The following is a 57,671-nucleotide window of genomic DNA, read 5'->3' as shown; positions in this document are numbered from 1 at the left end:
ATCCCTTTCCGTTCCCCCCCCCACCTCCGGGAACCCGTTCCTCTTTTTAACCCCGCATTCGTGAACCCATACCTTTTTTGACGGCACCTCAGCAGACAGACACCGTTTTCCCGTCCTATCGAGAGGCAGCGCCGCCCAAAACCAAAAAACCCGCCGCAACCGAAGAATCGGCCGCGGCGGGTTTTGAAAAAAATGGGGCTTGATGCGGTGTTAGAAACGTCCCTTAAACGAGAGACGCGCGTTTAACGGGGCACCCACCGTGGCCTGGTGCGTGCTGTGCGCGTTGGGGAAGTACAACGCGTCGGTCAAGTTCTCAACATTCAACTGAATGCGCCAACTCGCCACATTGTAGTAAGCCGCCGCGTCAATACGCGTGTAGCTGGGCAACACCGCGCTGTTGCTGTTGTTGATGAAACTCTCGTCCTGGTAGGTCAAACCCAGGCCGAAAGAAAACGCCTTGGTTACATTCACGTTGTTCCACACCGAGAACATGTTCTCGGGCAGTTCCCGCGGCCGCAAGGTGCCGTTGGCTTGCTCGCCATCCAAGAAGCTGTAACCGGCGGAGATAAACCAACGCTCCGTCAAGCGACCTTGCAGCGTGGCTTCAAAACCCTCGACGCTGGTTTCAATCACATCCAAGGTGCCCGCATCCGCATCGGACACCACCGGCGACTCTTGCTCAATCTCGAAGACCGCGGTGGTCAGGTTCAAGTTGCTGTTGAGGTCCCATTTGAGGCCGGCTTCGATGTTGGTGAAGGTGTTGGGATCCAAGCGGTTGTTGTCACCATTGATGTTGGCGTACTGCTCGCCGCTGCGCGGCAGGAAGGACTCGCTGTAACTACCGTAAACCGACACACTTTTCTTGGGTTTGTAGACAAGCCCGAAGCGCGGCGAAATTTCTTCGTCCTTGCGGGTCCGCATTTCGCCGGCTTTCACATCAAAAACTTCGATATCGAAGCTGTCGAATCGGGCGCCGATGGTCGCGTTGAACTTCTCAGAGAATTTGATCTCGTCCTGAAGGTAAACCGAGAACACCTGCAGATCAACATGGGTATCGTCGTTGAGGTTGACCCCAAAATCGTTGGTCGTCGAACGACCGTCGGAAAGGGTACCAATCCCGTTGGTCAACAAGATAGGACGGTTTGCGGCGAACCATGCTTGGTCGGTGCGCGCACCGGAAACACCGGCGGCAACATCCGCGGCCGAGGTATCGAAGTAAGAATTGTAGCGATCCTGGTCCGAGGCGGTATCAATCATTTCCGCGCCGAAAAGCACCGTGTGATGCAGGGAACCCGAATCAAACTCACCAATCAAATCACCGGACAGAATGGTGTTTTGACGCTGGGTGGTGTCCAAATACCCGTCGAGCTCGACCGTATTTGTCGCCTGATCGAAATCGCTCGCGTAGAAGTTTTGGTACAGCTTGTCGTAGTCGCCGTGAAACGCGCTGAAGTTACCTTTTAAGTTGTCGGAGAACTTGTGCTCCAAACGCGCACGAATCAAATGCGCTTCCAGCTCGGTGGTGTTGAGGTCGCGGTCACCAAAGACCACGTCTTCAAAGGCTTCAACCGGACGGCCGTCGGCACCGGTCGGTACACCACGATCAATGAAACGCTCGTGGTCGGCGTACTCATAAGAAAGGTCCAACGTGGTTTCGGGCGAGATTTGGAACTTCACCGTGGGGTTAAAACCAATGCGGTCACCGTCGTAAAAGTCGCGGTGGTTTTCGAGGCTTTCATAAAATGCGTTGATACGGAACGCCCAGTTGTCGCCACCATCGAAGTTGTGGTCGATTTGACCGCCCAACTCGCCAAAAGAATCGGTCCCGAATTGGTAACCGGTAAAACGCTCACCGATTTGGCCTTTTTTGGTCACACGGTTCAAAATACCACCGGTTCCGCCCCGACCGAAAAGCAGGGCGTTTGGACCGCGAAGAATCTCAACTTGCTCCAAATTGTACAGCGGACGGTAGTACTGGACATCGTCGCGAACGCCGTCGATGAAGAAATCGGCGGTGGAGCGCACGCCGCGAAACACAATCGCGTCGCGGTGGCCTTCGCCCTGGGAAGTGTTGACACCGGGCGTGTAGTTAATGATCTCGCCGATGCTGGTAAAACCCTGATCTTCAAGTTGGACGGCGGTCATAATGGAAAGGCTTTGGGGAACGTCGATAATCGGCGTGGGGGTTCTCAGTGCCTTGATCATATCGGCAAACAAGAATTTTCCGACAACCACATATTCAAATTCCGCGCTGGCTTCCGGGGCTTTATCTTTTTTCTTTTTGTCGGACACTTGGGTGTCCCCTTCGGAAGCTGGTTCTTTTTGGGCGATTGCAGAGGTTTCGGCCGCGACCGTGGACGCCGCGCCAACCATGGCGCCGACACCCTCCTGAGAAAGACCGGGGTGCGCTGAATCGCCGGCACCGTCGCCGCCGAGATCACCGCTCAACGAGGCGGCCTCTTTGGCATCAAGCCGGCGCTCGGGGGTCGTAGCATTCTCAGCAGTGAACGCAAAACACGTACACATCATAAGGAAAAAGAACAATCGCATGCTAACCTCGATTTCAATTTTGAGAATCACTCTCATACACACCCGCGGAGTTTATCTTGGTTGCAACTGAGTTTCAATAACAGGATTGAGGTTTCGCCAACAAATTTCCCCTGGTGTCGGGCACCCGACGACCGGCCCCATCGACGGCGAAACAAGCCATCCGACAGACCGCGGACCTCAAAACCATCGGTGAACCCCGAACCCGGCGCGCGAGCGACACATTATAAATAGGTTACTGAACAGGGAGGACCACTCCCCTTCTGCCCAGGTGGTCAAACTAAGCCCAAGGCTACGGAAAAAACCCGCCCTAGCATTGTCCGACGCCAAATGTAAAAAAGTTAGCCTCGCTCGCCAACGCCCCGGGGCAACCCAATCTGGAAGATCGCGCCCTCCCCAACGGCCGAGGTCACCTCAATGCGACCGCCGTGCTGGTCCACCAAACCTTTGACAATGGCCAAGCCCAAGCCGGTCCCCTGCTCACCCGCCGTTCCCCGTGTGGATTTTTTGGTAAAACGACTGAAAAGCTGGTCGTGTTCTGCCGGGTCAATGCCGACACCGGTATCGGCCACGGCCAAAACCACCTCGTCGTCCTCCACGCTCAAAGAAAGGTTCACCGTCCCGCCTTGCGGGGTGAACTTCACCGCGTTGGTCAGTAAATTGTGAAGCATACGAATCACACCGGTCCGATCCGCCTGAATCTGGAGTTCATCAGGGGCTTCCATCACCAAAGTAACGCCCTTCTTATCGGCTGCATAACCGGCGGTTTCCACACATTGCCTGCCGATTTCCACCACGTCAAAATACGCCGGCTCAAGCGCCGGAGGGCGAGAATCCATGGCGCCCACATCCAAAATGTCGTGAATCAGGGTGAGCAGAAATTGCCCGGAGCGTTTTATTCGGGTCATCATGTCGTGCTGGAGCGGTGTGAAATTGTCGGCATGGGACAACAATTCGGACATTCCCAAAATACCCGTGAGCGGCGACCGTAAATCGTGGGAACAGGCAGCGATAAATTCGTCTTTTAAATCGTTGAGTTTCTGCAGCGATTCAACCCGTTTTTGCAATTCATGGTTCAGGAGCTGCACTTCCAAAAACACATTCAAGCGGGCAAACAACTCTTCTTTAACCAAAGGTTTCACCAAGGTATCGGTCGCACCGGCCTTAAAAATCTCCAAGGCCTTGGCGCGGTCGTCGGAGACACTGACAACGATAATCGGCAATTCAGCCATGTCCAAATCGCCCCGTACCAGGGTGCACAGATTGCGGTCCCCCAGCATCATCATCCGCTCGTCGAGGATTAACATGTGGACCGGCTGGGACTCGTCCCGCAGCATGTCAAAAACAGCCGCACCATCCGCGGCGACCTGAACCGATACGCCGTATTCCTCGAGGTAACCCGAAAGGATCGCCCGTACCATCGGGTCGCTTTCCAGCAACACCACCGTCAGCCCTTCCATGGCCCGCTCGGGTTTGAGAATTCGATTCACGGTGTTCAGTAACGCGCCCGGCTTAAATCCTTTGGTTAAAAACTCGGTGGCGCCTGCTTCAAACCCTTTTTGCCGACCTGCAAAGGTATCGTCCCCGGTAACAAAAATCACCGGAACCATGCCCTCCCGAAGGTGGGATTTCTCCAGCTTCCCCGCGATTTCCCAGCCCCGTAAACGACGGCACACCTCGTACCCACCCATCCTGGGCATGTTCACGTCCAGCGTGATTAAGGCAATGTCGGGATCAGCCAGCACCGTCTTTAGGGCTTGGTGGCCGTCTTCTGCTTCCAGCGTTTGGTAACCGCCTTTTTTCAGTTCGGCACCAATCATTTTTCGGGATACGCGATTGTCGTCGACAACCAATACTTTCATTCCATAACCTCATGAGGTTGGTGGGTGTGCCGGCAGGGCATTAGGGTGAAGGACACGGGAGGCAGGTATTATCGAAGCGTTTTGGTTAACCAAACGCGGCGAATTTCAGCGGTAAGTCGCGGCTCCTTTAGGTAGAAGTTTTCATAAGCGGCGTCACCGACAAACCATTTCCACAAAAACGCACCGTGACACCAATCGGCGTTTTCCGCCAAAACTTGAAGCCCGATGCGCAGGCATTGCGCTTGTAAAGCAGCTGCTTCATTTGAACTATCTCGCTTGTAATCCCAGGGTTGCGCGGCCGCCAAGCGGGAGCGATTGTAGCCGAGTTCGGTAAATAAAATAGGTTTGCCCACCTTGCGATGGTAGGTTTTCAAATTGCCCATCACCGCTTGCCAGCCCGCGCGAATCGCCGCCGAATCCGGCGTGGGATTTTGGGTCAGGGGGAAGTACGCCTGAATGCCAACGTAGTCGAGCGCATCCCAAAAAGGAACCTTGTGATAGGAATCCCAGTTGGAAGCAAAGGTCAGCGGCGCATCCGTCACCGCGCGCACCGCGGCAATGATGCGCCGCCATTCCGCTTCATGGTGGACCATGCGATCCAACTCGGTGCCGACCACAAAAAGGTCCGCCGAGGAGGTATCACGGGCAAGGGCCACGATCCACTTTTGGTAATCATCGAAGAACCGCCGTTGGGCCGCGGGATCCGCGAAGGTAATGTCACCACGCCAGGAGAAGGGACTGCCCCAATAGGCCAAATGGGGTTTCACCATTTTGTGGAGCCCGGCGCGTTGCGTCGTGCGCAAGGGGTGCAGCACATAATCAGGGACTCGGTTGGCGCGCCACGAACGCCAGCGAATCGAACCATCGGCGTGAATCCGCGCGTAGGGATGGGTGGCGACCGCATTCACGCCCAACCCCTGCAAGGTGCGCAGTTCATCGGCAAAACCGGCGTCGGCCCATTCAGCGCCCCAACCCTGACAGCTAATCGTCATCCCGCGAAAAAACGGGGTTAGGCCACGTGCTTTCGCGCCCGTTTCCGGGGTAACGGCCTCACCGGCGTGGAACCACGGGAGCAGCAGGATCAGCCAAATCATCGCGGCACGCATTATTCGCCCCAGATGTTTTTACCGGGAAACATCGCCGCCTGTTTGCCTAACTTCATGATGGTGGGCGCAATGTCTTCCAAGTCGAGCACCTGATCCGGTAAACCCAGATCTTCCACGGCCTTAGGCATGCCGTAGATGGTACAGGTTTCGGCCGATTGGCTCATGATGTAGTGGCGTTTCTTATGGAGACGCTCACAACTGTCGGCACCGTCGCGGCCCATGCCGGTCATGATCAGCGCGGCGATTTCACCTTGATTGAAAAAGGGTTGCACTGAATCAAACAGCACATCCACCGACGGGCGGCAGGAATTCACCGGCGGCGTTTGGTTGGTGGCCAGGATGTAGCCGAAATCTTCATCCTTCATCAACACCATGTGGTAGCCACCCGGCGCAATATAGGCACAATTGGGTTTGACCAAATCACCGTCCATCGCTTCACTGACCTCGATATCCGTCTTGCGGTTCAAACTGTCCGCCAATGATTTGGTAAATTTAGGCGGCATGTGCTGCACAATCAAGATTGGGAACGGCAAGGGGCCACGCAGATGATCAAAAACCTCGGACAGAGCCTTGGGCCCCCCGGTAGAGACGCCAATCAACAAAAGTTTGGGGCGCGGCAACGACAGACGCCGACGGAACCCAGTTGCCGGTTTTGCCTCCTGACTTGGCGCGGGTGCCGCGGGCGCGGAAGAAGTCGAGCCGGCGGGTTTGTCTTTTAAGAGCGAGGTCCGCCGACTTGGGGTACCGCTCGCGGGTGGCGCCGAGGTTTTGGTTCGTTGGTTGCTTTTGAAACGGGAGCGGAAGGCGGCGCGCCGTCGTAAGTTCGCGATAATGGCGCTCAGGCTGTCGACCAACAGTTTTTGGTTTTCGGCAAAGGAGTTGGTGGCGGGTTTGAGGACAAAATCGACCGCGCCCAGCTCCAAACATTTAATCGTCAACGAGGCCGCTTGGTCCGTGAGCCCGCTCAGCATGACCACATCGATGTGCAGTCGCCGTTTGCGCAATTCCTTGAGCGTGGCCAGGCCGTCCATAATCGGCATTTCCACGTCGAGGGTAATCAGGTCTACCTCGTTTTTTTCCAGGAAATCGAGGGCTTTTTTTCCGTTAGAAACACGGCCGACCACTTTCGTATCATCGATCTCCGCCAAACTACGTGCGATGATCGTTCGATAGGTCGCCATGTCTTCTACGATCAAAACCCTGGTCAACGATTACACTCCCGCAAACTTGAGCAACTCTGGAACCGCCACGATGCCCACCAGGGCATCGTCACGCTTAACCACACCTTCCAAATATTTGGATACCTCCGCATCCATGTGCGCCGGTACCGGCTCGATTTCCTTTTCTTCGCAGCTAATCACGTCACCGATCCGGTCCACGATAAAACCCACGGTATCCTTGTGCGTCTGAATCCCGTGTTTCCGCGCCACGTGGCTCAGCTCCATCGTCGTTTTCATAATCAGCAAGCTGCTTTCATCGTGAATTTCCCGCTGTTTGTAACCAAGCGGCACACTCATGTCGAGCACCGTTACGATTTGGCCCCGCAGGTTCAGAAGGCCGACCAAATGTTCGGCTGACAAAGGCACGCTGGTAAACCGTTGGCTGTAATTGATCTCTTTGATGCCGAGAATGTTGACACCGTACATGCCGTCGTCAATCGAAAACGTCATAAATTGCTTTTCCATGGTTAATCCTCCGCCTTCATCCATGCATCACACGCGCTCATGAGCCGGCCTCCTCGGTGACGGTGAGCAATTCGTCGATGGTTTGAATCAATTCATCGCGGTCTAACTTAATTTGGTACGCGTCAAAGCCTGCTTTTTTGCCTTGTTCGTAGGATTGTGGGTTGTCCAGCGCCGTAATCGCCATCACCGGCATGTCGCGGTAATTGGGGTGGTTTTTGATTTTATAAACCAGTTCGTAACCGTTCATTATCGGCATCTCGATGTCGCTCAAGACCAAGGAGATGTCGTCGTGGGCTTCCAAAAGGTCCCAGGCTTCCTGACCATGAACCGCCTCGATCACATCCATCCCGTGTTCTTCCAGGTAGGTGCGAATCATGGTGCGGAAGAAGGGCGTGTCCTCGGCCAGCAGAATACGGTGGCGTTCGCTGCCCGTAATGATACCCGACTCGCGTTTCTCGTCGAACAAGCCGTAAATATCCAGCACCAAGGTCATTTTTTTGTTGATGATCGTACTGCCCAGCACGCCCTCGCGTTTGACGGTGTCGGTTTGGACGTCCAAACTCGTGTTCACCACGTCGCGCACCCGTGTCGCCACAATCGCATAGGGTGATCGCACCAGGTTGGGGATCAACAGGTACAAAGTACCGTCTTCGTCAGGCACACCCGCTTTGCAATTGAGTTTTTTCTCCAAGCGGAACAGGGGAATGTTCTTACCGCCGACTTGGATGTACTCCTCATCGCCGACCTTCTCGATATCATCGATGTTGACCTTTTCGATCCGCGTGATAAACGACAGCGGCAAGGCGAAATTTTCCTCCGGGTGGTTGTTGAAGATCAGGATCGACTGCGACTCGTGGTGCGAAGCGTGACTGTGCAAGGCGCTGTCTTGCTCGTGCATGTCCTGCAAGTTGTCGAACTTGAGTTGGGCCGTCGACGAGATGCCGTTGCAGTCCAAAATACAAATCACGCGGCCGTCGCCGAGGATCGTGGTCCCGTGGAACACCTTAATGTCCTTTAAGAAACTGCTCAGCGGTTTGACAACCACCTCTTCCACGTCGCGAATGCGGTTTACCAACAACCCATATTGGTTGACCCCAACCCGCAGCACAACAATATAGAAGGTGCGACCGCTGGTTCGACGATCATCGCCCTTGCGTTTTTTGCCCATCAGGTCGGCCGCGGAACTGCGCCCTCGCCGGTCCGACATATTCTCGCGACGATCTTCCTTCCGGTTTCCGTCTTCGTCGATGTAGGTCCGCTTCAATTGCAACACGTCGGCCAACCGCAGAATTGGCAGCAACCGACCGCGCAACCGGAAGATTTCGTGACGGCCGACCCGCTCCAACTTCGAAGCGATTTCGTGCTCTTTAATGCGCACGATTTCTTCAATATTGGTCTGCGGGATGGCAAAATCCGCACCCTCTACGTCGACAATAACCGCGGAAACAATCGCCAGGGTCGTGGGCAGCTTGACCAAAATGGTGGTGCCTCGCCCCAAATCGGAGGACAAGTCAATGGTGCCGCCCAGCTTCTCGAAGCTGGTTTTCACCACATCCATCCCGACCCCGCGACCGGAGATTTCGGTAATTTCCGAGGCCGTGGAGAAACCTGGCCGAAAAATGATGTTCAACGCCTCGCGTTTGCCCATCGCCTCCGTTTCTTCCACGGTACACAACCCTTTTTCAATGGCCTTGCGTTTGAGGATGTCGGTATTGATCCCCTTGCCGTCGTCGGTAATTTCCAAATTCACCTGGCCACCCTCGTGGTACGCCTTCAGCGAAAGCGTGCCGTGAGAGGCCTTACCCGATTCAATCCGTTCTTCCGGCATCTCAATTCCGTGGTCGATGCTGTTGCGCACCAGGTGGGTCAGCGGGTCCGTAATGGAGTCGATAATGGTACGGTCCAGTTCAACCTCGGTCCCCTCCAACTCAACCTCGATCTTCTTACCGAGCGACTTGGACAGGTCCCGCACCATACGCGGTACCTTGTTGAATACCGCACCAACCTGCTGCAACCGCGTCTGCATCACGCTTTCCTGGAGCTCGGTCAAACGTTGGTTCAAGCTCTGCAACTCGGGCAAATCTTTGTTATCCAACCGCTGTACCAGTTGGTTCCGCGACAGAATCAACTCACCGGCCAAGGTCATGAGTTTGTTCAGCAAGGCGGTGTTCACGCGAATCGTGGTGCTCCCCGTGGAGGCACCGCTCGCCGCGGCCGATTTCTTGGCACCGGCCGGTTTGGGCGCCGGCTTGGCAGCCGGTTTGGGCGCCGGTTTCGCGGGGGGCGCCTTGGCTGCCGGCTTGGCCGGGGCGGGCGTGGGGGCAGGCGCCGCTTTGGCGGGCGCCGCTTCCACGGGCGCCGCGGCGGCAGGGGCGGCAGGCGCCGCGGCGGGCGCGTCGTACAAACGCTTGACCCCGTCGCGATCTAATTTTTCCAGTTCACCCGCTTCAACGCGCAAGGAGGCACCGGCAAATTCTTCGTCCAAAACCGTGGCAAAAACGACCTTGGCCTTCGCAACGCCGTCTTGCTCCAGCCCACCGTCTTCCCACACCAAGGAGCCAAAAGAATTCAGATAAGCCGTCAGCGACTTAAAATCCTTCTTTTTCATTTTTTCAATGTGAACCTCGCGCTCCAGTGGCAACCGGTACACATTAAAACCTTTGTTCATCAAGCCGTTGACCTCGTCCAAGGTCAACAGTGAATTGCCACCCGGCGAAACCTCCGCCGCGGCGGGCGCCGCGGGCGCATCCGGCTCCGGCTCGGCCGCCGTCGCGGGGGCCGCACCACCCGTATCGCCGCCTGGCAAATGGCCTTTACCTTTAATAAGTTGATCCAATATTTCCAGCTCGTCGGCAATCGGAACATCGTCCTGATTGGCCAAATCGTTGAGCATCGCTTTGAGTAGATCCGTCCCGCGCAAAAGCGAGTCCGTCGCCACCGACGTCATTTCGGCACGCCCGCCGCGAATTAAATCAAGCAGGCTCTCCATGTAGTGGGACAGCTCCTTAATGGCTTCAAAGCCAAGGAAACCACTGCCCCCTTTGATGGTGTGAATCGAGCGGAAAATTTGGTTGATGTCGTCAGGGTTAACCCCCTCGCTTTCCAAGTCCAGCAATTTGCTTTCGACGACTTCAATGTGCTCGATGCTTTCTTCCCGAAATCCATTGATAAGTTCCGCATCTTCAAATTCGAAATCCGACATAACGCGATCCTTCAAAGCGTGTTTAAGGCAAGGTCAAGGTGATAACCACGCCGCTGTTCGATAAAGGGTGATTGTTGAATGGAATAACCCACATTTTAGAATTGAAACCCACTGAATACAAAGAACAAAAAACGAACACCGCGCGACGGCGGGCTGGTTTTGAGATGTTGGTGGGGCCTTGATAGTTCTCTTCGACCAAATTGGGAAGAGATTTAGATTTAAGCCGCATTTCTCGCAAAGCTTCGCCATGACGGGGAAAAACACGCCAAAAACCACCGAATCCCGACGACACAAGTCTTTGCCCTTGCCGCCTGAACACAACATCCCCGGCCCATCCCGAGCCCGCCACCGATCATTGCCTACCCTCGAACGCGACGCGAATCAATACCGGCGACGCCCCCGGTATACCTCCCACCCACCGCCATGTAGCTTCGCCAAACTGCACATCGAACCACCCAACACCACCAAATAAACGACTTGCCCGAAAAAAGATAAAGTCACCATTACTTTAACGGTTGCCTCATTCACCACGGAATCAAGGCCGCACCCCGCTCGCCTACCCCGCCAAGATCATTGAAATCTCGGCGCGCTCCGTTTATTCTTGTCAAAAGTTATCCTACGATGTTTGCCCTCAAGCTGTTACCACGCATCGGCCCGAACCCGCAACGGTCCCCCGGGGTGGTTGCGTCGCGCTTCAGGGCAACCAGCTGAACCCGCAAGAATTTTTGGCGTTTCCACGCTGAAGTTTTTGATTTTCATCCGATAGGAAGATTAATCCGGTATTTATTGCGGCACCCGGAAACCCTCGATTTACACGGCTGAGACACCTTTATGGCTAAAAAAAAGAAACATCCCCAAGTTGCCGACCGTCAGGAAATCCAAATCATCCTGGGCAAACTGATGAAAAAGGCGCAAGGCATTAACCTCAAGCTCAGCGGCGAAAAAGTACGCTGCTCCATTCTAGATGAATTGGACGAGGGCTTGATCCTACGCATGGACGCCGAGGTTCGCGAACAACACGGCCTGCAACCCCGCATGCCCATTGCCATGAACTTTTATTACGAGGGCAAAGAATACTACGGCGGCTCGAAGGTCCTGGGTTACGGCAAATATGAGGGCAAAGAAGCACTGCGCCTCGCCTACCCCGAATCATTTAACATCAACGACGACTTCGGCTTAACCCAACTCCACCTCACCCCGCGTATCCCGGTCACCTTTACGTCCACGCTCAATAAGTTGTGCGACGGGCAAATCGTCAACATCGGCGTCAATGGGATTGACCTCAAAAACGGCGAAAACGAACCCACCAAAGAGTTGCTCGCCCTCAACATCGACACCAACGTCGGTTTCGAAATCTCGCCCGAATTACGCATCCACTGTCCTGGCAACCTCCTCTATATCCAGACGTTTGGGGAAGGACTCGTCGGGATTGAGTTCATTGGACTGGATAAGGAAACCTCCAAGAAACTCGGCGATTGGATCACCGAAGAATCCCTCAAACGCCGCAACCAAGATCTGCACTTCCTCCGGGAACGCCGCAACCGCAAAGACAAACCCAAACCCAACGCGGGCAACAGCCAGGCCGAGGGAGAAGGCGAAGCCAAACTCCGGCTGGAGGACGACTACGGCAACACCGTCTATTCCGACGGCGAAGCCTACATTCTCATCCTCTCGCGCGACAAAGACCTGATTGGCCGCATGGGCAAAAGCCTCAAGCGCAAGTACGGCGTGCTCATCTCAAAAGGCCGCTTCAGCAACGCCCAAAAAATCATCGAACACTACCAACCCGTCCTGATCCTCATCGACGCCAACCTCGGCGCCCTTTCCGGTTTCGACGTCTGCAATACCATGCAGTCCCACCTGGAAGAGAAACAGGCGGTGGTCATCATGGGCGCGGGCGGCGAGGAACTCAACCTCTTCCGCGCACGCGCCATTCAAGGCGGCGCCTTCGATTACATCGTCAACGATCCCTTCCGCCCACTTTCTTTTTTTAAAACCGTCGAAGAGTTCGTCGCACTGGCTACGGATCAACCTTAGTCGCTGTTTCAGTCGCGGTCCCCGCGCCATCCTGGGCACAGGGCCCCTCATGATCGTGCGCCCCTTCGGCGACCCCCGTCTTAAACAGCGACTCCCCGGGCAGCGGCAAAGGATCGTAACCCCCGCGACTAAACGGGTTACATCTCAGTATCCGATAGGCGGTCAAAAACAGCGCCTTGGGCAAACTATAGGTCTTAAAAGCCTCTAAACCATAGGTAGAACACGAGGGATGGAACCGACATACCGCGGGGAACATCGGCGAAATGCAGTAGCGATAAAACTGGATCAACATCACAGGAACAAAATTAATCACCTTGCGCAGGGTTTCCACGGCCCACCTCACTTAACCCGCACAATAAGTCCCGAGCGATCCCAAAGTCAACCGAGGATGGTTGGCGTTCCATGATTGCATTCATAAAACATTGGTTTGACTTTCTTATTTCTCTGGATCGTAGGATTGATACAGGATGGGCGGGTTACCCTTTTCACGACCGGGCAAGGAGGCGCCGCGGATGGATGGGTCCACCTGGATCGCGGTTCTTCAAACGCCGATCATTCGATTTCGCGATCCATCGAGATCGTCCGTGGGAAAAGTTCGGCGACATTCATGGGTAAAAGAATGGGGAACCGCGAATGGGGAACCGCTCACCTGCACATCTTTGGGTTTATGGGTTTTGTTGGTGACAGCCATGCATGGTGTTCATGGAAATAAACGAAGCAACGGCCTCATCCGCATGCGCGATCCGAAACGCAAGGGATCAACCGTTCATCGCCATCCTCTTTTCATCCTAAGATCCTAAGAAATAAAGCGGATACCAACTCCAGCCTAGCCAAGCCGGCACCCGCTCATCTCAAACATCATCCATGCATGATGACCTGCATCAACGCCTTATCACTCTCCGCTTCCAAGAGCGCGACCCGCGTCTCCTCACGCATCACGAATTTGGCAATTTGGGAGATTTGGTTGAGGTGGTCGACCGGCTGGTCCTCGGGACTGAGCAACATGAAGACCAGCGAGATGTCGGAACCACTGTGCTTACAGGAAATCGGCTGCCGCACCCGCGCAATCACCACCAACGTGGTATCGATATCATTGCTGTAGGTATGCGGCAACGAAATGCCGTGTCCCAACAAGCTGCTGAACTCTTCCTCGCGCAGGACCAACTCGCGCAGCAAACGGTCGTGGTCTAGCTTGGGGTATTCTTTGACCAAAATCGACAGCATGTCGCTGTAAAGCGCCTCAAGGCTGTCCGCCTCGGAAGTGAGGGTCCACTTCCGATTGGAGGGAATCTCCAAGCCACCGGAGACCGGCGCCAAGGTCAACAGAAGGCCCTGACCCTCCGCGTCGGCTGGGACATAGGGATAGAGCTCGCCTTCGTAGAGACACATCAACACGTTGTCCGCGTCTTTGTAGGCTTGAACGTTGGTGGACAGGCGGCGAACTTTGAGTTCTTCGCGCTCTTCCTGAGCCAAAGCGGCCCGAAGCTGAAGGCTCTGCCAAACGACGCGACCCACCAACAGACGGGCGTTAACCACGCCCATATCGGCCTGCTCCGAGACCCAGCGGTAGATGGACGCTTTTTTGAGCAAATCCTCCCAGCGTTGGCACAGCAGGCGGTTGAGATCTTCGTTTTCGGTAAAAGCCACAAAGTGACCGACGCCGTAAAGGTTGGGGTTGTGTTCCGGGTCGATTTGCATCGCGTTTTCGTTGATCGCAATCAGGCCCTCACGGCGCGCCAGTTTGACCTCGCGCGGATTGGTATCGATCAGGACCACGCTCGTCCCGCTTTCCTGAATAAACTGCGCGATAAGGCGTGCGAGTTTGTGGGCGCCGACAATCACCCAGCCCTTGGGTTTGGGCTCCAGGACGCCCAAGGCCTTGCCGACAAATTTGGCGGTAAATCCTTGAAAAATCACCGTACCGGCGATGATGGAGTAGGTGAACGTCTCGAGAAAACCCGCTTCCTCGAAATTGAGGTTGCCGAGGTGGAAGGCACAAATTGAAGCCATTGAGGCGGCCACAATCCCCCGTGGCGCGATCCAACTCAGGAACAACTTTTCCCGTAGGTTCAGCGAGCTTTTATAGGTGGAAATAAAGATGTTGAGCGGCCGAACGATGAACATCACGCCACCCACCACAATCAGCAATTCCCAACCGTAGTTGATGAACTTTTTCAGTTCTAGATTGGCGGCGAGAAGGACAAACAGCAGCGAAATCAGCAGGTCCTTGAGTTCGACCTTGTATTCGATGATGCGGTCCAGTTCGGGCGTATCCTTGTAGCCGACCAACAGGCCGGCCACGGTTACCGCGAGCAAACCGCTCTCCGTCACCAGGCTGTCGGACAACGAGAAGATGATCATGGCGGTGGCCAACACAAAAATGTTGAGGTATTCCTCCGGCACCCATTTGCGTTTGAGTACTTGGTAAAGCGCGCCGCCGCCCACCAGACCCAAAACCATGCCCACGATGAACCGCAAGGCAAAGTTGAGAATCGAAATGGTGTCGGAACTGCCGCCGAACAAATTGAGCACGTAGGTGCCGAGCATCCCGCCCTGGGCAGAATCGTGCAGGTAAACGCTCACAAACCACTCGTAGCAGAGCAGGGCGATAAAAACGCCGATGGGATCGATGAGCACGCCTTCCCAGTGAAGGATGTGGTGAATGTTCTTTTTAACCCCGATGCGCTGCAGCAGCGGCCCGATCACGGTGGGCCCGGTCACAATGATGAGACTGGCCGCAAAAAGACAGAAGGGCCAGGGGAAATCGAACACCAGCTTTATCAGAAGCGTGGATGTAAGCCATGTGACGGCGATACCATAGGTCAGCACACCCCATATTTCTTTCGAGACCTGACGGAAGCCTTTCACATCCAGGGTCAGGCCGCCCTCGAATAAAATTAAACCGACCGCCAACGAAATCAGCGCGTTCAGTCCGTGCCCCAAATCCTTGGGATGGACGATATCGAGCACCTCGGGACCGGTCAAAATACCGCCGATCAGCAAGACCACAATTGCAGAAACCTTGAGTCGCCAGGCAATGACTAGAAAAAAAACTCCTAAGGCGGTTGCGGTCGCAAACGTAGTAATCAAATGATGACTGTCCATAAAACCTGCGATTACTCCTTAAAACGTCCATTTTGCGAAATTTCTTTACAAACCTCCGGCAAACCGGTTAAAAGAGGGAATCTTCCGTTCCCGCCTTCCCAAGCGCACCGGCCCATAGCCAAACAGGGTCGTGTTCCGCTAACCTACAGGCGTTTCCTCAATGTTTACCATGCCAAGAAATGAGTGAGACCTCTCGATCATAAAGGAAATCGGGGATTGATTGCGGTTTTCTCTCAGTTTCTTGAGACGCCAGGAGAACACCATGACCATTAACTATAAGGACTTGGTCCTTGAAGAGCTCAATTACAACTCATATTTACAGCTCCCGCAACTTTTGAATCTCCAACACCTTCGCTCAAATCCGCAACACCCTGACGAAATGTTTTTCATCATCATTCACCAAACCGCCGAGCTGTGGTTTAAGGAAGTGCTGCACGAAACCACCAAACTCGTGGCCGGTTTTCGCGAGAATATGGTGTCGCGCGCACTGAAAGCGATCAAACGGATCGGTGCGATTATGGAGTTGCAGGTGGCCCAAATTCGCCTGCTCTCCACCCTGACCCCGGTCGAGTTCGCGGGTTTTCGCGATTTGCTGAAACCGGCAAGTGGCTTTCAATCGGCCCAGTTCCGCGAGGTTGAATTCACCTACGGCCTGCGCAACCCCTTTTTCCTCAACTTCTTCGAAAAGTTGCCCGACATCAAAAAACGCCTTGAAAACATCCAAAACCAGCCCTCGGTTTACGATGAAGCGCTGCGTTGTTTGAAGCGCGCGGGTTATGCGGTTCCCGAGGCGGTTCTCGGCCGCGACGTGACCGAATCGCCGCAATGCAACGAAGACTTAGCCGCTTTATTCCAGAAGATTTACGAGGATCCCAAACAAGAATTCCACTGGGTGTTGCTGTTTGAAGCCATGGTTGATTTGGACGAGAAGTTGATGCTGTGGCGCAAGACCCACGCGGTGATGGTGGAGCGCACCATCGGTCGCAAAATGGGCACCGGCGGCAGTACCGGCTGGCAGTTTTTACGTACCCGCGAAGATCTCAAATGTTTCCCCGAGCTGTGGGACGTGCGCAATTCCATCGGCGCGGGCGCGTATTAGCCCGCATTTCTCACAAGGATTCGCAGCGAGTAACAGAAAGCCTTGTCAGAAATACGGGTTAGTCCTTTTTCACCCGCCCTCACCCCCACCCATCCTGTTTCCAAGGGAGGTCCCTCATGAATGGAGCTTTATCAGGTAAACGCGCGCTGGTTTGCGGCGCGTCACAAGGTATCGGTGCCGCCATCGCGGCGGCCTTGGCCGACATGGGTTGCGCCGTCACGGCGCTGGCCCGAACGCAAGAAAAACTCGAGGCGGTGGTGACCGCCCTTCCCGGCGACGGCCATCGCGTGGTCGCCCTTGATATCGGTGACTGGAACGCGCTGAACACGGCGATCAGCCTCGAACTGGCCGAAGGCGATATCCAGATTCTTATTAACAACAGCGGCGGCCCGGCACCCGGCCCCATTTCCCAAGCGCCGGCCGAGGCCTTTAGCGCCGGCCTTCAGAACCACATCATCGCGGCTAACGGCCTGACACAGCTCCTGTTACCTGGCATGAAACGCGCGGGTTACGGGCGTATTATTAACATTATTTCAACCTCGGTCAAAATCCCGATCCCCAACCTGGGCGTCAGCAACACGATTCGCGGCGCCATGGCGAGTTGGGCCAAAACCCTGTCCCTCGAAGTCGCCGCCGACGGCATTACCGTCAACAACATCCTGCCGGGTTTCACGCAAACGCCGCGCCTGGATAAGCTGATCGCCGCCACCGCCACCCGTTTGGGTAAAAGCGAAGACGAGGTCGCGCAAATGTGGCGCGAACGCGTGCCCGCCCGTCGTTTCGGTGATCCCAAGGAAACCGCCGCCGCGGCCGCGTTCCTCGCTTCGCCCGCCGCCGGTTACATCAACGGCGTTAACCTCCCGGTTGACGGCGGAAGGACGGGTTGCTTATGATTTTCGACGTTTTTTTCTCGATTTGCCAAACCGAGGTCGACGGTTATATGCCGGACGAACGGCGCATGCTGCTCAACTTCTTCGACCAAGTCCGTTTGGCCGATGAACTGGGTTACCGCTGCGCTTGGGTCGCCGAAACCCACCTCTCCTGCCAAGTTCAAAAAGAAAACAAGGCTCCCGTCATTCCCGATTTCAAAGGGGAAATCGGGCTCAATACCGACATCTTCCAGGTCGCCCACAAGGTTTTCGCCCAAACCAAAAACCTGGAAGTCGGTTCGGCAATTCTCAACATCCAGTGCAACGGCGGCCCCATCGCCCGCGCCGAGGCCCTGCGCACGGCCCTCCTGTTGCACGGTTTGGACGAACGCGAACAACGCAAATTGCAAATCGGTTTTGCAAGCGGGCGCTTCCCCTTCTCCAACACGCCCTACGGCATCTTGCCGCGTAACCCGGTGGAAGAAGCGGGCTGGCGCGCGGTAAAAGGCAAAATCTTCCGCGAGGCCTTGGAAATTTTCCTGCGTTTCATTCGCGGCGATGTGTTCAGCTCGGAAGAAGTCGCACGCCAAACGCTGAGCCGCCCGGATTTCCGAAGCGACGAAGACTGGGAAAAGGTGCTCAAGGCCCACGGTTCCACGGTGGACCACATCGATTTGGCACCGCGATGGGTGTTCGAAAAAGTCGGCGTCATTCCCTTCGAGGCCCCGCTCGACTTGCTATGGCTGACCATCGGCGCCCACGACGCGGCGACCCAAGACTACGCCAACACCTTCTATCCCTGCGGCGTGTTTAACCTGTCGATCACACCCTCGGCCCAAATCGAGGCCACCCACCAACGCATGTTGCAAAGTTTCCACCCGGACGGCGGGCCTTGGAAACGCACCTACATGCCGCGTACGGTGCTGGTATTTATCGACGAAACACCCGGTATCTCCGACGCGGAACGCAACCGGCGCGCGCGCGAAAAAGCCAACCACGCCTTATCCAATTATTGGAAGGCCTTGCAGGGCACCATCGACCCCGAGCGCATCAACCAAGCGGTCGACAACGCCCTGGTCGGTTGTTCGGCGAGCATTTTGGACCAAATGCGCGAACGTTTTGACGACGACGACCGCTTGATGCTCTGGTTTGACTTCAACAACCATGACAACGACGAAGTGAAACAAAACATGCGGTGGTTCATGGAACTGGTCGGCAAGCATTTTTGCTAGACCTTAAACCGGCCGCCACCGGCGGCCGAGGGGGGACAGCGTGATCGAATTAAACAACTTCATTGACGGTACCTTTCGCGCCCCGGCGACCGGGCGGTACCTCGACAATGTCAACCCGGCAACCGGCGCGGTTTACGCCAAACTGGCGGCCTCGGATGCAAGCGATGTCAACGCGGCGGTCGAAGCGGCGAAACGGGCGTTTCCGGCATGGTCGACAACGCCCTTGGCCGAACGCGCCAAAATGCTCCACCGCATCGCGGACGGCATCGAGGCGCGCCTGGATGAATTTGCGGCCACGGAATCAATGGATCAAGGCAAGCCGGTTTCCCTGGCCCGTGCGATTGATATCCCGCGCGCGGTTTGGAACTTTCGCTATTTCGCGGATGCGATGCAGCACCACACCGAACAAGCGACCCATATGGACGCCAAGGCGCTGAACTACGTCAACCGCAAAGCGGTCGGCGTGGCCGGCTTGATTTCGCCTTGGAACCTGCCCTTGTACCTGCTGACCTGGAAAATCGCACCGGCGCTGATTACGGGCAACACCTGCGTGGCCAAACCTTCTGAAATGACCTCCCACACGGCCGTCCTGCTGGGCGAGGTCATGCAGGCGGCCGGTCTGCCCGACGGCGTGTGTAACCTGGTCTTCGGCACCGGGGTTGACGCGGGTTCGGCCCTGGTCGGCCACCCCGATGTGCCGCTGATTTCCTTCACCGGCGGCACCGCCACGGCCAAACACATCATGGGTGATTCGGCCGAACATTTCAAAAAACTCAGCCTGGAGCTGGGCGGCAAAAACGCCTTTTTGGTGTTTGCCGACTGCGATTTGGAAGCCTGTTTGCCGGTTGCCCTGCGCGCGGCCTTTACCAACCAGGGCGAGGTGTGCCTGTGCGGTTCGCGCATCTTTGTGGAACGACCGATTTTCGACGAGTTCCTGCGCCGGTTCAGCGCCATGGCGGGTGAACTACGCGTCGGCGATCCCAAGGATCCGCAAACCAACATGGGCGCCCTGGTGAGCGCGGCCCACCGCGATAAGGTCCAGAGTTACATCGACTTGGCCCGCGAGGAAGGCGGCACCATTCACACCGGCGGCAAGGCGCCCGAGTTACCCGCCGAACTGCAAAACGGCTTTTTCCTGGAACCCACGGTGGTCAGCGGCTTGGCCCCGGACTGCCGCGTTCAACAGGAAGAAATTTTTGGGCCGGTGGTGACCATCACCCCCTTTGACCGCGAGGAAGACGTGGTTGCATGGGCCAACGGCACGCGCTACGGCTTGTCGGCCACGATTTGGACGGGCGACCTGACGCGCGGCCACCGCGTGGCCCACGCCATGGATGCCGGCATCATTTGGGTCAACACCTGGATGCTGCGCGACCTGCGCACCCCGTTCGGCGGCATGAAGGCGTCCGGGGTCGGCCGCGAGGGCGGCGCCCATTCCATTGACTTCTACACCGAGGTCCAAAACATCTGCATCCAGTACGGTTCGTAAGGAGTCAAAGCATGAGCGAACAGAGCCAATCGTTTTCCACCGACAAAGCGCCGGAACCGGTCGGCGCCTATCCCCACGCCCGCAAAGTGGGGAACCTGCTGTTCTTAAGCGGGGTCGGCCCCCGCAAACCGGGCACCAAAGAAATTCCCGGTGTCACCCTCAACGAAGCGGGCGAAATTACCGCCTACGACGTGGCGGTGCAAACCCAATCCGTGATCGACAACATCCGCATCATTTTGGAAGCCTCGGGCAGCAGCCTCGAACAGGTCGTCGACGTTCAGGTTTTCCTGACCAACATGAAGGACGACTTCCCCATTTTTAACAAAGTGTACGCGGACACCTTCGCCCCCATCGGCGCGACCCGCACCACCATCGAGGTCGGCGCCCTCCCGACACCGATTGCCGTTGAATTTAAGGTGATCGCCACCGTTTGACCAAAACGGCGCGATTAAACCTTTGGCGCGGTTAACAAATGCGTTAACAAGGCGGTGGCGCTTTGGCGCGCCGCCTCGTTGTAGCGCGCGGGCAACTGAACCGAGGCCATCGATTCCTCGTTGAAATACAACCCAATTAAGCCATAGGCCGCCTGCCAGGCGCGTTCCTCGCCCGCTTGCGGATAAATCCCGCTGAGGACCGCCGCCAGACGGGTCACAAAATCATCGAGCCACTCCGTCAACATCGTTTGAATGTCGGGATAACGGCGCGATACCGCGATCAGGTGTTCCATCATCATCACCTCGTGGTCGCCCTGATCCTCGTCTTGTTGGGGAAAAAACAACGCAACCACGCCCGCCACATCCAAGCCCGCGCCCATATGGGCCAAAAGTTCGTCTACCTGACTGTAGTAGCGGGCGACCATACGCTTGGCCAACGCCAGCACCATGTCGTCACGGTTACCGAGGTAATGGCGCACCAAACCGCGGCGAAACCCCGCCTGCTCGGCCACCCGTTCCAACGAGGTGCCGTCGAACCCGTATTTGCCGACACAAACCTCAAAGGCGTCGAGGATCATGGCCCGACGTTCCTCCGACATATTTTTGCGTCCCATGGCAAACCTCCTAACGGACCGCTGAGCCCTAGCCCGCATTTCTCACCAAGATTCGTCGTCGGCCCCGAAAAGGTTTCAGATAGATGAACGGGTGGGATGGTGCAACCACCCAAGGCGGCTCTTTTTTTAAATTGTCACGTTTGACAAAGTAAAACAAGCACTCTATATTTTGTCGCAGTTGACAATCTATTCTCGCCGACGGGGTTCGATTCGGCGGGTCCACCCGTTTTCAGGTGCGCGAACCACCAACATCCGGGTATGCTGCAATCAAATCTTCATCATTCCAAGGAACCTCCTATGGCCGCGCTGCTTGAAAAGCGCCGCACATTGATCGGGCTCGCCCTGATTTATGCCGCGGCATTTACCAACCAAAATTGGGTTTGGGGTTTGCTTTATCTTTTCTGGGTGATACCCGACTTGTTCACCGGCGAAACCCATTTCATCGAACATCTCCGTCGCGACACGGACCCCGTCCTCTACTGGATCGTGATGGTAACCCTGCTCGTCCTCAGTGCCTACGTGCTGATCGAACCCTTATTGCAAAAACTGACCTAGGAAGGATTTATGATTCACTTACCCAAAGAAGCCTACACCTCCGCCGAATGGTTTGACCGCGAGCAACAAACCCTTTTCGCCAACCAATGGCAGTTCCTCGGGTTCAGCGAGGACCTGGCCAAACCCGGCTGTTACATGACCCACCAAGTCGGCCCCTACAACCTCTTTGTCGTCAAGGGACGCGACCACCGCCTGCGCGCCTTCCACAACATCTGCCGCCACCGCGGCACTCAACTGTTGCGCGCCACCGGAAAAGCCGAAAAAACCATTACCTGTCCCTACCACGACTGGACCTACTCGCTGAACGGCGAACTGATCGGAGTCCCCCGCCAGGCGGAGGAATTCCCAAACCTGGATCGCGAAAAGTTTTGTCTGTTCAAAGCCTCCATCGAAACCTGGCTGGGCATGATTTGGGTCCATCCCGATCCCAACGCCACCCCGCTGCCCCAGTGGTTGCAGGGCGTCGACCACACCATCGGGCCCCACCGCCCGGAGGAATTGGTGGAATACGCGGACGGCGCCACGGATCACGTCATTAACGCCAACTGGAAAATCGTGGCCGAGAACTACATCGACGGCTACCATTTGGCCCACCTCCATTCGCAAACCCTGACCATGTACGACCATGACCGGCAGCAAACGGGTTTTGTCGGCCCACATTTTTGGTTTTATGAACCGCTCACCGACGATTACGCCGCGAACCTCAAGAAACAGGCACCGGCTCCGGTGATTGACCATTTCACCGAGGCCATGCCCATCGGCGCCTACGTCCCGCTGCTTTTCCCCAACCTCGGCATCACCGCAACCGAGTCCACCTGGACGATCTTCCACATCATCCCCATGGCCGCCGATAAAACACGGGTGGTCACCCGCACCAAACTCAAACCGGCCTCCGATTGGGAATACAGCAAACAGGTCATGCGATCAGTAAGCGCCTTCACCGGCAAAAAACCCAAATACGCGGATGGGGACGCGGAAGACCCGATGGCAAGCGGTGATGTCATGGCCGAGGATATTTACGTGTGCGAGGCGCAACAGCGCGGAATGGCGTCGCCACTGTACCAAATCGGTGCGCTGGCCGCGGTACAAGAAGCCTCGGTGGCCGGCTTCCAAAAACGGGTTGAAGAAGCCATGAGGGCCGAGGTGAAACCACCCGCCGCCTGGGAAGTGTAACCATGCCACAACCACCACGGGGCCCCTTCCCGCTCAAAGTCACAGAGGTACACGCGGTCGCCGAACGCGCCAAAACCCTGGTGTTCGCGGTACCGGCGGAACTGCAGCCCCAATTCACCTGGCGCGCGGGCCAATTCATCACCGTTCACCCGATCATCGACGGCAAACAGGTGCAACGCGCTTATTCCCTGTGTACCGGCCCGGTCGCGGGCGGTTCGCCGTCGATCACGGTGCAACGGGTGGAAAACGGCCTGGTTTCCAACTACCTCCACGACCACATCGGGGTGGGCGACAGCCTGTTGGTCAGCCCACCCCGAGGTAATTTTTGCGCCGACATCCAGGCGAAAAACCACCGTACCTACTACGCCTTCGCGGCGGGAAGCGGCATCACCCCGATCTTCGCGCAGGTTCAACAAATCCTGGCGACCGAAAGCACGAGCCACATTTTTCTGTTGTACGGCTGCCGCGACGAGGACAACATCATCTTCGCCAAGGCGTTGGAAGACTTAGCAGCCAAGCATCACGGCCGCCTCCAGGTCGACATCACCCTGAGTCGTCCCCGTTCCCACCAATGGCGCGCGATGTTTTCAACCCGACCCCGGTGGACCGGTGCCACGGGCCGCATCGACGGCGCGCGCGTCAAAGAATGGGCGATTGCCAACCCGCCCCCCAACCAAACCGTGCGTTACCTGGTGTGCGGGCCGGGCGACATGATCGACACCGTGATCAACGCGCTGGGGGAGATCGACGTGGCCAAAAGCGACATCCTTAGCGAACGCTTCGGCGCCGCGGCAAAAAAGGGCGGATCAACAGGCTCAGCCGCCACCCTTTCGGTAACCCTCGCGGGCAAAACCACCCAAATCCCGGTCGCGGCGGGCCAAACCCTACTCCAAGCCATGACGGCGGCAGGCGTCGAAGCCCCGTTTAGCTGTCAGGCCGGCGTCTGTGGTTCCTGCCGCGCCAAATGCACCAAAGGCCGTGTGGAGCAACCGGGCGCCGCCGCGCTCAGCGAAAAGGAACGCGCCGACGGCTACGTGCTAACCTGCCGCGCCCAACCCACGGAGGCCCAAGTCGCCGTGCGTTTTTAGCGCACTCAATAAAAATCCCAGCGGCCGCCTTTGTAGAGACGTTGGAGGACGAGGTCGCTTTCGCGGTTGACCGGGACCTTTTCGCGGTCGTCGACCACGCCTTTGCCGAAATGGAACATGCTCTGAATCGCGTCGCGGTTGAGGTAACGGGTCGGGACCGTCGGCTCCGGTAAGGCCAGAATACTTGCGCGCACATCGACCGCGGCTTGGGGCGGCACCTTCCAACCGAGGATCCAGCCCCACTCACCCATGGTGGGAATGTGGTTGTGGAAACCGGTGGTTTGTAGCTCGGCGGCGGCCATGGAATTCCAAATGCACAAAAAGGCTTGGCGCGAGAAAAAAGGGCTGCCGGCCTGGGTGACCATCACCCCGCCGGTGGCGAGATGGTGCTCGGCCAGCCGGTAAAACTCCACCGTGTAAAGTCGGGCCAGGTCGACCGTTTTCGGGTCGGGTAGGTCGATTAGGATGACATCGTACAGGGCTTGGGTCTGTTTGAGGTAGCTGTAGGCGTCGCCGTGGACAACCTGAACGCGGGGGTCTTGCAAGGCGCCCTGGTTGAGTTCGCTGAGGAACGGGTGTTGGTTGGCCAAACGGGTGACGGCCGGATCCAGATCAACCAATACAATGGTTTCCACGCTGTCGTATTTGAGCAGTTCGCGTGCGGCGAGGCCGTCGCCGCCGCCGAGTATCAGCACGCGACGATGGCTCGCGCTCAGCCCCATGGCCGGGTGAACCAAGGGCTCGTGGTACAAGGCCTCGTCGTAACTGCTGAATTGTTGGTGCCCGTTAAGGTACAGCCAATAATCATCCTTCCAACGGGTGAGTACAATGCGCTGGTAGGGCGTTTGTTCCTGGTACACCACTTTGTCGCGATACTTTTTTTGTTCCCCGTACATGACAATGGGTTCGGCGACCGCGGTCAAAAGGAAAAACCCGAGGAACAATAGCACAAAGGCAAAATTCAGGATGTTGCGTCCGGCCAATTGGGCCCCAAACACCCGCGTCAGCGCCAGTGCCGCAACCAAGTTCACCAAACCCAGCAAGATCGGCGTGTAGGTCAGCCCGAGATAGGGCAGCGCGACAAAGGCGAACAACAGGCCGCCGAGTAAGGCACCGTAATAGTCTTTTTCCATCACGGCGCTAATGTTGACGCGCAACTCCTCGTATTGTTGGTTAATACGTGTCGCCAGCGGTACTTCCAGCCCGATCAGGAACCCAATCGCCATGGAAATACCGTAGATGAACGGGGTGAGGTTCTCGACAAACCCGGCCAATAGGTAAATCAGCGGTGCGCTGATCGCACACAAAATGGACAACCCCAGCTCGGCCCAAATGAAGGCTTCCAAGACGCGATCCTCGGCATACTGACTAAAGCGGCTGCCGACCCCCATCGCGAACAACATCAGCGAGATGGTCAGGGTCCACTGCAACACGGCGTTGCCGAGCAGGTAGCTGGCCAGGGTGGCCATCGCGTATTCCGCGACAATCCCGGAGAACCCAGTGGCGAAGATACAGAGTTTAAGCACGGTTCCGCCGAGCCGCGGCGAGGCCGCCTCGGCGGATTCAGGCGCGGCCGGTTGGTCGGGCAAAGAGCTTGTATTCATAGGTGTTTAGCCTTTGTGAAGGAACGGGTCGCCGGGCAAGCGCCCCCGGCCAACCTCCCGCCGGAAGTTGGTATTCGGGACCGCACAGGAGCGAAAGGGTTACAAAATCCAGGCGATCAGGAGCGAGGCGCACACGTACGACGTCGCCTCAATCAAACCCGCGCCCACGTTGGGTTTCTCTTGGTTGACCAGTTCATCGGTTAAACGGGCACCCGGCAGCAACAGGCGATCCGTGGCAATGCGCAGCAAGGGCAAAATCACCAAACCGAGCGCCGAGTAGGCCGCAAAACCCACCAGGTTTTCTTGCCAGGATTCAAAGTCACCACTGGTCCCAATACGCAAAATGTTGCCGGTGGCGATCAAAATGCCGGCAAAAGCCACACCCACGGCAACGTTGTCGCGCTCTACCTCGTCATGCAGGTCGAATTTCACGCTTAAGTTGTAGATTTTGGAGCAAAGGATTAGGACGACTTGGCCCAACAACCAAAAGGCACAGCCGGTGATTAAGTCGCCGTCTTGACCGGAAAAGGCGCCGGCGAAAATCAGGCCGACGGCCATGTAGTTACCGCCGACAATGGCACCGGTCCCGGCGTTGCGGTCGTCGATGATTTCTTTGACATTGTCAAACTTGTAGAGCATGACCTTGTCGTTAATCACGCCTGCCACATTTAACAGGACAACCGCAAACAAACCAAAAAAGAAAATGTCGAATAGGTCGTTGACGATGCCGTTGCTCTCACCGGACATAATCCCGCCGATGGCGAACACCAAACCCAGCATGTAACCAGCAAGGGTTACGGCCATGGCGAAATTGTCTTTCTCCACCAATTCTTCTTTTAATTTGAAGCGGGGATGCAGCAAATCAAAAACAAATTTGCCAATCACAAACAACACCAGAACGGAGCCGAGATACACCAGGGACGTTAAAAATTGATCAAGGGTCATGGAACGATTCCTCCGCTAGGGGTTACTTACCACCACGTGAAAAGCCGCGGCTGCGCGAGCTGCTCATACGACTTCGGCTGGTGCGGCTCGTGGTGCTCCGCGAGGTCGAGGTACGCGTCGTGTTGGACGAACGGGTCACACTACGGCCGTAGGTACGATCAGCTACTTTCTTGGAAAAACTGCTTTTCTTCTGGGCTTGGCGTTGTTGCGCGCGTTGGTAAAAGTTGGGTCGTGTCTTTTGCGTCCTCGTCCCGTAGGTGCCGTAGGTTTTGACTTTACCAGAGCCATAGTAAGGCGTTTTGTTTTTGTAGTAGTTATTGTGGTAGTTGTTGTAGTACTTGCGCTTAAACGGTCGATCAAATACATCGAAGGCGTCGCGCAGCAGCGCGTATTTCCCGTAAAAGGACCAAAACGTTTCGCCGGAACTGTTGGTCTGCCATTGTCCGTAGCGCGGGTTGCCGACATATTGATAGCCGGCCGGCTGCGGGGTCGTGGTGGTGCGGCCGTCGCTGGTTTTCATGGCGATGACCATGCCCAAATCGGGTTCATGCCGCTTGTAGACATCCTCGGGGACCTCGAGCAACTCGGTTTTGATATCGAGGAACTGAACGTCTTCGGTCTGGCCGGGAATCTTAACGGCGTAGTAGACGCGGTAACGGTGCAGGTAGGTTTTGACGAAGTTGCCCTCAACCTTCATGTCGTCGAGGATGATGGAATATTCGGGCATCTCGCTGAAGCGTTCGATGGTTTCCTTGAGGCCGTTGACGGAGCGGCTGCCGCCGCAGGCCTGCAACATCAGCACACAAACGGCGGCACCCATCACACGGGATCGAATGGAAGCGGTGTTCAAAAGACTCTCCTTGATGCGTTTGGCGATCACAGGCGCTAAGCGGTGTGCTAAGGCGCCAAACGCGCGAAACATGCCGGTGTTTAGCGCACACCGGGCAAGATGTTGGTGAATTCGTATTCCTCGACATAAAAGCCGGCGGCGGCTTCGAAATCGTTTTCGCCCCACTGCTCAATCGTCACGAATTGTTCTTCCTCGTCGTCGATAAAGGTCCAGGCCAAAAACTCTTGCCCGGGCGGGCGGCCGCCTTCCAGGTAACGACCCCCGTCTTCTTCGTCGAGGGTGAAGGTGGTGCCTTGGTAGGTAATTTTGCGCGGAGGCTCGTCAAACTGTTGGATGTGTTTAGTGACGTTTTCCTCGATGGCGGCGATGCGAATTTTTTTGCAAAAACTCCACTCCACCTCGTCGTCCTCGTAACGCTCGAGGAAACAGAGGGCGCCGTCGGCACGCAAGGACCATTCCTCGGCGGTATCGCGCGGCCCAAATTCGTAAAGGTTAAACCCCACGACTTCCCAAGTTTTGGCGGAGTAATCGACCAAATAGCCGACTTTCATTTTGTCGAGGCGCAGGTCGTGCAGCGGGTCGATTTGCGCCGGCTCTTCTTTTTTCTTTTTGAAACGGTCAAAAAATCCCATGGAATCTCCTTCCAACTGATCCGGTCGGGCACGCCGGAACGATAAACGGTTTTGTTTGCACCCAGTTTATACCTTTGCCGGCACTGCACACAAGCGTTCTGCAAGGGCGTCGAAAACGACTGGTTCCACCATGTTTGCTCGGCGCGGTACCGATGGAGACGGTTCGCGAGATTTACCGACGTGGGCGCCCTGGTCAGGCGCCGTTCGCTGAAAAAAGGGAAAAATCGTCAAAACTTCACAAAAAGGCCGGCAATGCCGCGAGGAAGCCACTAGGTTAAAGATAACCAACACCATGATTCACCGCGCGACCTCGGGTTGCGCACCATCCTGAACCCAAAAAACGGGTTTCCGGGCCTTGGTCTCTGCCGGCGGGGGGCTTCGCCGACGCGACCTTTTGCCCGATTCCCACAAAGGCCTTTGGGTGACTTTTTCGTGCCAATCGTTTCCATCCGTAGAGAAACATGTCTCTCACACAAGAATCACAGGAGCCGACGACTCGGTGAGGGGGTCGCCGGTTCTCAGCCCACTTTTCTCACAGGGACCGCCCACGGCGACACCTTGGGTAAAAAGTGCGGCATGGGCTATCCCGTCGCGACCCTCGGGTTGGTCGCACGCGATCCCGCCTCGGCACAGCGCGTCCCAAACGCCGTCTCGGTTGGGACCCCCTTTGCCGATGGGGCGACCCTTCGATGCGGTTGTCTCAACGAGTAAGCCACAAGCGAGGGTGCTGTTATGAAAGGTTGGCGTTCGGGTCTCCTAACCGTGATGATGGGTAGTTTGTTGTGGGCGGCCGATTCAGATTCAAAAACGGCCGCGAAGGTCGCGCTCCAGGCGCTAGAAGGCAAGACAAGTCACGTGGCGACCCACAAGGCGACCGGTCTACCGCGGTTCATCCGCTTCGCGACCTCGCCCATTGAAGACCGCGGCGCCAAACCCGCGCCGGCGGCGGAACAAGCACGCCTGTTTCTCGCCCGCCACGGCGCCATATTTGGGTTGGCAGACGCAGCGCGCGAACTGGAAGCCATGCCGCCTCAAAAGGATCCTTACGGCTTTACCCATCAGCGTTTCGACCAGCATTACCACGGCATCCCTGTTTTCGCCGCGCGCCTGAACTTCCACTTTCGGCCCAACGGAAAAATGACGGCGGTCAACGGCACCCTCGTACCGATTCGGCTGCTCGACCCCAACCCGCGGCTGATGCCCGATGAAGCCGCCCATCGCGCCCAGTTGGCCTACGAACACAAACACCGCACCAACGACCCGGTCGCCATCGTCGTCGAAGAACCGGAACTCATGGTGTACCGCCGCAACCTGGAACGCGGCACCGCCGACGACACCTTTTTGGTGTGGCGGGTGACCACCGGACACCCCGAATTTGCGCGGGAAGAACTTTTTATCGGCGCACACGGCGGCAAATTGGTCGACAGCCTGGAAGCCCATCACCGCTTTTTGGATCGGCGCGTGTACAGCGGCCCCATCGGCGACCGTTTCCTCTCATGGTCCGAGGGCCAAAGCTTACCCTACCGCGGTCACTGGCGCGAAATCGTCAACAACCTCGTCAACGCCACCGGCCACACCTACCACCTTTTTGCAGCACTGAGCGGCGGCACCTATTTGTCCTACGACGGCAAAGGCGCCACCATGACCAGTCAATTTAACGCGCCTTTTGTGCCTTGCCCCAACGCGTTTTGGGACGGTCGGCGCACCACCTATTGCGCCGGCTTTGCGGTGGACGACGTCATCGCCCACGAGTGGACCCACGCCTACACCACCCACCTGCACAACCTCATTTATCGTTGGCAATCAGGCGCATTAAACGAGGCTTATTCGGATATTTTCGGGGAAGCGGTCGACCAGTTAAATACCATTGGGCTCGACGAACCTTCCACGCCGCGCACGGACAACGGGGTTTCGCTGTTCCGCAAAGCACCCGCGCTGCTCGATGTCAGCCACCCGCGCGACCTGCGCGGCAGTTATCCGGCCTCCGCGGGCGGATTCGGCATCCCCCTGATCCAAAAAGGCTTTCGCGGCGACTTGACCACGGTACGCGACCGAAGTTTTGTGCCTTCGGCCGGCTGCCTCACCATTGAAAATCCTGACGAGGTTCGCGGAAAAGTCGCGCTGATGCGGTTGAGTACCTGCGATCCCGGCCTGCAGGCCCACAACGCCCAAAAGGCGGGCGCCGTCGGCGTGGTTTTCTACAACAATACCAGCGATTTACCGGAACCCTTCGGCACCACGTTCGACTTTGACATCAACATTCCCGTCATCATGGTTGGCTGGAGCCAAGGGGTTGCCATGCGCGACGCACTGGAACGCGACCGTGTCACCATCGACATGCGCGTCCACGCGGGCAGCATCGACAATACCTACCGCTGGCTCCAGGGTGAAGAACTCGGCGGTCCCTTCGGCCGCGATATGTGGACCCCGACCACCATGGGCCATCCCGGCAAGGTTTCCGACAAAGAGTACTTCTGTAGTCGCGGCGACGCGGGCGGCGTCCACTTCAACAGCAGCATCCCCAACCACGCCTTTGCCCTCCTGGTCGACGGCGGGACCTACAACGGCCGGACCGTGCGCGGGATCGGCATGCAGAAGGCCCTGCACATTTACTGGCGTGCGATGCGGTTCTACCAGGTACCGGACACCGATTTTGCCGACCACGCCGATGCGCTCGAACAGGCAGCCCGCGATTTGCTCGGGCAGCCACTGACCCCACTCGCCATCGAAGAAACCCATTATGCGAGCCTTTCCGAGGTCGCCCTGACCGAGGACGACTTGGACCAGCTCGCCAAAGCCTTGGCGGCGGTGGAGATGCGGGACCCGGCTGAACAGTGCGATTTCCTGACCATTATGGACAGCGACATCAAAGCGGTTTGTGCTCTAACCGAGATGGAAACCCTGTTCGAGGATGATTTCGAAACCGAAACCTCGGCATGGCAATTAGAAAACACGCCGGGCAGCGAAACCTTCATCCCCACGCCCTGGCGACAAGCGGAGATGCTGCCCAACGGACGTGCCGGCAAGGCGATGTACGTGCCCAACCCTATCTCCACCACCTGCGGTCCCCAATCTCAAACGGGCCTCACCAGCATGATCTCTCCCGAAATCACGGTCCCCGAGTTAGACGCGGGCGACCAACTCGTTTTGTTCCTCGACCATTACCTCGCGGTTGAATGGAACTGGGACGGCGGCAATATCAAACTGCAAACCAACGACGGCGCCTGGCGAGAAATCGCATATGAGCGTGGCATCCACAATGGATACAACGGTTTAATCATCGAAGAGCGCTTTGGCAACACCAACCCGATGCAGGGTCAAGTCGCCTGGTACGGCACCACCGACGGCACCAACAACGAAAGTGTCTGGGCCCAATCCACCTTGTCCTTGACCGGCCTGGTCAACAGCGGCGACCGCCTCCGTTTGCGCTTCGATCTCGGCACCGACGCCTGTGGCGGCGCCCACGGTTGGTACATCGACGAGGTTCGTCTGCTCCGCTGCCGCACCCAAGGCGAGGCCGGCCAACCCGCAACACGCGACTGGATTCCCCACGTCAGCAGCCGCAACAGTGGTTACAAAACCGTCCTGCACCTCAGCAACACGGGCACCGACAGCCAAGAAGTATTCGTACAACCCTACACCCAAGACGGCCTGGCCTTGGCGGCGCGGCGGATTGTCCTCACCTCCGGCGCGACCTACCGCACCACCGCCAAAAAACTGTTCGACAACGACGCCGTCAGCCATTTCGGCATCGCTTACGAGGGCGCGGTTCAGGTCGGCGCCGAGTACCGCCCCCACTTCTCCAAAATAGAACGCACACCCATTGGCGCATTCCAAAACGCCCGCCGCGATTTCCGTTTCCAACCCTCGCCGGACGTTTTTGAAGCCATGGTGATCGTCAACAGCGGCGACGCCCCGGCCCAGGTCAGCCTCACGCTGCTCGACGCGGCCGGCGCGGTCCTTAGCACGGAAGTACTGGACAAAGCGCTTGCACCCCAAGCCAAACTGCTGGTACCCATCAACCCTCGCCTGACCGAGGGTGTCGTCCAGGCGGCCTTAACCAGTGACCGCGATTTGGTCGCGGTGGTCCTGGGCAAAACCGGCGCGGACGGCAGCTTGAGCGAGCAGGCATGGCTCGAGGAAGCGCCATAGCGCCATAGCGCCGGGCAACGGAACCCCATTTCTTTTGTTTAGACGGACAATGGATCCGGCACGCCCCAATGGGTGCGTCGGATCCATTTTCCGTTCTCACACCAACCAGGCTTTCGCGGAAACCCGGGCCGATTTCAAGGAGCATAGTTATCCCAAGCAACCCGAACCCTCGGGTCAACGACCGGGTTAGATCCTTTTTCTCACCTATTTGCATCCCTACCCCACCGAAGCGCGTATATGATGACAGAACCATCCCTTGATCTTTTTTCAGGCTTTTTTACGCGGGTTAAACAATAGCCCCGGTGTCTCAACTTTTGCGTGGAGGTGTGTGTTGCAGATTGGGTTTTCTCAACCACAACGTTTAATTCCTATTTTTTTGTTCGTCTGCTCGGCGCTGTCCCTACAAGCAGGCGAAGATTGGCCCCAATTCCGCGGGCCCCATCAGAACGGCACGTCAACTCAAGCCAACCTGATTCAAAGCTTTCCAGCAGACGGCCCCAAGGTCGCCTGGCAAGTACCGATCGGCCCCGGTTTTAGCGGGATCGCGGTTGAGGGCAAATTTTTGGTCACCCAGTTCTCCGACGGCGCGGAGGGTGAACGCAAAGAATATGTCGCCGCCTACAACATCAAAAACGGCAAAGAACGCTGGCGCGCCGAGCTCGGCAACGAGTTTGTGAACCAGTTCGGCAACGGCCCCCGTTCCACGCCCTCCATCGCGGAAGGGAAAGTGGTCGCGCTTGGCTCCTACGGCCACTTGGTTTGCCTGGACCTCAAGAAAGGGAATACCTTGTGGAAACACGATCTGGTGGGCGAAAACGCCGAAACAACCGTGCCGCGTTTTGGTTTTTCCACCTCGCCCCTGATCGATAACGGGCAAGTCCTCGTTGACCTGCCAGGTCAAAATGAGAAGGGGTACCTGGCCGTTTCCCTTGTGGACGGCAGCGAAGTTTGGCGCGGGATTCCCGCCGGTAACGGCTACATGTCACCGGTCGCGGTCGACTTCAACAAAAACCGCCAATACATCATTTTGAGCGGCCCCCAACTCAGCGGCATCGACGCCAAAGGCAATGTCCTGTGGCAAACAGAATGGACCCCGGGCGGCGTGGCCAACCCACTGGTCGTCGGCGACAACCGCGTGTTTGTTTCCGCTTCCGGCGATGTCGGCGGTTTGATGGTCGAAGTCGACGCCACCCAAACGCCCGTCGCGGTCAAAGAAGTGTGGCGCAACCGCGCCATGAAAAACCACTTCAACTCATCGGTCACCGACGGCAAACACATCTACGGTTTCGACAATGCCACGCTCAAGTGCATCACGGCCGCGGACGGAAAAACGCGCTGGGCCAAACGGGGCTTCGGCAAAGGCTCCCTGATCCTTGCCGACAACCGCTTGTGGATCATCAGCGACCGCGGCGATTTGGTGGCGGTCAAAGCCCACGGTGAAAAGTACGAGGAAATCGGGAAAAGCCCCATTTTGGAAGGTAAATGCTGGACGGCCCCTTCCCTGGCGCAAGGCCTGCTCCTCGCCCGTAACGGCACCCACATGACCGCGATCCGGCTGAAATAAGGAGGTTACGTCGTGGCACATTTTATTCGAACCAGCGTCCTCTTCGTCTTGTCGGCCTGTGTCTCCATCGCGTGGGCCGAGGACGGCGACGCCATTGTCCAAGCCCACCTCAAAGCCCGCGGCGGCGCGGCGGCCTGGGCCAAGGTCAACACCCTACAACTCGAAGGACAGTTCACCGGGTTCAGCATCACCCACCCCTTCGTCCTCCAAAAGCAGCGCCCCAACAAAGTCCACATGCGCTGGACCTTGGGCGACAACCCCATGGAAATGGGCTTTGACGGCCAGTCCGCCTGGTGGTCAAACCCTTGGTACGGCACCGACTGGATTACGCCGATGGGCGCGGTAGACCGCGGTTGGCAACGCATGTACCATCCCATGGCCACCCCCTTCTTCGATTACAAAGCACACGGCCTCACCATGAGCTACAAGGGCCGCGGCGATTTGGACGGCCAAGAAGGTTTTGTGTTTGAGTTCAACGGCGAAGACGGGTATGTGGAAACCTGGTACCTGGATCCCGATACCCATTTGGAATTCGCGCGCGTGGCGACGGGCTCCGAGTTCGGCCGCCCAACCGTACAAAACACCTGGTTTGACGATTTCAAAAAAGTCGGTGATCTGGTGGTACCGCACCGCATTGAATCCGAATTCCACACGCGCCACCGCGTATTGGAAGTGGAAAAGGTCACGGTGAATCCCGACTTGGGCGCGACCTCCTTTGGACGCCCCACCCCCGAGCCGTTAAAACCGCTCATGGCGATGGAAGGGACCTGGCAGGTTTCGGTCAAACAACGATCATCACCCCGCCAACCCTGGGACGAACACCAGGTTACCTCGGTCATTCACCGCGCGTTGGACGGGCAAGTCCTACAGGAAACGGTTGCTTATGGGAAACGCGTCCCGAGGGAAATGTTCAGACAATATAGTTATGATCGTAGCCGCGACCGATTACTCATCATGCAAACGGATAATTACGCAAATAACACGGCCATTCTCGCCGGCGCTAAAACGGAAGACCAATGGCAATGGGACAATACCAAAACCGATAGCGCCTGGAAGGCGGGCGCGCAAACGATCATGGACCGCGTCACCTTAAAAGAACTCAGTGACACGGCCTTTAAGTTGGAATGTGCCTCGTCCCGCGACGAAGGCGAAACCTGGGAAGTCCATACCGAATTGAGTTACCAACGAAAATAAAGTCGGCACCAAGTACGACATGCCAAAAAGGGTGGGTTCGCCAAGCGCGGCCCGCCCTTTTTTGGGTTAATGAAGAAGCTGGATGGGTTTTGGTGAATCGCGGATAAACCAGGTCATCCGGCGGATGGATAACGCGCGTTGGCACATTGCCAACAGGCATTAAATTGCCCCTCCAGCTGCTCACCACAAGACGAACATGTCCATGATTCAAGGATGATGGAGACCTTGCCCGTGGCGCGACGAACCAATTGCTTGGCCAGATTTACCTGGTCTTTTTCAACCACGTAGATCTCCATCGGACATTTGTAAGGTGGCACCTCGCCGGCGGCGGTGCCCAGCCCCATCAGGTGTTCATCTTTGGTAAAGTACTCAATATCTTTAGCTTCCAGCAAACTCTGTAGATAGCGCAGCTCAGAGAAATCATTGGTGGCGTGAATTCTATGCATGTCACCCCCGTATGGAATCAGCGTGTGAAGGGTGGACAACGCCGGCCCAACACGGCCAAGCGCGGACAAAATATTGCCTTAAACGAGCAGGGATGAAGCTGCATAGATAATTCAAAGCATCGATGATCGAAAAATCGACTTTATTTCCCTTGTTTAACCGCCCATCACAACGGTTTCTCATTCTGTACGAGCAGAATGAAAGTGGCTCTGGAAGGGTATTTTATCAAGACTGCTCTCAATTTTTGCAAAAAATTTGCCGCGCCCCGCCAAAGGAAAAATTTAACCAAGGTACATTCTCAAGGATAACTCAGTCACAACCCCAGCGGGGAGACGCCTTTTCCCTGGCTATCTCTCGGAGGAAAACCCAGGGCCTTTGGCAAGATTACGGTGAGAAAACACAACAACAGGGCCCTTGCTTTACACAACCTTTTCACAGAAGCATCGGCCACCAAAAAACCGCCATTCGATCCACAAATACCGCCCGCCGACACAGGTTCTCCCACCCCAATCCTGCTTCAATCGTTTTTAGTTTGTCCACTTGCGCCGCGCGTACTTTACACTTGAGGCGGTATGAGGCTGCAGATGCTAGGGTTCCTGGGTTGTTTTCCCAGCGAGCTTGGAGGCACGCATCTCAAACCTTTCCCACCGCATTGCATTCGATGCCCGCGGCGCTTTATTCGCGACGACCACGGGAAAGGCGCATAACGCAACCTTTGGTTGGCATATGCGTGTATGTCTTTTAGACCTAAAGTGTGCGATTCGCGTGGATGCAATTGTGCAAGTATCGGCGCAGGACGCGCCAAGGTTTGGAGCAGAATGTGTTGAAAAAAGTGCACCGGGGTCGCGTACGACGCGTACCTAGAAGGGACGTCGAGCATTTTTTCTGGACGTTGCAGCCCAATGCTTGGTGCAGGACGCGCCGATACTTGGCGCAGGATGCGCCGATACTTGGCGCAGGATGCGCCGATACTTGTGCAAGTGCGCCACCAAGAATTGCCCAATTTCGGTCAGAGGGAATGTCCTATTCAACGACTCGGTCGCGGCAATATGTCCCGCCCTCTGCATCATTTTTGTTTCACCTGAGGAGATTTCCACCATGAACAGCGCTCTTGCAAAGATGGTCACCATCGTTGCGCTCGCGGTATCCTTTTTATTTGCCCAAGTTCCGACCGGCGGCGAGCAGCCAGGCGGAACCAGTTCCACCGCCCTTAGCGTGGTCACCTACAACGTTGAATGGTTAGGGGCTCCCGAGCGCGCCAAACTGGACATTAGCCGCACCGCGCAAATCCGCCAAGCCGCGCAAGACATCATTGACGGCGGCGGCGCGGTCTACGCCCTACAGGAGATTATTGTCGACCCTGTCAACGGCGACGCGTTCACCGATTTGCTTAACGAACTCAACCGCCTCGACAAGGAAACCTGGGCCGGTGGCTACAACGAAAAGTTCTCATTCTGGTGGAACCCCGATTTCACCCGCTTCCCCGCGCAGCGCCAAGCCTTCGTTTACAAGGCCTCGGTTTTCAGCAACGTGCAATTTCAAACGCTGTTAACGGAGGAAGTTCCCGCCGATGACGCGCGTTTTGCTTCCGGCCGACTCCCCTTCATGATGACGGCTGATGTCAAACTCGGCGATACCACCACCCAGATCCGCCTGGTGTGCCTGCATCTCAAATGCTGTAAAGACGGCACAAACCGTCGTCGTGCTTCCATGCACACCTTGGCGGAGGCGCTACACAAAAGCTACCGCAACGATCAGGTCATGGTGTTGGGTGACATGAACGTGGCCGACGCGGGCGGGGCCGACGGTGAAATGGCCGCCTGGGGTTTGTACAGTGATCGCGACAGCAACGGCGTCAAGGATTACAGCCACGCCGCGGGTTCGGTGGCCGACCTCGACTGGAACGACATCGACCACATTCTCATCTCCGACGAATTACTCGATGAATACACGGCAACGCCGGAAAAACAGCGCAACATCACCCTCAAAACCACCCATTCCGACCACCAACCCATCAAAACCACCCTGGTCTTCGCGGGTTCGGGCGGCAGTTAAATCGCCATGCCCACCGACCCAACCCGGGGCAATCACCCGACCCAAAATAAAAAAAGACCCCGGTTCTTGCGAAACCGGGGTCTTTTTTGTGTTTTATCCGCGTGTAACGCCGCGGGAAGGGTGATTAGTTGGCCAGCTCGTAGCAAAACAGGTTGCCTTGCTCGCGCAGGTACAACTTGTTGTGGGCGATGACCGGATGGGACCAACTGAAGTTGCCCACGTCGGGAATCATGAACTTGCCTTTTTCCTTGTAACCCTCGGGCGTGGCTTCAATCAAAACCATTAACCCGTTTTGGTAACGGAAGTACAGGTGCCCGTCGGCCATGGAAATGGCGGCGGAACCTATGCCGTCGTTGCGCTCGGGTCCCCACTTCTTTTCGCCGGTTTTGAGATCGACACACACGGGGAATCCCTTGTTATGGGCGGTACCCAGGTACAGGTGGTCTTTGTAGAGAATCACGCCGCCGTGGTGGTTTTGCAACTCTTTGCCGGTCAGGAAGTAAACTTCCTCGGCCATAACGCCGTTGCCTTTTTTCTTGAGCTTGAGCAGGGCGCTGCCGGTGCCGTAACCGGTTGAGGTGAACACATAGTCACCGCTGATCACGGGCGTGGGGATGTTGGCGATTTTGTTGGAAATCCGGTCGTAGCTCCACAGGAAACGGCCGTCTTTGGCGTCGAAACCCATGATGCCGCGGCCCATCAACTGGACATACTGTTTCACACCGGCGCCGTTGGAAATCACCACGGAAGAATAACCGGCGCCATCGTCCCCTTTCTCACCGTTGTAGGTGTAGGAGGATTTCCAGATTTCCGCGCCGGTTTTTTTGTTGAGTACCACCAGCGCGGCGTCGGCCATGCCCGGGGTAACCACCACGCGATCACCGTCGATGAGGGGTGATTCGGAGAATTTCCACTCGTAATTGTTGCCGGCGGCCATACGGGCCCCGTACTTTTTGGCGAGATCAACGCCCCACACTTCTTTGCCGTCTTTGGCAGACAAACACACGAGCCGGCCGGCGGTCGAGATCGCGAAGATATGGCCGTCGTCATAGGTGGGGGTAGAGCGGGCGCCACCGTATTGGTCCACCCAGGCGGTGCCGACCTTGGTACGCCACAACACCTTGCCGTCTTTGCTGCTCGCGGCAATGACAAACTGTTCCTCGCCGACATCGCCCATGGTGTAGACGGCGTCGCCAACCACGGCAAGCGAGCTGTAACCGGAACCGAGGCCGGAATTGCGCCACAGCAATTTCGGGCCGCCCTCGGGCCAAGATGTGATTAATTTTTTCGCGGGACTAATGCCGTCACGGGCGGGGCCACGCCACTGAGGCCAATCGGCTTTGCCGGCGGCCAAGGCGGGCATGCCGCCGACGATCAGCAAGCAGCTAATCCAAAAAACGCGGAATCGGTAAACACGATCCATCGTATCAAACCTCCAAAATGGGATCTTAAGGCACATCACACACCGAGACGACGCCACATAAGCCACCCAAAAAACGGGCTCACACGCCATGTGGGCAACCGGGTCAAACACCGAAAGGGATGTTTCTGCGAGACACCATGGTAGACATTGATGCACATACTGAGACGTTGCTTCTTACGCGAAACCGAACCACTTGGTTTTCACCAGGCCCATGTCGCCTTGGCCACGCGAACGCGACCAAGGCCAAACATGAAGGATGAACCTTAAACGTTAAGAGGCGATGTATGCACTTGATGTGTGTAGACACCCACAAACACATGCACGTGCTGACTGGGAATGTCAAAACGGTAGCAGGGTTCGTTGGATCCTGGAAACAGGGGCCAGCGCAAGGTAATGCGATCAAGTTCGCCGTCAAAACCGGCTTTTTGAGCCAAGTTCTCGGCAACCTTTAAGCGCATGGGCACAGGAAAAGGAATGACACGGTCCTCAAGCCAACCGGCGTCAATGTGACGGGGTGTTTCGAAGCCGTTTGCGCCATGCACCAAAAGAACGGTGCCGCGCGTGGCGGGATCGTTGTAAACGAAACGCCAGGCGTCGCTTTCTTGGCGACGCCATTCGGCCTCACAGAACTGAGCCTGAGGAAACTCTTGCAGGACGAGATGACGACCTTCTTCAAGAATTGAAAGGAGGTCTTGGTTTACAGACATGCTGTACCTCCCGAAGAACAAATATGACGTTGGGTCACGGCCTAAAGTGGGTGATTCGGGCGGGACCCATCGCACGCCTATCGACGAAGAACGCACCGAGATCCGGCACGAAATGGATTGGTCAAAGCCACCGGGGTCGCAAACAACGCGTACGCGGAAGGTACGGCGAGCATGGTTACTGCACGTTTGCAGCCCGGCAGGCTGTGCGCGTGCGCCGCTAGGAAGCGCTCACTTTAGGAAGGAAAACCGGGCTGAGTATACGCAAGCTGAGACGCAAATGCAATGTACAGGCTCACCCTTTGCCAGACCGCCTCTTTTACGAAACCAATCCTGGGGTGGGGCTTGTTTTTCACACCCGCTAAAAACGCCTCATCCTTCTCAAAAACAACCACTTACGCATGACACCACAAAGACGCATCCGCTCCACCGAAAAGACGGCACGGCACGTCTGGGAGACGCGCTTCACGTCAAACACTTCATAAACAATCTTTTAGGTAAGTCAAAATACCGGCACCGGGACAAAAGCCACTCATCCGTGATTTTTTGGTGAGAAAAACACAACGGAGCGACCGTCTTCCCGGACAAAAGGGGTGGGGTGGACCGGAGCGGCCGAGCATCACCGTCGGGACACCCGGCTTCACGCTGAACCTTGATTTAGGGGGTCGGCGCGGTTTCCGGCGTCCATTCGACGAGGGTCCAGGCGGCGGCGTAACCGGCGGCGGCCTGTACGCGGATCATATCCTCGGCGACATAAGGCAAGGGCAGCTCCAGGTGAACCAGACTGCGTTGCCATTGGGTGATTTGATCGAGGAAGCGGTGCAGGCTTTGGCTGGTTTCACCGGACCCGCTGACGTGGGCCAAACCGGCGGTCATGGACGCCAATTGCTTGCTGAACGAGGCGCGGAAGGCCTCGATCTTGATGCGTTCCTCCTCGGCCATCCGTTTGGCCTTGCGGGCGCCAAGCGGAACCCGAAAACCCGCGGTCACATTGCGGTCTTCTTGGAAGTTGTCACGAATGGCGAGGCGTTCTCGTTGATCCGCCTCCTCGCGCACCTTCATTTGGGCCAGGCTGTCGCCGGGATCGGGTTTGGTAGGCAGGGTGCTTTCCGGCACAAATTCGAAGGGAAACTCCAGATTGTAAACTTGCAAACCGGTTTTGCGCAGCAGGGGCAACAGATCCTCAAGTTGACTGACCTCGTCGGTGAGTTGGTGGGTTAGGATGAGCGCTTGGTGGGGCAGGCTCCCGTGTTGTTTCATGTGGGTCAGGGCGTCCATCAGGTAACGAACGGTGAAGAAGTTGGCACGTGGCGAGCTGGGTTCCAGCGCCAGCAAACAGGCCTGAATCAGACTTTTGCGGGTGGTCGGCGCCACCAACAGCTCGGGCCGGTGGGAAATTTGGACCACATAAATCATGTCGGTGGCTTGGGTGTTCTTTTGCAGCCACACCAACAACGCTTGGCGGATGCTGTTCCAGGCGGGCGATTTCAGCAGTGGATCGTTGACGACGATGCCCCACATCTTGGGCAAGCTGGTAAAGGGTGTCGCTTTGGTGGGCGGGATTTTGGCGCCCTCGACAAACACCTCGATATCCACGCCTTCGATTTTGCCGTCGGGCACACGGGTGCCGACAACCAGGGACTTTTGACCGACGCGGACCTGGGTAAAGATCCCGGCACGTTTGAGTTCGTAGGCGGCGGAACGGCGGCGGCCGTTCTCCTCGAAGGCGAGGCGCAGACGGGCGTTGCGACCCCAATCCAACGGGGACCAGGTGAAGGATCCGTTGCGACTGGCGAGGTAAGGCGTGTCATTCACAAACAAAAACTGCAAATTGCCTGGCGCGTTAAATTCGAGGCGTTCCAGTTGCAGGTAATCCTGGCCGGCCTGTTTGAAGGCGGGTTTTGAGGCGGCGTCCGCCGCGGCGAAGTTGGTTCCGCCAACGGAGAACGGCATGGTCCCGTTGTTTTCGGGTCCGAGTGCAATGAGGCGAAAGGCGGGATCGCTTTGGGCGGGCAAGTCGAAAACGGCCCAGCCGTCGGCGCTAAACAAAAATTGCAGGGCCTGACCGGCGCCTTGTTGGTTCTCTAGCAGGACCTGGGGCCGCGTTTCGCCGAGTTGCTGGACCAAAACCCGGCCGGCGCGGGCGGGGTCGTAGGCGCGGGCGGGTTGGTAGCGGTCACCGCCACAATCGATGATGCCGGCCTCGGCGGCTTCAATGCCGGCGGGACGCCATTGTTGGCTCATGATGGGCGTACCGATGCGTTTGGCTTCACGGGGCAGCGAGGCCAATGCATATTCCGCCCGAATCCCTTTCGCCATAAACCCATTATACACAAGCATTTCCGCATGGTAGTAGCCAGGAGGTAGGTTGACCTCGAAATGGAGTTCGTCGTCCTCGGTGAGACGGGACCAGGTAGCCGCGTGACGTATCAACTCCGCATCCAAAGCTTCGCGAGGCTGTTCAGGATCATTTTTGAGGTACACCAACATTTCTAAATGGCGGCGGCCGAGGTGGGTTCCCTCACGCGCGTAGGCCTTCATTTCGGCGGGTACTTTGATGGTGAAATTGTAGGTGTTGCCGCTGGGGTTGGGTTGCGACCAGCTTTGCAGCACTTCGCTGTCGATAAAGGCGAGATCCTCGGGTAAACGGGTGCGGCCGAAGCTGTTGTCGCGGAAATCGTAACGCAGGGCGGGCTGCTTGACCATGGCGCCTTTGAGGTTGTCCCATAATTCGTCGCTTTCGCCGGTGAGCCGTACGTTGCCGCTGCCGGCGGGCAGAAAGTAAAAAGAATACTGGGGGTATTTCCAGACGCGCGGTAGGCGTGGGTTGGTCGGCTGCCATTCGATTTCCTTGGGATAGCCGAGATGGTAGGCGATTTGGTCACGCACATCGCCGTGGGGTTCCGGTGCAAAAAACGAGGGTAGGTAGAGGCCGGTGGCCAACCAGTCGTCGGGTTTCTCGGCGCGACGGGCGACAAAATAGCCTTGGAAGCGGATTTTCTCGCGCTGATCGAGGCGGTCGTAGAGGTCCTGTTCGGCGCGGGTCATCCAGGGTCGCGCCATGTTTTCCCAGCTCCGGTTGGCGGGTTCGGTTAGCGACTGCATCCAGAGGGTGCCACACAACATTATCAAAAGGGTCATCGTTGCTCCTTCCAAAAAAACGACAGATCACCACGCGGCAAACCGAAGCAAGTCGATTCGACCCAGCACCGTGCCCGCGTGCAAGGAAAAAGGATGCGGCCGGAGGGGCCGCCACCGGATTTCCGTGGCGGAACATCTCGGCCGGGGTGCGGACAACGGCAAAAGCCGTGCAAGTGCCAAAAACGCGTACCGTCAAGCTTAGCGCTTTCGCGGTTTCGGCTCAATCATGTCAGGCCCGAAAGGCGCCAAAGTATGCGAAAAAGATGCTTGGCTTAGGTTCCAACGCCGAGCAGGGGGGCCGGAAACCGCCAAACATTGTCGGCAAGGATGCGGTGGCCTTCCTTGGTGGGTCTGCGAAAAGATGCTTGGCTTAGGTTCCAACGCCGAGCATGGGGGCCAAAAACCGCCAAACGTTGTCGGCAAGGATGCGGTGACCTTCTTTGGTGGGATGGATCCCATCCTCCAAATTCAGTTCAGGCCGGCCGCCGACCCCTTCGAGCAGGAAGGGAATGCGTTCGGCCTCGTTGTTTTCGGCCAAGGTCACAAACATCGCCTCGAACTTCCGGCTGTAATCGTCGCCCATGTTGGGCGGTACCTTCATGCCGGCAATCAACAGCCGCACCTTCGGGTTTTTGGCTTTGGTCTGATCGATAATCGTCTGCAAGTTGGCCAAGCTGCTGTCGACGCTGAGACCGCGCAAGCCGTCGTTGGCGCCGAGGGCGAGCACGAGAATGTCGACGGGTTGGCGCAACATCCAATTGACGCGGCGCACCCCGCCGGCGGTGGTATCGCCGCTCACGCCGGCGTTGATGATCTGGACCTTGAGGCCGGCGGCATCGGCTTTTTCCTGCAGGATGGAAGGAAAAGCGAATTCTTTGCCCAAGCCGTACCCGGCGGTCAGGCTGTCGCCCAGGACAAGCACCCGCGTGGTTTTCCCCGACTCAGCAGCCGTTACCGGGGTGGACACCAGGGCGAAAAAACACCCTACTAGCAGGATAAACCCCGTCATCGCTGTTTTTATGCGCTTTTGAAACAAGCGGCCTCCCGGTTCGTTGAATAAGGGATGCACCCTCGGCCTGTGGCGCGGTCGTCGCACATGGGTTAGCGTTAACGACGTGGTGCAGCATCCATTTCAACACGGGATACGAAGGAATACAAAAGAAGGTTTGGTCGGTTCATCGCCCGCCCATGCTTGGGTCACTTTTTTCTCACAGCACCGTTTCATGATGAAGGATTAAACCGAAGCGGCGCCACAGCTGTTTTAACCGAATCGCCCGCGTGGGCACCAAATGGATGTGAAACCGAACCAGAGCCCGCCGCTACGCGGTGCGCCGTCCAGGGAGCTAGCATGAACGAAATCTTACGGGTCGCCCAAGTCGCCAAGCGTTACGAAAGCGTCGGCCGGAGCGTCGACGTCTTGCGCGACACCAGTTTCACCCTTTACGCGGGAGAAAGCGCGGCCATCGTCGGGCCCTCGGGCAGCGGCAAAACCACCTTGCTCGGCTTGTGCGCGGGCCTGGACACACCCACCAGCGGCAGCTTAACCCTGCTGGGCGCCGATTTGGCGGCAATGAGCGAAGGAGAACGCGCGGCCCTGCGCAACCGCAAGGTCGGTTTCATTTTTCAGTCGTTCCACCTCATGCCCAGCTTGACGGCCTTGGAAAACGTCACCCTGCCGCTGGAACTGCTCGGACGCGGCAACGCGGAACAAGCGGCAATCACCCTCCTGGACCAAGTCGGGTTGGCCGACCGACGCCACCACTACCCGGCCCAGCTCTCCGGCGGTGAGCAGCAGCGGGTCGCCATCGCCCGCGCCTTCATCAACCAACCCGAGATTCTGTTCGCGGACGAACCCACCGGCAACCTCGACCTGGAGACCAGCGAACGCATCACCGACCTGTTGTTCACGCTCAACCGCGAGCAAGGAACCACCCTGCTGTTAATCACCCACGATTTGGAATTGGCCAAAAAGACCGGTCGCTTGTTCCGCATCAACCACGGACAATTGATGGAAGAAACGAACCAACAAGCCCAAATCGCGGAGGTTGCCCTGTGACGGAAGGCGAACGAACCGGATGGGTCCACGACATCCGCTGGGCCTCACGCCTAGCTTGGCGGGACAGCCGCGGCGCTAAGGGCAAGGGGTTTCTGTACGCGCTCAGCATGGCGCTGGGCATCGCCACCTTGGTGGCACTGGGTTCCTTCGGCGCGGACATGCGCCAAGCGCTCGCGGGCCAGACCAAAAACCTGTTGGGCGCCGATTTGGTGGTTTACAGCCGTCAACCCTTTAGCGAAACAGCCCAAAAACTGCTGACCCCGCTGCCCGGCCGCCGTGCCGAAACCAAACGCTTCGGCACCATGGCCCATTTTCCCAAAACCGATCAAGCCGTCCTCAGCCGCATCCGCGCCATGGGCGACGGGTTCCCCTTTTACGGCGAGATTTTGACCGAGCCGGCCGATGCCGCGGCCACCTACCAGCAAGGTCCGCGCGCCCTGGTTGACGCGGTGCTGTTGGAGCGGGTCGGCGCCCAAGTCGGCGAGGAAATCCGACTCGGGCAACAAACCTTCACCATCCACGGCAAAATCCTGGAGACACCGGGCGTGCCGCCGGCAGCCTCGGTGATGGGTCCCCGCGTTTACATTTCGCTCGATTATGTGGCGGCCACCGGTTTGCTCCAACAGGGTAGCCGCGTTTTTTACAGCTATGCCTACCAATTCCCCGACAGCTTCGACGGCGACGCCTGGGTGGAAACCAACAAAAAGGACCTGCGCACGGAACGCCTGAGTTGGAGCACCGTCAACGAGCAACGCCAACAGATCGGCGACGACATGGACAACCTCACCGCGTTCCTCAGCCTAACCGCGCTGCTCACGCTGCTGCTCGGCGGCTTGGGCGTCGCGGGCGCGGTCCACTACCACGTCCAACAGAAAACCCGCCAAATCGGCGTGTTGCGTTGCCTCGGCGCCACCGTGCGCCAGGTCGTGATTGTGTACATGATTCAAGTGATGACCATGACCCTGTTCGCCGTCGTCGTCGGTGTCGCCGTCGGCTTGGGTTTGCAACTGTTCTTGCCCGCGCTGATTCGCGAGTTCTTCCCCGTCGCTTTTGAGCCGAGTTTCCAAGGCTACGAGGTCCTGCTCGCGGCGGGCTGGGGGTTCCTGCTCAGTTTCCTGCTGGCCCTCGCGCCGCTCGTCGCGGTACGCCGGGTCAGCCCGCTGGTCAGCTTCCGCGCGTTCCTTAACCCGCCCAAGGCGGATTGGCTGCAATACGCCTGCTACGGCGCGGTCATCCTCATCTGGTTGGTGTTTGCCGTCATGCGTACCGGTTCTTTTCAGATCGGCGGTCTGTTCCTGCTGGGCCTGATCGCGGCAGTCGGCATCCTCTACCTGACGGCCCGTCTCTTGGCGGTCGCGGCCCGTCGCGTCAGCAAAATGGGGCTCCCCTTCACCTGGCGACACGGGGTAGCCTCCTTGTTCCGCCCCCAAAACCAAACCCTGATCCTGATGGTCATCCTCGGCATGGGTATTTTCCTGATCGCGGTCCTGGGCGGCGCGCGCACCATGCTGATCGGTCAATTTTCCGATGTACGCCAACGGGAGAAACCCAACTTTATCGCCTGGGACATTCAGGTCGACCAGCTCGATTCCGTGTTGGCGATTAGCCGCGAGATGGGCGTTGAACCGCAAAACATTACCCCGATTGTGCCGATGCGCATCGAGGCGATTAACGGCAAATCCATCGGTGACCTGCTCGCCACCGACATCCCCCACTGGGCCTTGCGCCGCGAGTACCGCTCCTCCTACCGCGCCGAATTGGGCGATTCCGAGAAGGTGATCGAGGGTGAATTTACCGGACAGGTCGCCGCCGACATCGAGGTCGTCCCGATTTCTCTCGAACAGGACATCGCCGCCGATTTACAAGTGGCGCTTGGCGACCGGCTGACCCTCGACGTCATGGGCATTCCGCTGGAAACCGAAATCACCAGCATTCGCGATGTGGAATGGCAGAGCATGGCGCCCAACTTCTTCATCATCTTCCCCGCGGGCATCCTCGAGGCGGCGCCGCAAATGTTCATGTTCAACGGCCGCACGCAATCCGCCGAACAGGTGGCCGACCTACAACGCGCCATCATTAAGAACAACCCCAACGTGATGTGCGTCGACCTGACGCAAATGGTCAAAACCTTCGACGGCATTCTCGACAAGGCGGCCACGATGGTTCAGTTCCTGGCCGGGCTCTGCATGTTAACCGGTTTGGTTCTGTTGGGCAGCGCCCTGTGGAACAGCCGCTACCAACGCATGGGCGAACACGCCTTGCTGCGCACGCTGGGCGCGCAAACCCGCCAAGTCGCCTGGATCACGCTCACGGAATACCTGCTGCTGGGGCTGCTGGCCTCGTTGACCGGCGTGGTACTGGCCGTGATCGCCAACTGGGCCCTGGGTCTGTTCCTGTTTAAGGTCGATCCCTTCCCACAACCGCTGGTTTTTCTGGTGCCCTGCCTGACGTTGCCGCCGCTGACGCTCCTGTTGGGTTACCTCAGCCATCGCGATTTGTGGCGCACGCCGGCGATATTCGTCCTGCGCGGTGAAAACTAAAAAAGGGTCGGGACGCAACAAGCCCGACCCTTTTGCGCATTTCAATCGCTTCTAACCCATTTTGAGCGATTCAACCGCCACCCTGATCGTGTTTTTCACCACGTCGCCAATCACGTCGGCGTCGGGGAACTCGGCACGGGTGCGGTTCACCAACACCCCGCTGATGCAAGCACCGGCCAAACCGTAAGCCGCGGTTTGGGTCAGCACCGTGCCGGCTTCCATTTCGAAGCTAAGCACGTTGAGGTTTTGCAATTCCTCGATTTTGTTCAACAGCTCGCGATGCACAAACCCTTTGCGAAAAGAGTCTTGGCGGCCTTGGCCCTGGTAAAACGTATCGGAAGAAGCGGTCACACCCAGGTGGTAGGGCAGGCCCAACCTTTCGGCGGCGGCCACCAGGCGGCGCACCATGTGGAAATTGGCGGCGGCGGGAAACTCAATCGGCGCAATGTGGCGCGAGGCGCCGTCCATGCGCACCGCGGCCGTGGTAATAATCACGTCGCCCGGTTCAATGTTGGGCTGAATGGCGCCGGTGGTGCCAATCCGCAAAAACCGTTTCACGCCCAGCAGCGCCAACTCTTCCACCGCAATCGCGGCCGAGGGACCACCGATCCCGGTGGACATCACCAACACGGGTGTCCCGTTGCTGTAACCCAGATAGGACTGGTATTCACGGGTGAAGTTCAGCTTCTTGGCGTCGTCGAGGGTTGCGGCAATTTTGGGAACACGGCCCGGATCCCCTGGAATCAGCGCGATTTCCGCGCCCTGGATGTCTTCACGATTGATACCCAAATGAAAAACGTCGTGGTTGCCTTCTGACAAAGGAGCCTCCTAAAATTGCCCGTGTTGTTGCCCCAAACGGCGGGGGGCTCCCAGTTTAGCGACAAGCCGACGGCCACGCCAACCGCTTTCGAAGAAGCCACGGGGTAAAATCAAGTTTTCATGTGGAACGGAACTATTTTAGCAGCCTTTGGCAAGGATCACGGCCAAATGGTGGGCGCATCGACGGCGCCAAAACCAAGCCCGCATGTCTCACAAGGAATTCTGCTACGAAACAGAAACCCATGCGATTACGAGGGGGCGGCCATCCGCATTACTTGGTCGAGCCGTCTTCGCCTCAGCTGCTACGCCGATAGGTCGGACCCCAGTGCCGTCTCTCGGTCGTAATCTTCGTACTCACAAGGCTTTCTGCTTCTCGCGACGAATCCTTGTGAGACATGCGGGCCGGCCCGGAAAGTGGTAGACTGAGCGACGAAAAGGACCAAACAAGCATCACCTGGGAGCGTGCCATGGAAACAACCATTCCGAAGGGTCGACGGGGATCGGAAATCCTGCGATGCCCTGATTTTGAGGTCACGCTTACCGAGCAGGACACGACCGAGTTAGACGCCGCCCTGCACCAGGTGAAACAACAGGGCCTTCCGCTTGAGGCCGTCACCCGCGATCAGTTCATTCTGCCCAAACTCGGCCCGCGTTTGACCCAAATCCAACACGATTTGGAACACGGCTGCGGCGCCTGTCGCCTGCGCGGTTTACCGGTCACGCGTTACAGCGTGATGGAATTGGAAATCGTGTTTTGGGGCCTGACCACCTACATCGGGACGCCGCGCCCCCAAAGCGCCGACGGCAAGCGCCTGTTCCATGTCAGTGACGCGGGTTTCGGGGAAAGCGACGCCAAAACACGGGGGCCCAACAGCAACAAACGCCTGCGCTTCCACACCGACCGTTGCGACGTAATTGGCTTTTTAACCGTGCGCCAAGCGCTGCAAGGCGGCGACAATTTGTTGCTCGATTCGCGCCTGCTGTACCACCAAATTCAGGCGCAACGACCCGATTTACTCGAGGTACTCAAGCAGCCCTTTGCCTACCTGCGCCACAACGTCGACACCGCCAACCCCCTCCCCTACATAACCCAACCCATTTTCGCGGTGGAAAACGGCGTGTTTTGCGCCAACGTCTTGCGCGTGCTGATCGACCGCGCCCACAACAGCGGCGTCACCCCACCGATGACCGACCAACAAATCGAAGCGCTCGACCTCATCGACACCCTCGCCGAGGACGAAAACCTGCACCTGCGCTTCCGCCAAGAGCCGGGCGACCTCTTGTTCGTCAACAATTTCATGTTCCTGCACCGCCGCGACGCCTTCACCGATGCGGCCGACCCGAACCAGCGGCGACTCTTGCTGCGCCTGTGGCTGTCGATGCCCAACAGCCGCCCGCTCCCGGAAAGTTTCCGCGGCATGTACCGCAACATCGGGGCCGGCGCCCTCCGCGGCGGCATGCCGACGCGCGCGGAGCAAACCGAATCAGGAAAGGCCTAACAGCCGTCCGGTCAGCGTCCGAACTGTGCCAACCAAACAGTTGTACAACAGATTTGTTGGAACGTGTCGCATCACACCCCTTCAACAAAATCCCCCCGCCGGGGATTAAAGTGCCGCCGCACATCACCGCCCCAACCCGCATTTCTCACAAGGATTCGTCGCAAGAAGCTGAAAACCATGTGAGTACGAAGGTTACGACCGAGAGACGGCATAGGGGTCCGACCTTTCGCGGGGCCGACCTTTCGCGGGGCCGACCTTTCGCGGGGCCGACCTTTCGGCGTAGCAGCTGAGGCGAAGGCGGCTCGACCGAGTAACGCGGAAGGCCGCCCCCTCGTAATCGCATGGTTTTCGGCTTCGTAGCAGAATTCCTTGTGAGAAATGCGGGTTAACCACAAGAGACCCATACCATTCTAAAAAACAGCCCGCGCTTTTTAAGTCCACCTGCCCGAGGTGACGAAGAAGAGAGAAGTACCGGCAAATCAGACAACCGCCTCCCTAAAGCAGGAAACCCTTCGCGATGTTCAGGTGAACCTGGTTCGTTCCGGCGAACCCTTCGCTGCTTTAGTGCAGCGTGCGCCGGTGGCAAGCCCGCATTTCTCCCAAGAGTTCGTCGCAAGCAGCTGAAAGCTTTGTGAGAAATGCGGGCAAGCGTCCTTGGTGATGCCGCGTGGGAACCCGCTACCTGCAATTGGGTTTTCCCGCGAGGAGGATAACCCTGCAGCACGAAGACCCAACCAGCCCATCCCACGAATCCCCAACCCAGGGGCCCGGCCACGCCGCCTCGGCTTATGCACACCCAACCCATATCGGACCCTACACCCTCGTTCGCCGGCTCGGCCGCGGCGGTATGGGCGCGGTTTACCTGGGTGAACGCCGCCAACCCCTGTTTATGCAAGTGGCCGTAAAACTCATCCGCAAAGACGGGGACACCGCCTCGCTGCAACACCATTTCCAGCAGGAACGCCGGCTCTTGGCCGATCTCAAGCACCCCAATATCAGCACCTTGCTGGACGCGGGTACCACGGAGGACGGCCACCCGTGGTTCATCATGGAATACATTCCCGGCACCACCATCGACCGCTGGGCCCAAGAGCGGCAACCCACCGTCACCCAGCTACTCGCTCTTTTTATTAAGGTGGTCAACGCCGTTGGGTTCGCCCACGAACGCGGCATTATTCACCGGGACATCAAACCCAGCAATTTGATGGTCACCCCCGACGGCGAACCCAAACTTTTGGATTTCGGCATTGCCCTCCCCGCCCAACCCGATGTCACGCCCGATATTGCCGGCGCCATGACCCCGGAATACGCAAGCCCCGAGCAGCAAAAAGGGAATCGTCCCTCGCGGAGCAGTGACATTTATGCCTTGGGCCTGCTCCTGCTCCAACTGCTAACAGGGCGCAGACCAAAGAACTGGACCATCACCCCTTTGACCCTGATCGCCACATTACGCGGGCCCGAAACAGCGGAACGGCTGTCTGAAAAGGGAACACTCCCGGCCTCACCGGCCCCCACGACGCGTTTGCCGGAAGTCCTGGCCTACCTGTTGCGCCGCATGCTGGCGCCGAATCCCGCGGATCGTTATTCCGATATCGCAAGCCTGCGACCCGATCTCGAGGACGCCCTGGTTTCCCTGAGCCTCGGCCAAACACGCGAGGACACCGAGCCGGCCACGCAAGGTGATGTCCTGCTGTGGACCCACCCCGATCACGACGCCGCCGCCGTCCCTTTGGATGAATGCTTGCGCGCCGCCGGTTTGTCGGTCTGGTTCGCCGGGCGCAACCTGCAACCCGGCGCTTCCCGCTTGGCCACCCTGTTGGCCGCCCTGCGATCCCACCGAACCTGCTTGGTCTGCCTCGGCCCCGACGGCAAAGGCCCCTGGTCGCGCATGCCCGCGCTCGCCGATGCCGTCACCGCCTTGGTGACCGAGGATCGTCTCCATGCCCGCCTGTTCCTGTTGCCGGGCGCCGAGTGGCACCCCGATGCCGCCGACATCCCCGCGGTCTTGCGCCGTTTACGACCGATGGGGCCCAGCATCGACGAACGCCTCCCACAAAACCTGAGCGAAAACGCGCCGCAAAAACCAAAGGACACCCCCGCCGGATTGGTCTGCCCCTACCGCGGCCTGGAACCCTTCCGCGAGGCGGACCGCGACGCTTTTTTTGGTCGCGAACGCCTCGTCGAACAACTTTTGGACCAAACCCTGACCCAACCCTTGGTCTGTGTCGCCGGGAACTCCGGCAGCGGCAAGTCCTCCCTCATTAACGCGGGCCTCATTCCCGCGTGTCGCGACCGCGGCGATCTCGTTTTGGTGATGCGGCCCGGCACGCTCCCGCTTTCCGCGCTCGCCCACGCGCTCGCCCCCTTGCTTCCCCAGGACCAAAACGAAAACCAACCGAACCGTTTGACGCTGCGCATGAAAACCGCCAAAGAAGCCCTGCATTTTGTGCTCCGTGAGTTAAGCGACCGACACGGTGGGAAACGCGTGCTTTTGGTGATCGACCCATTCGAGGAAGTATTTACCAATGAAGGCACCGGCGCGCGGCACTTTATGGAAAACCTCGACTTCCTGCTTTCCCGCCAACACGACAACCTGGTGCCGGTCCTCGGCATGCGCAGCGATTTCCTGGGTCATTGCGCAACGTGGCCGATGCTGAATGAACTGATCTGCAAACATATGCTCCAGGTCGGCCCCATGAACCGAGAACAGCAGGCACGCGCCATTCGCGAACCGGCCGCCCTAGCCGGCCTTGCGCTGGAACCCGGCTTGACCACCCGTATTTTGGACGACCTGGCCGGGTCCGACGGAGAACTCCCCCTTCTCGAACACGCCCTTTTGGAACTCTTCGAACGCCGCAACGGGCACTTGCTCACCAACGAAGCCTATGCCGAAATCGGCGGCATCGGTGGGGCATTGGCCAGACGGGCCGAGGAAGAATTTGCCGCCGCCACGCCCGAGGAACAGGCCTCCTTACGCCGCCTGTTTGTGTTCTGTTTGGTACACGCCGCCGCGCGGACCAGGCGCCGCGCCACCATGGCCGAAGTCGAACCCTTCGCGCTGGGGCGCCTGTTGGAACGCTGGACCAAAGCGCGGCTGCTCCATATTGGTTACGACGCCGTTCAAGATTGCGACATGGTGGACGTCACCCACGAGGCCCTGATTCGTAAATGGGACCGCGTCGACCGCTGGCTGGAGGAGGACCGCCACCACGTCCATCAGGTTCAGCGCCTGCGTCAGGCGGCACACCACTGGGCGGAGCACGAACGCGACCCGGAGTTACTCCCACGGGGTGGACCACTGCAACGCCTGGAGGAACTGCTCGAAACAGCCGGCCTGCAATTGACCGAGGTTGAACGCGCTTATGTTGAACACGCCGTTGCGGCCAGAACCCGTGCCCGCGAAGCCGAGGAAACACAACGCCGGGCGAAACTTCAGCGCTACCAACAACGCGCCCTACGCGGCCGGCTCCTGGCGGTATTCCTCGTCGTTCTCATCTCGAGTTTCGCGCTCACGCTTTGGGTGCAACTCCAGCGCACCGATCAGGCCCGACAAGACGCCCAACGGGCTACCGACTTTTTGAGCACCTTGATCTCCGAACTGGACCCCGGCACCCAAGGCGACCAAACACTCACGGTCGCCGATATTCTCGACCTGGGCGAGCGGCGTCTCGAGGAAAATTTCGTCAACCAGCCCGAGGCCGGCGCCGACTTGCTGCTCACCATCGCCACCGGCAACCTCAACTTGGCCCGCTACGACATCGCGGAACGACAAATCGCGCGGGTTGCGGCGCTGCGCGAAAAGGCGGATCCCATCGCGCGGGCGGCGGTGTTCAAAGCGCTCGGCCACCTCCACGAGAAACAGGGCAATTACGGCCAATCACGCGAAGCCCTGGAGGAAGCACTCGCCTTGCGGCGCGCGGGCGGCGACCCAGCCGACGGCAAAACCGGCCGCATTTTGATTGAACTGGGTTGGATCCATCAACTCGAAGGCAACTACGAATTGGCCCAGAAGGCATTTGAACAGGCACGAGATCGTTTCGAAACCGTCTTGCCTGGGGACGATGTCCGCCGTGCCGACCCGATCCACCAGTTGGGCAATCTGGCTTGGAAACAAGGCGACTTTCATCGGGCGGAACTCCTGATGCGCGCCGCGTTATCCATTCGAGAAAAGGCCTTGGGGGCGAACCATCCCACCTTGGCCCCCAACTGTAACGACCTGGCCCTGGTTCTCACCGATTTGGGCGAATTGGAGGAAGCCGAACAACTCATGCGACGCACCTTGGCCCTCGATGAAAAAGCCTTCGGCCAAGACCATCCCGAGGTCGCAACCGACCTCAACAATCTGGCCTTCGTGCTCATCGCCAGGGAACAGCCGGAGCAGGCCAAACCGCTGATTATCCGCTCGATCAACATCATGGAGAACATCCATGGACCGGATCACCCGCAATTGGCGACCAGCCTCACCAACTTGGCCATGATCAATTACGAACTCAACCTGTTGCCCGAGGCCGAAACCCATGCGCGCCGCGCACGACACATCCAAGAAACAAGCTATGGCCCGGATCACCCCGAAAACACCACCTACCTCAGTAATTTGGCCCTGATCCTGCGCAACCAGGGTCGCAACGAAGAAGCCCTGCCCTTGCTTCACCGATCGCTTGAAGTGAATGTCAAGGCGCACGGCCCCGGCCACATCAGCTCGGCGCCTTCGCTCAATAATTTGGCGATGGCCCTGCGCGATGCGGGTCGCCTCAAAAAAGCCGTCGATTTACTGCACCGGGCCGTGGCTGTTCAAAGCAAAGCCGTGGGCGAAAACCATCAAAGCGTCGCGAAGTTGCGCGGTAATTTGGCGTGGGTGTTGCGCGAGGACGGTGATTTGGTCGGCGCCGAACAAGCCTACCGTCAGGCAATTGCCGCGGAAAAGGCGACCCTCGGCGCCGAACATGTACGCGTCGGTTACCGCAAGGCCGAACTCGCGGCCAACTTGCTGCAAGCCGGACGGCCCGCGGAAGCAGAAGCCATCGCAAAAGCAGCCGTGGCGTTGCTGGAAGCGGGGTACCCCAAGGGTCACTGGCACCTTCACTACAGCCAAGCCGTCCTCGGTCAAGTGTACGTCTCCTTGGATCGTGAGGCCGAGGGCCGCCCCATGTTGGAACCGGCGCTGGCGAAACTCAACCAAAACCCCGGCATCCACCACACAAAAACCAAAGAGGTCCAAGGTTTTGTCACACGCCTCCAGCAAAATACCGTCGGTAATCCCATCCCCTGACCGGCATGGCTGACCAGACGCAGTCGCACGTGTGGAAAACCTCTTGGCTCGGATAAAAGCGTCTCTCAATGACAACATTAACGAGGTTTAAGGGCGATGGATCGCGACCATCCCATCCCGCCTTTTGATTCGCGATTTGCCGGCATGTGATATCATCGCTAAGTTTGTTATTTGCTCATCTGAATCCTTGACATCAAACACTTTATCCCGTTTTTACCTATTCACCCTTTTTTTCTTTTTACTTATTTCACAACAGCAAGCTGGAGTTTTTCATGCCGCGCCTTGCCCTGTTTTTCTTTTTGTCCGTGCCGATGTTGTTTACTTTCGCGCAGGAAGCCATTTCCCTCGATTTGCAGCCCTATGACCGTTATCAAGCGACGCCGACCGCAACCTTGGCCGGTACCCTGTCGCCCGCCGATTCGGTGCTGTTCCTCAACGGCAACGCCGTGACGCCGGACCCATCCGGGGCCTTTTCCGTCGTTGTTCCATTGATTGAAGGCGAAAACACCTTGCTGTTTCGCGCGACCCATGCCGCTTTACCCGCGCGCACCTTTAAGCATGCCCTGGTTTTTGATCAGACCCCGCCGCGTTTGTTGGTCGATCAGCCCGGCTTGCCGTTTTACACCAATCAAACCACCGTCACTTTGATCGGTCGCGTCGGCGACAATGTGGCCGATCCCTTGCGCCTCACCCGTGACGGCAACGAGATCGCCCTCAACGGTTTTCAGTTTTTTGACCGCGATGTGGCGCTCAGTGAAGGGCGCAACGATTTCACTTATGTGTTGACCGACGCCGCCGGCAATGAGCAGACCCTCGTCGTCACCGTCTACCACCGTGTCGCCGAACCCGAGGTTGCCCTCACCGTACCGCAACGGATCGCCGCCTTTGGCCGCACCACCGTTGCCGTCACACCCGCCGCACCGGATGATCTGGTTTCCCAGGAACTCAGCCTGGACGGGGAAACCGTTTTTCGTGCCGATGACGGCGCTTCCTTTTCGCAAAGCTTCACCCACGCCGGCGACCGCGACCGCATCCCTTTTGCCTACCGCGCCACCGACCGTTACGGCAACAGCCTGCAACGCGACGGCTGGATCACCGTCGATTTCCCGCTGTTTGTGTTTGGCCAAGTTCTTGACGATGCAACCAGTTACCCGCTTTCCGCGGTAACCGTCACCCTGACCTCGCCCAGTACTTCCGTCACCGCAACCAGCGATGGCAACGGCCGCTTCAACGCCACCCTCCAGGGTTCGCCGCTCACCCTGTCCATCGATCATCCCGATTATTTGCCGCTGCAACGCACCGCCGCCGTCACCCGATCCGGCGGCTTGCGCTTCCACGATTTGCGCTTGACCGCGCGCCCCGCCGCGCAATCCCTCGCCTTGCCCGTTGATCTGGCCGGCGTCTCGCTGACCCTTTCCGGGTACAGCGGCGGCGTGCAGGCCTTCGTGTTCAGCGACCAAGCCTTGCCCGCGCTGCTGCCCTTGGGTTGGTCGCCGTTAAAAGGTTTTGCGCTCCTCGGCGCCGGGGGCAACGGGCGTTTGCTCGGTTCCGTTCAGTTCGAGCGCGGCCCGCCCGCCGCCACCCCGCTCGTCCTGCTGCAACAACAAGGCACCGCCTGGCGCGTCCATTCCGTTACCCCGGCCGCGGGTAGGAACCTCGCGTTGGATGTCGCCAACGTTCCCGCCGGCGCTTGGCTCGTTGCCACCCCCGACCCCGGTTCCGCCGTACCCGCGCCCGGCGACCTGCTGCAACGCGCCGCCCTGCACCCCTCTTCCTACACCGATTTCCGTTCCATCACGACCGATCCAGAAACCGTCTCACCCCGCCAAGAAGCCGCCACCCGTGTCAGCCTCTCCGCTACCGGTGATTTTCCCTCCGGCAGCCACGCCGTCATCCGCGCCGATGAAATCCGCCAAACTTACGACGGCGGCAGCGATCTGCCCGCCTATCCGCTCGACATCCTGCTCTACCGCTTCCCCGGCCAAAGCGGCGCCGCCGGCACCCTATCTTTTAAAATGCGCACCACCGCCGACGGCGGGCAAACCCGTTCCGCCACCACCGCCTTCCGCCCCGTCAGCGGGAGCCTCCCCGCGGAAAACTTCTCCTACGACCCAGTCTTTGTTCAAACCGGCCTGACCATCGATTTCGGGCCGCAACCCGATGCCGGCACCCAACCCCGCGCCGTCCAATTACGCGACAATCCCGCGCTGACCCTGCCGCTGCCCGTCGGCGCCACCCAACGCGCCCTGTTCCGTGCCGACTTCAGCCAACCCCTGGCCCAGGCACCCCAACTCAGTTACAGCCACGCCGCCGGCGGCGCCCTGCTCCTGCTGCGCCACGATACCAATCGCTGGGTGCTCGCCGCCCGGCTGACCCATCAAGACGGCACCTGGCGCAACGACCCGGCCCAAACCGACATGACCGAATCCGCCGCCTACGCCCTGGTCCACCTCGCCGAGGCCGTCACCGAACTGCGCGGTTCCATCCGTTTCAACGACGAACCGCAACCCGGCACCTGGCTCTCCAGTGACAGCCATCCCTGGTTCGGCCGCGCCGACACCGCCGGCCGCTACCGCTTTTTCGTCCTTCAACGGGCCGGCGCCCAAGCCATCAACGCCCTCGACCCCGCCACCGAACGGACCGCCGCCGTCGAACTCGCGCCAACCCTCGCCACCGACTTGAT

The 57,671-nt window shown here is 58.0% G+C and carries 37 protein-coding genes; 18 read left to right on the top strand and 19 right to left on the bottom strand.

What is annotated here, in order from left to right; genetic code table 11:
• Nucleotides 1-210: 210 nt before the first annotated feature.
• The 6 genes from J3U88_RS27470 to J3U88_RS27445 form a co-directional block, all read right to left on the bottom strand.
• Nucleotides 211-2,373: a TonB-dependent receptor gene (locus tag J3U88_RS27470; RefSeq protein WP_423842086.1), complete on the bottom strand. Its 2,163-nt coding sequence runs from the start codon at nucleotides 2,371-2,373 to the stop codon at nucleotides 211-213.
• A 515-nt stretch (nucleotides 2,374-2,888) separates the two neighbouring features.
• Nucleotides 2,889-4,409, bottom strand: a complete 1,521-nt coding sequence (locus J3U88_RS27465; protein WP_207862214.1) for a hybrid sensor histidine kinase/response regulator — start codon at nucleotides 4,407-4,409, stop codon at nucleotides 2,889-2,891.
• A 68-nt stretch (nucleotides 4,410-4,477) separates the two neighbouring features.
• The gene (locus tag J3U88_RS27460; RefSeq protein WP_207862213.1) at nucleotides 4,478-5,515 is read right to left on the bottom strand and encodes a glycoside hydrolase family 113; all 1,038 of its coding nucleotides are present in this window, start codon (nucleotides 5,513-5,515) and stop codon (nucleotides 4,478-4,480) included.
• The gene (cheB, locus tag J3U88_RS27455) at nucleotides 5,515-6,723 is read right to left on the bottom strand and encodes a chemotaxis-specific protein-glutamate methyltransferase CheB (protein WP_207862212.1); all 1,209 of its coding nucleotides are present in this window, start codon (nucleotides 6,721-6,723) and stop codon (nucleotides 5,515-5,517) included. Before cheB ends, J3U88_RS27460 begins: the two co-directional genes overlap by 1 nt.
• 3 nt (nucleotides 6,724-6,726) lie before the next feature.
• Nucleotides 6,727-7,200 carry a chemotaxis protein CheW gene (locus J3U88_RS27450; protein WP_207862211.1) on the bottom strand — a complete coding sequence of 158 codons (474 nt, stop codon included), beginning with the start codon at nucleotides 7,198-7,200 and terminating at the stop codon, nucleotides 6,727-6,729.
• 37 nt (nucleotides 7,201-7,237) lie between these two features.
• Entirely contained in the window at nucleotides 7,238-10,402 is a 3,165-nt protein-coding gene (locus tag J3U88_RS27445; RefSeq protein ID WP_207862210.1) for a hybrid sensor histidine kinase/response regulator, read from the bottom strand.
• A gap of 831 nt (nucleotides 10,403-11,233) precedes the next feature.
• Between J3U88_RS27445 and J3U88_RS27440 the strand changes: the two genes are divergently transcribed.
• A complete protein-coding gene (locus J3U88_RS27440) occupies nucleotides 11,234-12,439 on the top strand; it encodes a PleD family two-component system response regulator (RefSeq protein ID WP_207862209.1) in 1,206 nt (401 codons plus the stop codon).
• Here J3U88_RS27440 and yidD read toward each other — a convergent pair.
• Together yidD and J3U88_RS27430 are read right to left on the bottom strand one after the other, a co-directional pair.
• The gene (gene yidD / locus J3U88_RS27435; protein WP_341535199.1) at nucleotides 12,423-12,770 is read right to left on the bottom strand and encodes a membrane protein insertion efficiency factor YidD; all 348 of its coding nucleotides are present in this window, start codon (nucleotides 12,768-12,770) and stop codon (nucleotides 12,423-12,425) included. The two genes, J3U88_RS27440 and yidD, sit on opposite strands and share 17 nt — an antisense overlap.
• Before the next feature lie 527 nt (nucleotides 12,771-13,297).
• Nucleotides 13,298-15,544 (bottom strand): cation:proton antiporter domain-containing protein, encoded by a 2,247-nt coding sequence (locus J3U88_RS27430; RefSeq protein ID WP_207862208.1) that lies wholly within the window; start codon nucleotides 15,542-15,544, stop codon nucleotides 13,298-13,300.
• 262 nt (nucleotides 15,545-15,806) lie between these two features.
• Here J3U88_RS27430 and J3U88_RS27425 point away from each other — a divergent pair, with 262 nt between their 5' ends.
• The 5 genes from J3U88_RS27425 (at nucleotide 15,807) to J3U88_RS27405 (ending at nucleotide 20,667) form a co-directional block, all read left to right on the top strand.
• A complete protein-coding gene (locus J3U88_RS27425; protein WP_207862207.1) occupies nucleotides 15,807-16,643 on the top strand; it encodes a tryptophan 2,3-dioxygenase in 837 nt (278 codons plus the stop codon).
• Between the two features lie 116 nt (nucleotides 16,644-16,759).
• Nucleotides 16,760-17,536 carry an SDR family oxidoreductase gene (locus J3U88_RS27420; protein ID WP_207862206.1) on the top strand — a complete coding sequence of 259 codons (777 nt, stop codon included), beginning with the start codon at nucleotides 16,760-16,762 and terminating at the stop codon, nucleotides 17,534-17,536.
• A complete protein-coding gene (locus J3U88_RS27415) occupies nucleotides 17,533-18,744 on the top strand; it encodes an LLM class flavin-dependent oxidoreductase (RefSeq protein ID WP_207862205.1) in 1,212 nt (403 codons plus the stop codon). Before J3U88_RS27420 ends, J3U88_RS27415 begins: the two co-directional genes overlap by 4 nt.
• Nucleotides 18,745-18,784: 40 nt before the next feature.
• Complete coding sequence (locus J3U88_RS27410) at nucleotides 18,785-20,233, top strand: aldehyde dehydrogenase family protein (RefSeq protein ID WP_207862204.1); 1,449 nt, start codon at nucleotides 18,785-18,787, stop codon at nucleotides 20,231-20,233.
• Between the two features lie 11 nt (nucleotides 20,234-20,244).
• On the top strand, nucleotides 20,245-20,667 hold the full coding sequence (locus J3U88_RS27405) for a RidA family protein (protein WP_207862203.1): 423 nt from the start codon (nucleotides 20,245-20,247) through the stop codon (nucleotides 20,665-20,667).
• A gap of 14 nt (nucleotides 20,668-20,681) precedes the next feature.
• Here the strand turns inward: J3U88_RS27405 and J3U88_RS27400 are convergent, their stop codons facing one another.
• Nucleotides 20,682-21,281: a TetR/AcrR family transcriptional regulator gene (locus J3U88_RS27400; protein WP_207862202.1), complete on the bottom strand. Its 600-nt coding sequence runs from the start codon at nucleotides 21,279-21,281 to the stop codon at nucleotides 20,682-20,684.
• Nucleotides 21,282-21,578: 297 nt separating this feature from the next.
• Here J3U88_RS27400 and J3U88_RS27395 point away from each other — a divergent pair, with 297 nt between their 5' ends.
• The 3 genes from J3U88_RS27395 to J3U88_RS27385 are packed head-to-tail and all read left to right on the top strand — an operon-like array spanning nucleotide 21,579 to nucleotide 24,097.
• Complete coding sequence (locus J3U88_RS27395; RefSeq protein WP_207862201.1) at nucleotides 21,579-21,836, top strand: hypothetical protein; 258 nt, start codon at nucleotides 21,579-21,581, stop codon at nucleotides 21,834-21,836.
• Between the two features lie 9 nt (nucleotides 21,837-21,845).
• Complete coding sequence (locus J3U88_RS27390; RefSeq protein ID WP_207862200.1) at nucleotides 21,846-23,009, top strand: aromatic ring-hydroxylating oxygenase subunit alpha; 1,164 nt, start codon at nucleotides 21,846-21,848, stop codon at nucleotides 23,007-23,009.
• A gap of 2 nt (nucleotides 23,010-23,011) precedes the next feature.
• Nucleotides 23,012-24,097 carry a ferredoxin--NADP reductase gene (locus J3U88_RS27385; protein WP_207862199.1) on the top strand — a complete coding sequence of 362 codons (1,086 nt, stop codon included), beginning with the start codon at nucleotides 23,012-23,014 and terminating at the stop codon, nucleotides 24,095-24,097.
• A 5-nt stretch (nucleotides 24,098-24,102) separates the two neighbouring features.
• Here the strand turns inward: J3U88_RS27385 and J3U88_RS27380 are convergent, their stop codons facing one another.
• From J3U88_RS27380 to J3U88_RS27365, 4 genes are all read right to left on the bottom strand, one after another.
• Nucleotides 24,103-25,701, bottom strand: a complete 1,599-nt coding sequence (locus tag J3U88_RS27380) for a polyamine aminopropyltransferase (RefSeq protein WP_207862198.1) — start codon at nucleotides 25,699-25,701, stop codon at nucleotides 24,103-24,105.
• Nucleotides 25,702-25,800: 99 nt separating this feature from the next.
• Nucleotides 25,801-26,646 (bottom strand): DUF350 domain-containing protein, encoded by an 846-nt coding sequence (locus J3U88_RS27375; protein WP_207862197.1) that lies wholly within the window; start codon nucleotides 26,644-26,646, stop codon nucleotides 25,801-25,803.
• A 22-nt stretch (nucleotides 26,647-26,668) separates the two neighbouring features.
• Nucleotides 26,669-27,496 carry a hypothetical protein gene (locus J3U88_RS27370; protein ID WP_207862196.1) on the bottom strand — a complete coding sequence of 276 codons (828 nt, stop codon included), beginning with the start codon at nucleotides 27,494-27,496 and terminating at the stop codon, nucleotides 26,669-26,671.
• A gap of 80 nt (nucleotides 27,497-27,576) precedes the next feature.
• A complete protein-coding gene (locus J3U88_RS27365) occupies nucleotides 27,577-28,128 on the bottom strand; it encodes a DUF4178 domain-containing protein (RefSeq protein ID WP_207862195.1) in 552 nt (183 codons plus the stop codon).
• 732 nt (nucleotides 28,129-28,860) lie between these two features.
• Between J3U88_RS27365 and J3U88_RS34795 the strand changes: the two genes are divergently transcribed.
• The 3 genes from J3U88_RS34795 to J3U88_RS27350 all read left to right on the top strand — a co-directional run bounded on the left by J3U88_RS34795 (nucleotide 28,861) and on the right by J3U88_RS27350 (nucleotide 35,038).
• Nucleotides 28,861-32,280, top strand: coding sequence for a M4 family metallopeptidase (locus J3U88_RS34795; protein ID WP_207862194.1), 3,420 nt, complete (start codon nucleotides 28,861-28,863; stop codon nucleotides 32,278-32,280).
• 331 nt (nucleotides 32,281-32,611) lie between these two features.
• Entirely contained in the window at nucleotides 32,612-33,844 is a 1,233-nt protein-coding gene (locus J3U88_RS27355) for a PQQ-binding-like beta-propeller repeat protein (RefSeq protein ID WP_207862193.1), read from the top strand.
• 12 nt (nucleotides 33,845-33,856) lie between these two features.
• Nucleotides 33,857-35,038, top strand: a complete 1,182-nt coding sequence (locus J3U88_RS27350; protein ID WP_207862192.1) for a DUF1579 family protein — start codon at nucleotides 33,857-33,859, stop codon at nucleotides 35,036-35,038.
• Between the two features lie 113 nt (nucleotides 35,039-35,151).
• Here J3U88_RS27350 and J3U88_RS27345 read toward each other — a convergent pair whose 3' ends face one another.
• Complete coding sequence (locus tag J3U88_RS27345; RefSeq protein ID WP_207862191.1) at nucleotides 35,152-35,484, bottom strand: putative signal transducing protein; 333 nt, start codon at nucleotides 35,482-35,484, stop codon at nucleotides 35,152-35,154.
• A 1,096-nt stretch (nucleotides 35,485-36,580) separates the two neighbouring features.
• Between J3U88_RS27345 and J3U88_RS27340 the strand changes: the two genes are divergently transcribed.
• The gene (locus tag J3U88_RS27340) at nucleotides 36,581-37,537 is read left to right on the top strand and encodes an exonuclease/endonuclease/phosphatase family protein (RefSeq protein WP_207862190.1); all 957 of its coding nucleotides are present in this window, start codon (nucleotides 36,581-36,583) and stop codon (nucleotides 37,535-37,537) included.
• Nucleotides 37,538-37,661: 124 nt separating this feature from the next.
• Here the strand turns inward: J3U88_RS27340 and J3U88_RS27335 are convergent, their stop codons facing one another.
• The 4 genes from J3U88_RS27335 to J3U88_RS27320 form a co-directional block, all read right to left on the bottom strand.
• On the bottom strand, nucleotides 37,662-38,960 hold the full coding sequence (locus J3U88_RS27335) for a PQQ-binding-like beta-propeller repeat protein (RefSeq protein ID WP_207862189.1): 1,299 nt from the start codon (nucleotides 38,958-38,960) through the stop codon (nucleotides 37,662-37,664).
• 263 nt (nucleotides 38,961-39,223) lie between these two features.
• Nucleotides 39,224-39,667 (bottom strand): hypothetical protein, encoded by a 444-nt coding sequence (locus J3U88_RS27330; protein WP_207862188.1) that lies wholly within the window; start codon nucleotides 39,665-39,667, stop codon nucleotides 39,224-39,226.
• Between the two features lie 654 nt (nucleotides 39,668-40,321).
• Nucleotides 40,322-42,805: a hypothetical protein gene (locus tag J3U88_RS27325; protein WP_207862187.1), complete on the bottom strand. Its 2,484-nt coding sequence runs from the start codon at nucleotides 42,803-42,805 to the stop codon at nucleotides 40,322-40,324.
• Between the two features lie 370 nt (nucleotides 42,806-43,175).
• Nucleotides 43,176-43,841 carry an arylesterase gene (locus J3U88_RS27320; protein ID WP_207862186.1) on the bottom strand — a complete coding sequence of 222 codons (666 nt, stop codon included), beginning with the start codon at nucleotides 43,839-43,841 and terminating at the stop codon, nucleotides 43,176-43,178.
• 312 nt (nucleotides 43,842-44,153) lie between these two features.
• Between J3U88_RS27320 and J3U88_RS27315 the strand changes: the two genes are divergently transcribed.
• Nucleotides 44,154-44,861 (top strand): ABC transporter ATP-binding protein, encoded by a 708-nt coding sequence (locus tag J3U88_RS27315; RefSeq protein WP_207862185.1) that lies wholly within the window; start codon nucleotides 44,154-44,156, stop codon nucleotides 44,859-44,861.
• Nucleotides 44,858-47,401: an FtsX-like permease family protein gene (locus tag J3U88_RS27310; protein ID WP_207862184.1), complete on the top strand. Its 2,544-nt coding sequence runs from the start codon at nucleotides 44,858-44,860 to the stop codon at nucleotides 47,399-47,401. The genes J3U88_RS27315 and J3U88_RS27310 overlap by 4 nt, the downstream gene beginning before the upstream one ends.
• A gap of 51 nt (nucleotides 47,402-47,452) precedes the next feature.
• Here the strand turns inward: J3U88_RS27310 and udp are convergent, their stop codons facing one another.
• The gene (gene udp / locus J3U88_RS27305) at nucleotides 47,453-48,220 is read right to left on the bottom strand and encodes a uridine phosphorylase (RefSeq protein WP_207862183.1); all 768 of its coding nucleotides are present in this window, start codon (nucleotides 48,218-48,220) and stop codon (nucleotides 47,453-47,455) included.
• Between the two features lie 467 nt (nucleotides 48,221-48,687).
• Between udp and J3U88_RS27300 the strand changes: the two genes are divergently transcribed.
• From J3U88_RS27300 to J3U88_RS27290, 3 genes are all read left to right on the top strand, one after another.
• Nucleotides 48,688-49,719 carry a TauD/TfdA family dioxygenase gene (locus tag J3U88_RS27300; RefSeq protein ID WP_207862182.1) on the top strand — a complete coding sequence of 344 codons (1,032 nt, stop codon included), beginning with the start codon at nucleotides 48,688-48,690 and terminating at the stop codon, nucleotides 49,717-49,719.
• A 667-nt stretch (nucleotides 49,720-50,386) separates the two neighbouring features.
• Complete coding sequence (locus J3U88_RS27295) at nucleotides 50,387-54,988, top strand: nSTAND1 domain-containing NTPase (RefSeq protein ID WP_207862181.1); 4,602 nt, start codon at nucleotides 50,387-50,389, stop codon at nucleotides 54,986-54,988.
• Between the two features lie 272 nt (nucleotides 54,989-55,260).
• Nucleotides 55,261-57,671, top strand: a 2,411-nt coding sequence (locus J3U88_RS27290) for a carboxypeptidase regulatory-like domain-containing protein (RefSeq protein ID WP_207862180.1), incomplete at its 3' end; no start/stop codon positions are given.

This window comes from Acanthopleuribacter pedis (genome assembly GCF_017377855.1).
Taxonomy (GTDB): Bacteria; Acidobacteriota; Holophagae; order Acanthopleuribacterales; family Acanthopleuribacteraceae; genus Acanthopleuribacter; species Acanthopleuribacter pedis.
This window is presented reverse-complemented; position numbering and strand designations above follow the sequence as displayed.

Bases quoted from the DNA above. Each gene is read 5' to 3' on its own strand.
- J3U88_RS27470 (WP_423842086.1), bottom strand. From the start codon at position 2,373: ATGGTTGGCGCGGCGTCCACGGTCGCGGCCGAAACCTCTGCAATCGCC.
- J3U88_RS27465 (WP_207862214.1), bottom strand. From the start codon at position 4,409: ATGAAAGTATTGGTTGTCGACGACAATCGCGTATCCCGAAAAATGATT.
- J3U88_RS27460 (WP_207862213.1), bottom strand. From the start codon at position 5,515: ATGCGTGCCGCGATGATTTGGCTGATCCTGCTGCTCCCGTGGTTCCAC.
- J3U88_RS27450 (WP_207862211.1), bottom strand. From the start codon at position 7,200: ATGGAAAAGCAATTTATGACGTTTTCGATTGACGACGGCATGTACGGT.
- J3U88_RS27445 (WP_207862210.1), bottom strand. From the start codon at position 10,402: ATGTCGGATTTCGAATTTGAAGATGCGGAACTTATCAATGGATTTCGG.
- J3U88_RS27440 (WP_207862209.1), top strand. From the start codon at position 11,234: ATGGCTAAAAAAAAGAAACATCCCCAAGTTGCCGACCGTCAGGAAATC.
- J3U88_RS27430 (WP_207862208.1), bottom strand. From the start codon at position 15,544: ATGGACAGTCATCATTTGATTACTACGTTTGCGACCGCAACCGCCTTA.
- J3U88_RS27425 (WP_207862207.1), top strand. From the start codon at position 15,807: ATGACCATTAACTATAAGGACTTGGTCCTTGAAGAGCTCAATTACAAC.
- J3U88_RS27420 (WP_207862206.1), top strand. From the start codon at position 16,760: ATGAATGGAGCTTTATCAGGTAAACGCGCGCTGGTTTGCGGCGCGTCA.
- J3U88_RS27415 (WP_207862205.1), top strand. From the start codon at position 17,533: ATGATTTTCGACGTTTTTTTCTCGATTTGCCAAACCGAGGTCGACGGT.
- J3U88_RS27405 (WP_207862203.1), top strand. From the start codon at position 20,245: ATGAGCGAACAGAGCCAATCGTTTTCCACCGACAAAGCGCCGGAACCG.
- J3U88_RS27400 (WP_207862202.1), bottom strand. From the start codon at position 21,281: ATGGGACGCAAAAATATGTCGGAGGAACGTCGGGCCATGATCCTCGAC.
- J3U88_RS27395 (WP_207862201.1), top strand. From the start codon at position 21,579: ATGGCCGCGCTGCTTGAAAAGCGCCGCACATTGATCGGGCTCGCCCTG.
- J3U88_RS27390 (WP_207862200.1), top strand. From the start codon at position 21,846: ATGATTCACTTACCCAAAGAAGCCTACACCTCCGCCGAATGGTTTGAC.
- J3U88_RS27385 (WP_207862199.1), top strand. From the start codon at position 23,012: ATGCCACAACCACCACGGGGCCCCTTCCCGCTCAAAGTCACAGAGGTA.
- J3U88_RS27380 (WP_207862198.1), bottom strand. From the start codon at position 25,701: ATGAATACAAGCTCTTTGCCCGACCAACCGGCCGCGCCTGAATCCGCC.
- J3U88_RS27375 (WP_207862197.1), bottom strand. From the start codon at position 26,646: ATGACCCTTGATCAATTTTTAACGTCCCTGGTGTATCTCGGCTCCGTT.
- J3U88_RS27365 (WP_207862195.1), bottom strand. From the start codon at position 28,128: ATGGGATTTTTTGACCGTTTCAAAAAGAAAAAAGAAGAGCCGGCGCAA.
- J3U88_RS34795 (WP_207862194.1), top strand. From the start codon at position 28,861: ATGAAAGGTTGGCGTTCGGGTCTCCTAACCGTGATGATGGGTAGTTTG.
- J3U88_RS27345 (WP_207862191.1), bottom strand. From the start codon at position 35,484: ATGCATAGAATTCACGCCACCAATGATTTCTCTGAGCTGCGCTATCTA.
- J3U88_RS27340 (WP_207862190.1), top strand. From the start codon at position 36,581: ATGAACAGCGCTCTTGCAAAGATGGTCACCATCGTTGCGCTCGCGGTA.
- J3U88_RS27335 (WP_207862189.1), bottom strand. From the start codon at position 38,960: ATGGATCGTGTTTACCGATTCCGCGTTTTTTGGATTAGCTGCTTGCTG.
- J3U88_RS27330 (WP_207862188.1), bottom strand. From the start codon at position 39,667: ATGTCTGTAAACCAAGACCTCCTTTCAATTCTTGAAGAAGGTCGTCAT.
- J3U88_RS27325 (WP_207862187.1), bottom strand. From the start codon at position 42,805: ATGACCCTTTTGATAATGTTGTGTGGCACCCTCTGGATGCAGTCGCTA.
- J3U88_RS27315 (WP_207862185.1), top strand. From the start codon at position 44,154: ATGAACGAAATCTTACGGGTCGCCCAAGTCGCCAAGCGTTACGAAAGC.
- J3U88_RS27300 (WP_207862182.1), top strand. From the start codon at position 48,688: ATGGAAACAACCATTCCGAAGGGTCGACGGGGATCGGAAATCCTGCGA.